This is a genomic window from Blautia hansenii DSM 20583 (assembly GCF_002222595.2).
GTDB lineage: Bacteria > Bacillota > Clostridia > Lachnospirales > Lachnospiraceae > Blautia > Blautia hansenii.
In genome coordinates, this window is sequence record NZ_CP022413.2 from 931,299 (window position 1) to 988,969 (window position 57,671).

Consider the following 57,671-nt stretch of genomic DNA (forward strand, 5'->3'; position numbering starts at 1 on the left):
ACCTTCTTAGGCTTCGGACTTTCTCCGGAGCAGCCGGCAATCGGAATTATTCTTTCTGAGTCCATGAAATATATTTCAGCCGGTATGTGGTGGCTGGCATTTTTCCCGGGACTGATGCTGGTAATTATTGTTTTATTATTTGACCGTCTGGGAGAAAATCTGAAGAAGATTATTGACCCTTACAGCGCTCATGAATAGGAGTAAGAGATGAAAAAAGAACCGATTTTATCAGTAAAGGATTTGTCCGTATCCTTTCAGATGTATGATAATGGACTTGAAAAATATGATTTAAAAGTAATTTCCAATCTGACCTTAGATGTACGACCGGGAGAAATTGTTGCCATTGCAGGCTCCAGCGGTTCCGGTAAGAGCTTGCTTGCCCATGCGGTTATGGGACTTTTGCCGGAAAATGCTTCCATAAGCGGAGAGATTTCTTATAAGGGGAAAGTGCTCAGCCAAAAAGAAAAAGAAGCTTTACGTGGAAAAGAAATGGCGCTGGTGCCTCAGTCTGTCTCTTATCTGGACCCGCTTATGAAGGTGGGAACACAGGTACGTGGAAGAAAGGCAGATAAGGAAATCATAAAAGCTCAAAGAGAGATTTTCCGGAGATTTCATTTAGATGAAAAAACAGAACAGCTCTATCCTTTTCAGCTTTCAGGAGGAATGGCAAGAAGAGTTTTAGTTTCTACGGCAGTATTAAGCGGGGCAGAGGTGATTATTGCAGATGAGCCTACGCCGGGACTGGATTTGGAGATGGCATTGGAGGCTCTGAAAATATTCAGGGAGCTTTCCGATGAAGGAAAAGCAGTTATTTTAATTACCCATGACATTGATTTGGCGTTTCATATTGCAGACAGAATTGCAGTATTTTATGCAGGAACTACGGTGGAGATAGCAGCTGCAAAGGACTTTCTTGAAGGAGTAGACGCCCTTCGTCATCCGTATTCTAAGGCACTGTGGAAAGCTCTTCCGCAAAATGGCTTTGAGCCAATTCCCGGTTTTCAGCCTTATGCAAAATATTTACCAAAAGGGTGTCTGTTTTCACCCAGATGTCCTCATAAGACAAAAGAGTGTGAAGAAAATATTCCCATGAGAGAGGTACGTGGGGGATATGTGAGGTGTATACATGCAGATTGAAGCAAAGAATATAAGCTTTCGGTATAGTGACAATCAGCCGTGGATTTTACAGGACGTAAGTCTGAAAATAGAAGAGGGGGAGCGGGTAGGCTTAATCGGACCAAGCGGATATGGAAAAAGCACACTGGTAAAAATTATGTCCGGATATTTAAGACCTACCAAGGGAGAAGTTTTGCTGGACGGAAAGCCTTTGCCGAAAAAAGGAGTATCTCCTGTTCAGTTGATTTACCAGCATCCGGAAAAAGCCATCAATCCCCGCTGGAAGATGAAAAAAGTGCTTCAGGAGTCGGGAATGTTCCGTGAAGAAGTGATGGAGGCGCTGGGAATTGAGAAGGACTGGCTGGAGCGTTATCCGAGAGAGCTTTCAGGCGGAGAGCTTCAGCGGTTTTGTGTTGCCCGTTCCTTATTTTCCGGTACACATTTTCTTTTTGCAGATGAAATGAGTACCATGTTGGATGTGATTACACAGGCACAGATTTGGAATTTAATGTTAAAAGAAGTAGAGGAGAGAAGGCTGGGACTTTTAATGGTTACCCATAATGCAGAGCTGGCAAAAAAAATCTGCACCAGAACAATCAATCTGGCGGAAATCAATAAAAGGGAGGATATCTGAAAATGTATGTAAATATTGTACTGTTTGATGATTTTGAAACCTTGGATGCCTTTGGACCGGCAGAAGTTTTCGGAAAGCTTCCGGAGGAATTTCATATCCGTTATCTTTCTGTCTCCGGAGATGTAATCAATAGTGTACATGGAGTAAAAGTGTGGACAGACTTTCTTGTACCGGAGGAAATTGACGGGATTTTAATTATTCCCGGAGGAAAAGGTGCAAGACGGCTTTTGTGGAAAGATGAAAGAGCATTAAATATCATAAAGAAAGCAGCAGAAAATTCAGATTATTGTCTGATGATAGGAAACGGCTCTGCAATTTTGGCGCAGACAGGACTTTTATATAGAAGGAGAATTGCCGATTTTCCTATGGACACCAACTGGAACAGAATGTTTACTGCCGGTATTGAGAGAATAGAAGGTGCAAAAGTGGCTATTGACGGCAAATTTTATTCCTGCGGAAATACGATACTGGGAATGGATACGGCTCTTTGGACCATCACAGATGTTCTGGATATTGCCGCAGCAGAGAAGGTGGCTAAGGAGCTGGGATATCCATGGAACGAAAATGCAGATGAGGATATTTACTGTTAGTATACTGCCCCGCTTATTAGGAGAAAAATATGGAAGATAGAAATCAGACCAAGTATGACAAAGCCATGGTGAACCGTTTGGCAAGGGCGACAGGGCATTTGAAAATGGTGAAACAGATGGTGGAAGACGGCAGGGATTGCAGTGAGGTGCTTATTCAGTTGGCAGCAGTGAAATCAGCGGTCAATGGAGCAGGCAAGGAAGTCTTAAAGCAGTATATGGAGGAATGTGTGGAGGAGGAGCTGGAGTTTCAGGATAAAGAGGGACTTGGAAAATTGAAGAAAGGGATTGACAGTTTTATCAAATAAAATTTTTGGAAAAAGGAACCCCCAGGGAGGCTTGTAAACCTTTAACAAGTAGTATATGATAAATATACAGTTACTGTTACAGGTTACTGAATTACTGCATGAATATGCAGATGCCGTATACATCCTCCGCATAAAAAATGTTATACGGCGAAAGCAATGTCGAATCCTCATAGACAAAGAAACAGAGACATATCGATGGCAGGATATGGACTCTGTTTTTTTGTTTAATGAAAAGATAGTTGATATAAGACATGTTATAATCTAAAATAAGATTTATCAGAAACGTATAGGAGGGTGAAGTATCATGAAAAAAGAACCGGAAAGACTGGAAATAGACCTTGCGAAGATTTTTTTAACACCGCCCAATACCATGAAAGAAAAAGTGACCTTAGTGGTTATGATGGTAGTTGTCTTTGCCATGTTTTTTGCTCCGGTAGTGTTTACGGAGGTATCTCCTGTGAAAGGAATTTTCCTATCTGCACTTCCGGCAGTTTCTATTTCATGGGGCTGGATGGTATTGCTTCGCAGCTTGTTCCGAAAAAGAGAATTTTCCAAGAAAACAGATAACAAGAAGTAGCAGAGGGATTTTAATGGAGTTAAAACAAGAATTAGAAATACAGGCAAGGGTATCGCAGGAGATGGTTCAGGCTGTTTCAATTCTGCAAATGACGGCATGGGATTTAAAAGAATATGTACAGGAGGCTATGCTGGAAAATCCTGTGATTGAGCTGGAAGAAACCACGAGAAAACAGGATAATGAGGAGATTGTGAGAAAGCTGGAGTGGATGGAAAACGGAGATTATCAAAATAAAGTATATTATCAGCAGGAGCTGGAAGAAAGCAATGAATTCTGGGAAGAAAACGAACCGGATTTAAGGGAATATCTGTTGGAACAGATGGCTTTTATGGATTTAGATAAGAAAGCTGCTTCTATTATCCGTTATATGATTCAAAGTCTTGATGAGAGAGGCTACTTGCTTGAGAATGAGGAGGAAATCGCAGATATTCTGGGGCGTTCATTGGAAGAAATACAAAGAGCCAGACAAATCTTGTGTACAATGGAGCCTTTGGGAGTAGGAGCGCTTAATTTACAGGAATGTCTGCTGATACAATTACGAAAAAAAGGCTGTACTTCTCTTGCCTGTGAAATTGTAGAAAACTACATAGAGGAATTTGGAAAAAATCAATTATCGAAAATTGTAAAGAAAACAGGCAGGGATTTAAAGGAGATTGCACAAGCCTGTGAGCAGATTAAAGAACAAAACCCCAAACCGGCAGGATATTTTCCTGCAAGGCCATATAAAAATTATATTATTCCTGATGTGATTGTTGTGAAGCTAAAGGATTACTTTGAAATTTTAGTCAACGATTATGACAGTCCGGAAATTTTCATCAGTCCGTTTTACAGACAGATGATGAGAGAGCAGGGAGAAGAAACGGGAAAATATATCAAAGAAAAAATTCGTCAGGCAGAGTGGCTGAAAAGCTGTATAGAACAGAGAAATCGTACTTTATTGCAGCTTACAGAGGAAATTTTGCGAAGTCAGACAGAATTTTTCCAAAGGGGAAAAAATTATTTGAAGCCTATGACGCAAAAGGAAGCGGCAGAAAAGTTACAGGTACATCCTTCTACAATCAGCCGTGCCGTACAGGGAAAATATTTGCAGTGTACATGGGGGATGTTTCCTCTTTCCTTTTTCTTTTCTTCGGGAACAGATAAGGGTGCCGAGTATATAAAGGAATGTTTGAAACGCATTATAGAGAATGAGGATAAGAAAAATCCATACAGTGACAGGGTTTTGGCGGAAAAACTGCAGGAAATGGACATTGACATTTCCCGCAGAACCATTGCAAAGTACAGAAATTCCATGCATATCAGCGAAGCATTGGGACGAAAAGAATATTAAATATGAATACCGTATTTATGGATACGATATTGCAGACTCTGCCGACGGATGCCAAGAGCATCGGCAGTTTTGGTGATGTTGTATCCAAAATGCTCCAAAGCAGAACACAGGATTTCATGTTCATATTCGTCCATCATGTTTTGCAGAGATGTGTTTTGAAATGAGCAGAAGGTATCGGGAACTTTTTTCAGAGTTTCCGATGCTTTTTTCGTTTTTAGAAGATAAGAAGGCAAATGCTCTAAAAGGATGGTATTTCCGTCAGAGATATTGCGGACATAGTCTAATACATGAAACAATTCTCTTACATTTCCCGGCCAGTCATAATGGTAGAAAAGCTCCATAACCTCTGGACTGATTTCTGTGGAGCTGTGTACATATTGAAAAACAGTAGAACGAAGATGATATTGAATAAGCTCTTCTAAGTCTTCTTTGTGGTTCCTAAGGGGCGGCAATTCAATCATGACAGTGGAAAGACGGTAAAAGAGGTCTTTTCGCAGTTCGTTTTCCTTGATACACAGGAAAGGGTCTTTATTGCAGGAGGAAATAATTCGGACATCCATGGAAATGTCTTTTTGGCCTCCTACTCGGCGGAAGGAATTTTCCTGAAGAGCCCGCAGAATTTTTGACTGCATGGCAAGGCTCATGGAATTCATCTCATCTAGGAATAAAGTTCCCCCTTCTGCTTCCTCAAAATATCCGACTTTATTTTCACTGCCTGTAAAGCTGCCTTTTTGTGTTCCGAACAAAAGACTTTCAATCAGAGTTTCCGGAATTGCGGCGCAGTTTAACGCTACAAATTTTTTGTCTTTTCTGGGGCTGCAGCGGTGAATACTCTGAGCGAAAATTTCTTTTCCGGTTCCTGTTTCTCCCACCAGAAGAACAGAATTATTCTGTGGAGCAATTTTTCTGGCGATACGAACAGCTTTTTGGAGATTTTCGCCATTCCCGATAATATGCTCGAAGGTATAACCAGAAAAACGGGTAGGCGGAGTATTGGGCTGAAAATCACGCAGCGCTTTTTCAGCCTGAGCCATTTTTTCCTTGCTGCAATCAATGATATTCTGTGTCTGTTCAAATACAATAGCTCCGATTAGTTCATTGTCTTTGGAAACAGGATAGGAGGTATTGACAGATGCGATAGAAACTCCTGCGGAAGTAGAAAAATTGTCTACTCGGTTAATCACAGGCGATTTAGTACGCAAAGCTGTCATGGTGGTGCTGATTTGTTCGTCGAGAGCAAATAAATCTAAAAGATGGCGTCCCCGAATATCCAGAGTAGGGGGGATTTGGGAAAGCTTGCGGCTTGCCTGATTAAAAAACAGAGCATATCCGTTTTCATCATAAATCTGAACGCCATCGGTAATTAAATTTAAGGTTTGAATTAACAAATCCTCTAAGTGATTTTGCTTTACTAAAAAATAATAAAAGCCTTGATTGGGCGCATCCATTCTTTCGTAGGAGAAAGAGTCTCCATCCCACACAAACTCACCGCTTGTATCTTCTTCTGCAATAGGGAAAACAGAGGTGATGTGTCTTTGATAAGAAATCCAATTTTTAAATAATGGTGCATAAGTATTTTCTATATAAATATCTCCGTATTGTACGTGGAGAAACTGATATTGTTCGTTTGTGGTAAAACAGATATCATAAAAAGCTTTCATAGGAAAACGCTCCTTTTTGTAGTTTATTTGTAAATTTCTTTTTGATTATTATATCAATAGAAAAGGTGAAAGACAAGAAAAGTGCCAAACAAATTTGCATAATGCCAAATAATTTTGCACTTTTAGGTTATATAGAAAAAAGAAAAGCACGAAATATCGCTGTTTTTTCGTTGGCACGGAAATTGCATATTAGTATGGTATAAAACAAAAGAAAGGAGCGAGCCGATTTTTAATCGGACAGAAAAAAGTATGGAAGGAAACAAAACAAACAAAAAGCCTATACGCTGGAATGTGTTCATTCCTTGCTTTCTGGTAGTAGGAGGGGCGGCGATTTTAGGTATCGTAAACAACGAATGGCTGACAAAGGTTACAAAGGGAATTTTTTCATGGTCATTAAACTCCTTTGGTTGGCTGTATCAGGTAGTTGCCATGGTAACCTTAGTGGTTGTGGCATTGCTGGCTTTTTCAAAGACAGGTAATATTCGTTTTGGAGGGAAAGATGCCAAGGCGAAATATTCTTTTGGCTCATGGTTTGCCATGACACTCACCGGAGGTATTGCAACGGGGTTGATTACGTATGGTGTGAATGAGGTTCTGATTTATTTTGGAAATATTTACGGAGAGCTGGATGGATATGGAGTAAAGGCGCTGTCTGATGAGGCGGCACAGTTTGCCATGGGACGCAGCTTTTACAACTGGACCTTTGTTCCTTATGCCATGTATGCACTTTCCGGCGTGGTAATTGCGTATATGTATTTTAACAGAAAGAAAGAGCTTTCTGTTTCCGCATCTTTAATTCCTCTTTTTGGAGAGGGTGTTACAAAAGGCTTTTGGAAAGCATTGATTGATGTATTATCTGTACTTGCCATTGCCCTTGGACTGGCATCATCTCTTGGTGCAGGACTTGCTCTTATCGGAACGGGACTTTCTTCTGCTTACGGCATAAAACAGGGCCCGATTGTGTGGTTTGTTTTAACGGCAATTATTACGGCAACCTTTACCGTTGCATCTGTAACAGGTATTGATAAAGGAATTAAGTGGCTGGCAGGGCTGACCTCTAAGATTTTCTATGTGCTGTTGATTGTATTGTTTTTAATTGGTCCTACACTCTATATTTTGAATATGGCAAATGTGGGCTTAGGATACTGGTTAGACCGTTTCTGGACATGGGGCTTTGACCCGGGAACAGTGGGCGGAGAAGCTCTGGTTACATGGTGGACGATGTATGACTGGGCTATCTGGATTGCTTATGCGCCGCTTATGGGTATCTTCTTTGCCATTATTGCTTACGGAAGAACGGTTCGTCAGTTCTTGGTAATTAACTGGATTTTACCTGCATCTTTTGGCTTTGTATGGTTCTCTGTATGGGGCGGAACTGCTTTGAAATGGCAGACAAGCGGAAAAGCAGATATCATTGCCACCATTCAGGAGGAAGGCGCAGTAGCCGGAATTTGGGAATTTTTAAAGCATGTGCCTTTAGGAGCAATTATTATTCCGGTCATTATTGTGGCTTTGATTGCTGCTTTCTCTACTACGGCTGACACCATGTCCACAACCATTGCCGCTTTATGTACCAAAGGGGCAAAACATGATGAAGAGCCGGCAATCTGGCAGAAAATCGTATGGGGTGTTTCTATTGGTTTAATTGCATGTATTATGGTTGCTTTCGGAGGCGGCGAGCAAGGTGTAGACGGTGTAAAATATCTGGCTGCCTGCGGTGGTTTTGTGGTTCTTACTATTTTTATTTTGCAGGTTGTTTCTGCAATAAAACTGTTTTTCTTAGATAAGGAAACAAAGAAGGATATAATGTAGCAGGAGGTTCCAAATGGAGAACAGCAAAAATATAAAAAAGGTGGAGCTGGGTAATCCCATTCATCTGGAGGAATTTGTAGCAGTTGCACGATATGGGGCAGAGGTTGTTTTTTCTGAAGAATATTGTCGGCGTGTAAAGAAAAGCCGTACCTTAGTGGAAAAATGGGTAGAAGAGGAAAGAGTCATGTATGGCGTTACCACAGGCTTTGGCGCTCTTTGCACAAAAGCAATCGGAAAAGAGGAAACAGCACAGTTACAGGAAAATATTATTTTGACACATGCCGTTTCCGTGGGCGAACCGTTGAGAGAAGAAGGAGTTCGCGGAATTATGCTTATGGTTTTGCAGAATTTGGGACGTGGAAACAGCGGTGTGCGTCTGGAAATTCTGGAAATGTACAGAGAGTTTCTGAACAAAGGAATTACTCCGAAGGTACCGGAAGCAGGAAGTGTCGGATATCTGGCGTTAGAGGCGCATACAGCTCTGGTATTATTGGGCAAAGGAGAGGCATGGTATCAGGGAGAATTGCTTTTGGGAGAAGAAGCTTTAAAAAGGGTAGGCATGAAGCCTATGGAATTAAGTTCAAAGGAAGGTCTGGCTCTTGTTTCCGGAACAACATCTCCCACAGCCCTTGGAGCGCTGGCTTTATATGATATGTTACAGGCAGCCAAAACAGCGGATGTTATCGGCGCTTTGACAGTGGAGACCTTAAAGGGTGTGATGAATGCTTTTGACGAAAGAGTGATGAAGGTACGTCCTCATGGGGAACAGGCGAAGGTGGCAGAGAATATCAGAAAAATCCTGAAAAATTCTAAAGTAATAAAGAAATATCAGGGAAGCCGTGTGCAGGATGCCTTATCTTTAAGATGTATGCCTCAGCTTCACGGCGCATCCAGAAAAACCTTAGAGGATGCAAGGAGAACACTGGAAATTGAAATGAATTCCTGCTGTGACAATCCGATTATCTGGAGCGAACCGGGAGAGGAGGATGTAATTTCAGCCTGTAATGCGGACTCCTCCTATGTAGGGCTGGAGATGGACAGCGCCAGTATTGCAGCCTGTACCTTGGGGAAAATGTCTGAACGGAGAAATAATCGAATTATTGATGAAAATCTCTCCGGATATCCGTGGTTCTGCATCAGCCAGCCGGGATTGAATTCAGGACTTATGATACCGCAGTATACACAGGCAGGACTACTCAATGAAATGAGAGTTTTATGTTCACCTGCAACCATTGATAACACGCCTACCTGCGGTAATCAGGAGGACTATGTTGCCATGGGATATTTTGCTTGCAGAAAAGCAGTAACAGTGGCAGAAAAGCTGGAATACATTCTTGCCATAGAGCTTTTATCCGACTATGAAGCGCAGCAGTTCCAGGATAAGGACGTAGAAGTAAGCTCTGTGTCAAAAGCCGTGTACAGCGAATTAAAAATGACAGTTCCTGTTATGGAAAAAGACATGATTTTGCATCCGCATATTGAGCATATCAGAAAGCTTATTCATTCCGGCAGGATTTTAGAAATTGCAGAAAGTACAGTGGGAAGTTTGAAGTAAAATAACATAGAAAGCATCATTGATATTTGGTATAATAGGAAATATCAGTGGTGCTTTTTGTTTCATGCTCTGCAAGGATAGCGCTGTGGCGAAGGAGGTAATTTTGTGGGATATAAGCAGGCTTTAAAAGGAAATCAAACGGAGACCTTCCATGCCGTGATTACAGATATAGGAGAAAATGGCAGTTCTATGCAGGTGGAAGGACTGGAAACCAATGATATCAACAGCCGAGGAGCATTTATTTTTTCAGTAGAAGACGATACAAAACTGGAATGGCATCATGCTCCTATAAAGCTTTCGGAATTTGACGTGGGAGATTGTGTTGCCGTAACCTACACAGGAAGTATTATGGAAAGTTATCCCGGACAAATTGAAAAGGTAACAAAGCTTCAGCTTTTAGATGATGAGAAATAAAGAAAGAGAGTGAGTATAAAATGGGAAAAATTAAAAAGGAAGAAATCTGGTCCATACCCAACTGTATGGGGTATTTTCGTATTCTGCTGATACCGTTTTTTTGCGTAATTTATTTGAATGCAGACAGTGTGAAGGATTATTATCTTGCAGCAGGGCTTGTATTGGTGTCTACAATTACCGATTTATTTGACGGAAAAGTAGCCCGAAAATTTAATATGGTAACAGAGCTTGGAAAATTCGTAGACCCCTTTGCTGATAAGCTTACGCATGGGGCAGTAGCATTATGCCTGTGTACCAGATATAAGCGTATGATTTGGCTGGTGGCGCTTATGGCAATTAAGGAAGGTTTTATGGCAGTTATGGGGCTGATAAATCTGCGCCACGGAAAGAAATTAGACGGAGCAAAATGGTATGGAAAAATATGTACGGCTACTTTGTTTGTAGTTTTAGGCGTGCTGGTTTTCATGCCAAAAATTTCAGGGAGAATTGCAGATGTGCTGATTTTAGGTGAAATGGTAATTATGGCGATTGTGCTGGTTTTATATGCCTTTGAATTTCGGAAAATGGCAAAATAATTTTAAAAGAATTCGTTCTTGCATCTTTGGCAAAAAAGAACTATAATTGTCTATTTATAAGCAATACTTTTAGGAAGGAATAGTGGAAATATGAGTGTCTATGCGATTTATTTTAGTCCAACAAGAAGTACAGAAAAAATTGTAAAATTATTAGCCAAGGAATTTGGTACATACGGGGAAATTGATTTAAGTAAACAGAATTCAGGGGAAAATGTAAGAGCCTTTAAAGAGGAGGACATCTGTATTTTCGGTGTGCCTTCCTACGGCGGACGAGTACCTGCGCCGGCGCTGGAACGTATGAAAAAAATGAAGGGGAATAAAGCAAAAGCTGTTTTAGTTGCCGTATACGGAAATCGTGCTTATGAAGATACATTGCTGGAATTAAAGGAACAGGTAGATTTATGCGGATTTCATGTGACAGCAGCCGTGTCAGCAGTAGCAGAACATTCGATTATGCACCAGTTTGCAAGAAAAAGACCGGATGCAAAGGATAAAAAAGAATTAAAAGCATTTGCTGAAAAAATTGCTCATAAGATAAAATCCGGTGATGAGAAAGAAATTTCCGTACCGGGAAACAAACCTTACCGTAAATATAATGGTGTTCCGTTAAAACCAAAAGCAGGGAAAGACTGTAAAGGCTGCGGCTTATGCGCACAGGTCTGTCCGGTGGGAGCAATACCGGCTGAGTCACCGAAAAAAACAGATAAAAGCAAATGTATTTCCTGTATGAGATGTATACAGGTTTGCCCGAAAAAAGCAAGAAAAGTGAATAAGCTGAAATTAAAAATTGCATCTATGAAGATGAAAAAAGCTTGTGAAGACAGAAAGAAAAACGAATTGTTTCTTTAAAGATTTGTAAAAATACAGCAGGATAAAGGAGAAGAGCCTTTTGTCCTGCTGTGTTTTTTTATTTCATAGGAGATTGCGCAACAGCGCAATCTTTTATAATATAGTTTCTAAAATGTGCAACAGTAAAGGAAGATTTGCTGAAAACAGACTTCCGCAAGTGGAAAACTTTGAAAAATGAATAGGAGTCTCTTTTTTATAGGCATAAAATGTACTTACATTGTTATCGATTTCAGGCGCTTCATCTGTGGGAGGATAAGACTCTATTGTAACGTTTATATTTGTAGGAGGTTCATCCTCAGAATGGTATTCAATATCTGGCTCTGTGGAATTATCAGACTCCTCCTCCATCAGTTCTTTTTCTAAATCTTCATAATAGGTAGACTCCGGTTTGTCGGCATTAAGTTCGTCAGGTGACATCAGAAAACCATTTTCATCGTATTCAGGACCAACGTAGTCTTCGGCTTGTACAATAAGACAGGAACTCATGCACAGAGATATTAACATCAGAAAACCTATCATTTTTCTTTTCTTCATAAAAACCTTCCCTCCGTTATTAAGACAGTAACATTCATGGTGACAAAAATTTTTTGTTTTATAAACTCATTATATCCTATATAGAGGGATATATCAAATTGTTTCGTCATTTCCAAATAGAAAAGTCAAAAAATAATCTTGCTAAAAGTAGTCTAATATGTTATTTTATTAAAGTATGTCAATAATTTAACGATAGAAATAATGGAGGAAGACAGAGTATGTGGAAAAAGAAGCAGAATAAATTCCCCGGCGGAATTCATCCCACAGATGGTTATGACAAGGCACTGACCATGGACCTGCCTGTCCATGAATATTGGCCTGAGACAGTTACGATTTTGTCAGAGCAATCCTTTGGCGGAAAATGTCAGCTGTTAGTCAAGCCAAAAGATAAAGTAGTAGCAGGACAGCAAATCGGAATTCCTGAGGCATTTATGGCAGCTCCTTTACATGCAAGTGTAAGCGGAGAGGTTCTCCGAGTAGAAGAAGTAAACAATCAGGGAAGAAATATTCTGGCGTGTATTATTAAAAGAGGGGATACCTCAAAACAGGATGCGCAGGAATATGAAAGCAAGCTGGTAGATATTGAGAATTTTACAAAAGAAGAAATTATTGCGGGAATTCGTGACGGCGGTCTTACAGGAATGGGCGGCGCAGGATTTCCAACACATAAGAAATACGAAACAGATAAAAAAATTGATGCGCTGCTGATTAATGCAGCAGAATGTGAGCCATTTTTAACATGTGATTATCGTTTGATGCTGGAATACAGCTATGCAGTAGCAAATGGTATTCGCCTTCTGTTAAAGGCTTCCGGCGCTCCAAAAGCGTATCTTTGCATGGAAGACAATAAACCGGAGGCGGCAAAAGTTCTTGGTAAAATTTTAGAAAATACAAAAGATATAGAAGTAAAGGTATTGCCGACACAGTATCCTCAAGGTGGAGAGCGTCAGCTCATTCAGGCTGTTCTGGGCAGAGAAGTGCCAATGGGAGGACTTCCGGCAGAGGCTGGCGCTATTGTTTCCAATGTAGGAACAGCCAAAGCGACAGCAGATATGCTCCTTGGAAAGACACCTCTTATCAGAAGGATTGTAACAGTAACAGGCTGTGTAAAAAATCCGGGGAACTATTTGGTTCCAATCGGAACTTCAGCAAAAGAACTGGTAGAGCTTTGCGGAGGAGTGACAGTAAAGAATAACAGAGTCATTGCAGGCGGACCGATGACAGGTCCTTGTGTAGCTTCTGATTGGAATGGAGAAAGTGAACTTTTCTATGTGACAAAGAACACTTCCGGAATTTTAGTTCTTCCGGACAGTCAGTATGAGGAACAGCCATGTATTCGCTGTGCAGGCTGTGAAAGTGTGTGTCCGGCGGGATTAGTTCCTTATCAGATTGAATTTGCATATTTAGAAGAAGATTATGATTTGTGTGAGAGCTTATACGCCAGTGAGTGTATTGCCTGTGGCTGCTGCTCTTATATCTGTCCTGCCAAGAGAGAACTGTCCGTAAGAACAAGAATGGCAAGAGATATGGTGAAACAGAGAATGAGAGAAAGGGCGGTGAAAAAATAATGAGTCAGACAAGAGTAATTAACGGACCGCATCTTCGTACTCCAAGAACAACCAGAAACGTTATGATGCACGTAACAATTTCCTTAATTCCGGCGCTTTTGGGAGCAATTTATTATTTCGGAATTCAGGCATTATATTTGTCAGGCCTTTCTGTTGCAGTATGTGTGCTGACAGAATATATATGGCAGAAAATTACAAAGAAACAGGTGACAGCAGGTGATTTCAGCGCCGTGGTTACAGGTCTTTTATTAGCCTTTAACATGCCGGTTACCGTTCCGGTGTGGGCACTTGTTGCAGCAGACGTATTCAGTATTTTAGTTGTAAAACAGATGTTTGGCGGAATTGGAAATAACTTTGTAAATCCTGCTCTTATGGGAAGACTTTTAGTTATGGTAGCATGGCCGGCAGCTGTTATGCAGTATGTAGTACCGAGAACTGTTTCCGTAGATGCTGTTTCAGCGGCAACCATTCTGGGAACAGCAAAAAGCGGTGCCGAAACAGGTTACAGCTATCTTCAGATGTTCTTGGGCGAGATGCCGGGAGCAATGGGAGAAACCAGCAAATTATTGCTTTTAATCGGTTTTGCTTATATGTGTTACAAAAAAATTGTAAATGCAGAAGCAGCAGTTACTTATATTGGAACAGTTACAATTTTAACTTTTATCTTCGGTCCGGATGGGCTGTTTACCGGTGATATTTTATTAAATCTTTTCGGAGGCGGTCTGATTATGGGCGGTTGTTATATGCTGACAGATTATGCCTTTGCATCCAGAAAAGGTAAGCTGATTTATGCGGCTGTGGCAGGTATTATTACTGCGGCAATTCGAATTTTCAGCGTTTATCCGGAAGGAATTTGTTTCGGTATTTTAACCGCAAACTGTATGGCAGGTATGTTGTCTGTACTTTACAAAAAGCATGTGTATGGAATGAAGAAAAAAGAAGCGTAGTGGAGGAAAAACATGAAGAATAAAAACGTAAGAGGGATTATTGCATTAGCAGTTGTTACAGCACTTTCTTTCGGAGTAATTATGGGCTCTAAGGCTCTTGCAAAAGATATGGGAACAGGTGCTTCTAATACAGCAGAAGAACAGGTAAAAGAAGAAATTGATACCAAAGGTGCAGAAGGTATTGAAAAAGCAGTTAAGACAGAGAATGGTTACATGGTAACTGCAAAGGTAAAAGGATATGGCGGAGATATTGTGATGAATGTATCCTTTGATGCAGAAAAGAAAAAAGTAACAAAAGTAGAAGTAACAGAACAAAAGGAAACAGAAGGTCTTGGAGCAAAAGTTGCAGACGCAGAATTCCTCAGTCAGTTTGAAGGTGTGGAAGCTCCTGTATTTTTACCGGGCATGAGCCTTGAAAAAGAAGAAAAAGTATCTGATGAAGAACTTTTAAAAGAATTAAAAGACGGAACTTATGAGGCAAAAGCAGATGCTCCGGACAATAACGGGTTTACAGATGTAGTAACAGTAACTGTAAAAGACGGAAAAATTGCAGAAGTAAACTGGGAAGCAGTAGGAGCAGATGGAAGTACAAAGAGTGTACTGTCTGAAAACGGAGAATATGTAATGACAGAAGACGGACTTACATGGAAGGAACAGGCAGAAGCTCTTGCAAAAGCAGTAGTAGAAAATCAGTCTTTAAGCTTTTTAAATTTAGATGAGCAGGGAAAAACAGATGCGGTTTCCGGTGTAAGTATTTCCATCGGTGGATTTACAGCTCTTGCAGAGAAATGTTTAAAAGAAGCAGCGGGAATTACTCAGACTTTAGAACTGAAAGACGGAACTTATGAAGCAAAAGCAGAAGCAGCAGATAATAACGGATTTATCGATCAGGTAACAATGACTGTTGCAGACGGAAAAATTACAGAAGTAAACTGGGAAGCGGTAGGAGAAGACGGAAACAAAAAGAGTGTACTGTCTGAAAACGGAGAATATGTAATGACAGAAGACGGACTTACATGGAAAGAACAGGCAGAGGCTCTGGCAAGCGCTCTTATTGAAAACCAGTCCTTAGACTTCCTTCAGGTAAACGAGCAGGGAAAAACAGATGCGGTTTCAGGCGTAAGTATTTCTGTGGGCGGATTTATCAGTCTTGCAGAAAAATGTATGAATGAAGCGGCAGGCGTTGAAGAAAAAGAAGAAGTACCTGCAAACGGAACACAGGTAGATGCTGTATCAGGAGCAACGATTTCTTCTACGGCAGTAGTAACAGGTATCAACACAGCATTTGAATTTTTACAGGCAGTAAAATAAGAAAACGGAGGATATAACATGAAATTAAGATATCCGGCAGAAGCCTTTGCTTTTGGGATTGTATTATTTTCAGCAGGAATGAAGGAAGCCTTTGCGGCAGGTATTCTTGTGATTTTGTCCGTAGTATTTGCTGAATTTCTGAAAAACCTTTTACAGGCTTTTGTACCTGACTGGAGTTTGAAACTCTGCGTATTTATTGGAACAGGGGCAGTAAGTGCATCTGCATTTTTGCTGGCATTTTCTTATCTGGGAACTTCAGTAAGCACAGGACTTTGGATTATGACTGTTCTTCTGGGACTTTTTGCAGCAAAGCATGTATTGGATGACAATGTAGAGGCAGAGTACGGAGAACTTTTCTGGGAATGTGCCATTGCATGGGGATTTTGGATACTTTTAAGCATTGCCAGAGAATTCTTTGGTTCAGGAATGATTTTCGGCAATATGATTTTAGAAACCGAAATGCAGTCTAAAGTATTTTTAGAAACAATTTTCGGATTTTTAACAGCCGGTATGGCGCTTGCCTTTACCAACGGAATTATCAAGAAAAAGATTACAAATACACACAGCTTGCTGTTAGTTATTCCATTGGCAATGTTTATCAGACCATTTGATATGGAAAGTTTTGGAGAAATCGTAGGTTTAGTATGGACCATTCTTGTTCCGATTATTTTATTCATCTCTGTAAAGAAAACATTGAAATTTGCAAGAACAGGAAAAGCATTTCGCGGATTACCGGTGGAAATGCTGGCAATGGGATTTATTTATATGATTTTAAGTATTTATTAAAGGAGGACTGTCGTCTTTGCAGTTGAAAAACTGCGGGACGGCAGTTTTCTATATTGATTGTCAAGCATGCAGATGTTAGAAATAAGTTAGAAAAAATACTGTATTATATAATTAGATTTTTAAGGAGGAAATTATGATGGTATCAAAATCTGAAAATATAGCAATGATGTCTGAAAGCGAGTATAAAAAAATGATACAGGACGAGAAAAATGTAGAGTATCTTGCAATGCTTGACACATCGATAGCAGAAGCTGAAAAGGGGGAAGTCGTGGTAAAGAGTATCGAAGAATTGGAAACATACGAATAAATGAATATTATGTCTACACCAGATACAAGAGACATTTGATTTAGAAATGAAATTATTCATCTTTGACACTGTAAAATCTGCATGTTATAATTTTTTTATAGAATTCCTCTGGGAAATGGAGGAAGAATATGCAGAAAAGATGTTTAAGTGATCTTACAATTAAGAATGATTTTATGTTTGGTGCAGTGATGATAAATCCTGAAAACTGTAAAGAGTTTTTGGAGAGAGCATTGGAAATAGAAATTGACCGTGTAGATGTTAGCAGGGAAAAAAGTATGGTCTATCATCCTGACTATAAAGGTATTCGTTTAGATGTCTATGCCAAAGATGAAAATAATACTTGTTATAATGTGGAGATGCAGATGACGAAAAAACCTGCACTCGGCAGACGCAGCAGATATTATCAAAGTCAAATGGATATGGATATTCTTTTATCAGGAAGAGAATATGCAGAATTACCCGATAGTTACGTGATTTTTATCTGTGATTTTGATCCTTTTGGTGAAAGAAAATATCGTTATACTTTTCAGATGCAGTGCAAAGAAAGCAATCAAACACCATTGGAAGATGGAAGAAGAATTGTATTTTTAAGTACTTGCGGAGAGAATGAGGATGAAATTTCCAAGGAACTGTTGGCTTTTTTGAAATTTGTAAAAGCAGATTTAAAAGAAAGTCGCGAGATGGAGGAACGCTTTATGACTTTAGAGGAAATGTTAAAAGATGAGCGAAAAGAAGGATTAAAAGAGGGAACAGTAAAAGCTCAGAAAAGAATTGTATCGAAAATGTTATCTAAGGGGCTAAGTGATGAGGAAATCATGGAGCTTTGCGATATTTCTTTGGAAGAATTAGAAAATCTCAAAAATCATAGATAAAAACAACAAATCAAAAATTCTAATATCAAATCTGTTTTGTATCTATTATTTATAAGTCATATCTATTAGTAACCTTTCAGACGAAGTTTAAAAAATCAGAGGAATTCTATGATTGAAAGAGAATTGGGAAATATTCTTTTTAGGAGGCGGAAGATGAAACTAAAAAATGTATTGATTGTTGTAAAGGACATAGAAAGATCAAAAAAGTTTTATAGAGATTTATTTGGACTTGAGGTTGTTCTGGACAGTGGGGAAAATGTAATCTTAACAGAAGGACTGGTTCTTCAAGAGGAAGGTCTTTGGAAAGAAACAATACACAGAGAGTTGTACTCGAAGCATAATAAAACAGAGCTTTATTTTACAGAAAGAGATATGGAATATTTTTTAGAAAAACTTCAATCTTATGAAGATGTTATAGAATATGTGACGCCTTTGACAAGAAATTCATGGGGAAGACAAGTTGTGCGATTTTATGATTTGGACGGTAATCTTATTGAGGTTGCCGGTGAAGGGTAAGGAGAAGTGATAGTGATGAAATTAGATACCATGCACCATATTGCAATTATCGGTAGTGACTATGAAAAGTCTAAAAAATTTTATGTGGATATTCTGGGGTTTGAAGTTATTCGGGAAAATTACAGGGAAGACCGGAAAGATTATAAAATTGACCTTCGTCAAGGAAATATAGAAATCGAGTTGTTTATTATTCCGGGATGTCCTAAGAGATTAAGTTATCCTGAGGCAAATGGTTTGCGCCATCTGGCATTTAAAGTAGAGTCGGTAGAAGAAATGGCAAAAGAGCTGGAAAAGTTGGGAGTAGAGGTAGAGCCAATTCGAATAGATGAATTTACAGGAGAGCAAATGACGTTCTTCTTTGATCCGGATGGATTGCCTTTAGAATTACATGGATAAAGGAGGAAGCAAAATGGATAAAAAGAAAAAATCAGGAAAAAGGACATTGATTTTGGTAGGAATATCAGTGATTTGTATTGTCGTGGGAGCATTAAGTTGGGGATATTATAAGAAAGTCACAGAGTTTAAAACTTCAAAATGTGATTTTGTACCACCATCTTCTTTTGACGCAGTAGTACAGAAGATTGATATAGAAAACAGCCAAATGGAGGTCATCATAGAAGAAGATACAGCAACACAGGAAGGGACAGAACCCCAAAGTGTAATGTTGGATTGTGAAAAGGTAGATTATAAATTGTATAATACAGAGCAGGGGGACAGGATTGAGTTTTCCTGTAAAGAAGAAAATCTGGATGATGATAGGGTGGAAATATCTAATTTCAGCAGAAAAGAGTGAAAATCCCGTGCTTGACATATTTCTTCTAATTATGTACTATAAGAGTATATAACTGCATAGTCTAAGTGGTCGTTGAGCCCTAGGTTCAAGGTTAAAAGGGAAACCGGTGAAATTCCGGTACAGTCACCTCTGCTGTGAAGCGGACGAGGAAATAGAAGCCATTGAATAGCAATTTGAGAAGGCATTTCCAAGGATGAAGCAAAGTCAGAACACCTGCCATGTATATAGAGTATTTCCGGGCTGAGGAGATTTTTTTGCGTACAGCAATATGCAGTGATAAAATTCATATTGAATGATTGATTGAGAAGGTTCTTTTGCCGATATGGGAAAAGAACCTTTTTTATTTCATAGGAAATTGCGTCCTATGAAATAAAACTGCTCCGCAAGGATGCGCACTGCGGCGGACAGGTATCATGTTGCTGAAGCAACCCGCCGCAGGCGGAGAATTCTGCAAAGCAGAATTCCTTTTCATAGGAAATTTCTGTATATGACACAGAATGAACAATTAAAGGAGATTGGAAATGAAAAGAAAGAATTTAAAAATAACAGTTTCTGCGATAGCGGTTATGTTAGCCATTCAGTCACCGATGTCGGTATTAGGAGCAGAAACGTACGAGTTTTTGCAGGAGGAAATGTTACCGGGAACAGCAGAGAGTGTTTTGGATGAAGAATTCCTTGCAGGCACAGCAGATGAGACAGAATGTGCAGAGAAAATGGTTGTCTCCGATGCGCAGAAACAGGATGGAATAACAATTTATCAGCCGGCATTTGAAGGTTTAAATAAAGCTGAAAATTATTTGCAGACAGCAGTTACCAATCCCATTGTGGACTCTATTGGAGGTGAATGGGCTGTAATTGCAATGGCGAGAAACGGAAATTTGAATAATTCGGCAAAGAATAATTATTTGCAGAATATTTATCAAAAGCTGAGAGAAACGGGCGGAGTCCTTCATACAACAAAATATACAGAATATTCCAGAGTAACCCTTGCGCTTACTTCTATGGGAATAAATCCCACATCCGTAGAGGGGTATAATCTGCTTCAGCCTTTAGCAAATATGAAAAAGGTAAACAGACAGGGAATTAACGGTACAATTTTTGCATTGATTGCTTTTGACTCTAATCAATATGAAATCCCAAAGCTGGAAGGTTTAGGTACACAGACAACCAGAGAAGATCTTATCCAGACAATTTTGTTATCAGAAATTTCAGGAGGAGGCTGGGCGCTAATGGGAAATCAGCCGGATCCGGATATAACAGCAATGGCATTGCAGGCATTAGCTCCTTATACACAGCAGCAGGAAGTCAAAGAGGCAGTGGACAGAGGAATTGAAATGCTGGCACAGCTTCAGGATGAAGAAGGCGGTTATATCAGCAATGCAGGATATGACAGTGCGAAAAATTTGGAAAGCACGGCACAGGTAGTCATTGCCCTTTCAGCTATTGATGTGTCCTTGCTAAATTCTGAAAAATTTATGAAAAACGGAAAGACATTATTAGATGAGATGCTGCGTTTTCAGGTTTCAGACGGTTCATTTTGTCATGTGATTGACGGTGGCTCTAATCAAATGGCAACAGAGCAGGGAGCTTTAGCTTTAGCAGCATGGTATCGAGCTGTTACGGGAAGAAATTCCTTGTATGATATGACCGATGTGGAGAATGGGCAGACAGGCGGAGAGGAAACACCGGAAAGAATTGAAGCGTTTCGAAAAAAACTGGAAGCATTTTCCGGCAATCTGACATTAGATAATGCCCATGAGTTATACGCATTGAAAGTGGAATTAAGTCTCATGGGAAATTTCTCCGAAAAAAAAGCTTTTGAAACAAAGCTGGAACAAATGTTAAAAGAAGTAGAAACACAGGCAGCAGAAATTGAGGCTTTAGATAAGGAAATATGGGAAGGCTTTGAGCCTTTAAACATTACACTGAAGGACAAAAAAGAAATAGAAAGACTTTTAACAGCTTACTATAAAATTCCGGAAGCAAACAGAAAACATTTACAGTATGAAGAAGAACTGTTAAGAGCAGACAGTATTATCAAAAAACTGGAGCAGGAAGTTATCGGAGCAGAAATTTTTGAAAATGTGAAAAATTCCAAGAAAGATTATACATATCAGGGGAATGGGTACACCATTTGCTTAAAAGGAAAAAATGTATATGAACCGGCAGATATGAAAGCAGGAATAGAGATAAGAGAACAGAAAAATTCTTTGGAATTTGAAACCAAGGAAACAGGAGCGTTTCCGGGAGAAGTTGAGATTGCTATTGATACAGCATTAAAAGAAAGCGTATACATGCTGTATTATGAAAAAGACGGAAAACAGCAGGAAAAACAGTGGGTATCGGTAAATAACGGACAGGTTGTCTGTGATATAGAAATTGGTGGAAAATATATATTGAAGAAACCGAAAACAGAAAGTGAAACAGCGCTGTCTCAGGCAGGAAGTAATTCAGAGAATAAAACAACTGCAAAAGGTAAAACTGCAAATACAGCAAAGCAGACCAATACATCTTCAGCTTCAAATACAATTCAGGCAACTGTGAAAGACGGTATGGTAGAGAAAAAAGCATTTGAAGAAATTAAGGGAAAAGATAAAAACCTGAAAATTGAGGGTGAAATGAAAAAGGACAGTCCTTACACCATAACAGTCAATGGAAAAGATATAAAAACTGTCAAGGATATGAAAGTGGGAATAAAGGAAGGCAGCCAATACGAAGAAGATATTAAACAGTTAGCAGAAAATCCGTTTATTTTCCACTTTGAGCAGGAAGGTGAATTTCCGGGAGAAATGCAGGTGGAAATCACAGTAGATAAAGAAGACGGGGAATATCTGTTTATGAAATATAATCAGCAGGAAAGAAAGGCAGATTATATTCAGAAGGTTACGGTAAAAGATAAAAAGACAAAATTTATTGTTTCAGAAGGCGGAGACTACTTTATTGACAAGCGTGTAAAAACAAAATCCTTAAATGAGAAAAAAGAGGAAATAAAAGAAAAATCTCTTTTCAAAACTCCTGAAAAAGAAGATGAAGTTATGGTTGCAGGAACAAAAAAAGAAACAAATCCTGTTGTAATTGCTGTTGCTTCTGTTATTATATTAGGGGCAGCAGCTGGCGGAGTATGGTACTACTATTTAAGAAAGAAAACAAGGTAAGAAGAATGAAAAGTAGAGAAAAAAAAATTCTGGTGCTGTTGTTTATTGCATTGCTTTTTATTATGCCTGTAACAGGCTGCGGGACAACAAAGCTGGATAACCCCAATCAGAAACAGGAAAAAAGCGATGATTGGATGGAAGAAGAAAAGAAAGAAGAAACAAAAGAGACAGAGGAAACAGAGAAGGAAACACCAGCTTCAGAAGAAGAGGAATATTTAGATGTGGAGTCTGCGGAGGATGAAACCGTTGATTATTCTAAATATGAGGAAAAAAAGGAAACACAGAAACAGCAAAACGGCGCAGTGGGCGGTGTGACTTACAGTGACGGAACAGATAAAGAGGAAGACCAATATCATACACAGCCTGTACCGGAAGGACAGCAAAAGCCGGTAGAGCCGGGAACAGTAGATATTGATAAAGATAAGGAATATACCTGTTATCTCAGTGTTTCATGCAGTACCATTTTAGACAATATGGAAAATCTCACAGAGGGAAAAGAGTCTTTAGTTCCAAAGGACGGTGTGATTTATAGTGAAAGAGAAGTAACCTTCTATGAAGGGGAGTCTGTTTTTGATGTACTGCAAAGAGAGATGAAGAATAATCGTATTCACATGGAGTCCAGCTTTACTCCAAAATATAACAGCGCTTATGTAGAGGGAATTAACAACCTTTATGAATTTGACTGCGGCCGTTGGTCTGGTTGGATGTATGAGGTAAATGGCTGGTACCCGAATTATGGTTGTAGTCGTTATATTGTGCAGCCGGGCGATGTGATAAAATGGAACTATACATGTGATTTAGGTCGTGATTTAGGACAGACCTGGCCGGAGTAATTATGAAACAAGACAATTTTTCAAGTTATCATCCGATTATTAATTTTGTTTATTTTGTACTGGTAATCGGATATTCAATGTTTATCATGCATCCTGTATTTTTAGGATTATCCTGTGTGGGAGGCATGGCATATTATATTTATTTAAAAAAATGGAAGGCGCTGAAAACAGCGCTTTGGATGATGCTGCCGGTGTTTCTTATATCAGCGGCAATTAATCCCTTATTTAATCATCAGGGTGTTACTTTAATTATGTATCTGAAAAATGGAAATCCTCTTACGTTGGAGTCAATCCTTTATGGTCTTGCAGCCGGTATCATGCTGGTGAGTGTATTGAACTGGTTTTCCTGTTATCAGGTGGTAATGACATCAGACAAGTTTATCTATTTATTCGGAAAAGCAATTCCGGCAATGTCGTTGATTTTTTCTATGGTGCTTCGATTTGTTCCTAAATTTAAAAATCAGATAAAAAAAGTATCCGATGCACAGAAATGTATTGGACGTGATGTTACCAATGGAAATGTATTGATAAGGGCAAAGCATGGTATGAAAATCTTATCTGTGATGACAACATGGGCATTGGAAAATTCTGTGGAAACAGCAGATTCTATGCGTTCCCGTGGATATGGATTAAGAGGAAGAAATAATTTTTCTATTTATCGTTTTGATACAAGAGACAGAATATTCTTTTCTGTCTTACTTGTGTTTGGCAGTGTGATTTTGGGAGGAATTGTAACGAAACAAGTTTACTTTTTGTATTATCCTACTTTAGTGATGAATGAGAACACTTTGTGGGCGATAATGATTTATATTTTTTATGGAATTTTATGTTTCCTTCCAATTATTATAAATTTAGCAGAGGATGTAAAATGGCACTATTTGAAATCAAAAATTTAACATTTACTTACCCGGACGCAGAAAAGCCGGCAATTGAGAATATCCATTTATCCATTGAACCGGGAGAGTTCGTGGTAATATGCGGAAAGTCAGGTTGTGGAAAAACAACTCTGATGCGTCATTTTAAAACAGTTTTAAGCCCTTACGGAAAAAGAGAAGGGGAAATTTTATTTTGTGGAGAGAGGTTAGAAGGAGTTTCCATGCGTACACAGTCAGCTGAAATTGGCTATGTACTGCAAAGTCCTGATAATCAGATTGTAACAGATAAAGTATGGCATGAGCTGGCTTTTGGAGTGGAAAATCTAGGATATGACCAGCAGACTATTCGTTTAAGAGTAGCAGAAATGGCAAGCTTTTTCGGTATTCAGAATTGGTTTTCTAAAAATGTGGAAGAGCTTTCCGGAGGGCAGAAGCAGCTTTTAAATCTGGCTTCCGTGATGGCAATGCAGCCCAAAGTATTGGTTCTTGATGAACCTACTTCTCAGCTGGACCCTATTGCGGCAGGTGATTTTTTGTCTACCATTCGAAAAATTAATCTGGATTTGGGAATTACTGTGATTATGATTGAGCACAGGCTGGAAGAGGTATTCCCAATGGCGGACAAGGTGCTGGTATTGGAAGGCGGAAAGCAGACCTTTTTTGACAATCCCCGTATGGTAGGAAAAGCGCTGGCAGACAATGATTTATTTCTTGCAATGCCAAGTCCTGTGCAGATTTACAACGGAACAGGTCAGGAAGGCGAGTGTCCCCTTACTGTATGCGAGGGACGAAATTGGTTGTCAGAGCATTATAAAGCAGAGCCTGAAAGGGAAAAAACAAAGGATAATGCAGAAAAATCTGCAAATAGGAAAGAAAAGCAGGAGTATGTGATACAGGCAAAGGAACTTTGGTTTCGTTATGAAAGAGACGGACAGGATATTGTAAAGGATTTATCTTTGAAAGTGAAAAAAGGGGAGCTTTTCTGTATTTTGGGTGGAAACGGAACAGGAAAGAGTACAACCTTATCTTTACTTTCCGGTATTCACAGACCTTATAGAGGAAAAATATTGTTAGATGGCAGAGATATTCGTAAAATCAGCGACAAGGAGCTGTTTCATCATTTTTTAGGAGTGTTACCACAAAATCCTCAGAGCCTTTTTGTTGGAAATTCAGTAGAAGAAGATTTATGGGAAATGATAGGAGGATTTTCCCCTATTCGTCATAAAGAGGATGAAAAACGAGTGGAAAGAGTAGTAGAAGATACAGAAATTGGACATCTTCTTCATGCACATCCTTATGATTTAAGTGGAGGGGAACAACAAAGGGCGGCACTGGCAAAGGTATTGCTTTTAGAACCACAGATTTTGCTTTTGGATGAACCTACTAAGGGGTTGGATGGTTTTTATAAAAGTAAGCTGGCTGGGATTTTCCGAAAGTTACAGGAAAAGGGAATTACTATTTTAATGGTTTCTCATGATATTGAGTTTTGTGCTTCTTATGGAGATACCTGTGCTATGTTTTTTGACGGGAGTATTGTAACTTCATGTAAAGCAAGGGAATTTTTTACAGGAAACAGCTTTTATACCACAGCGGCAAATCGTATGGCAAGGCAGATTTTTCCTGATGCAATAACAGTAAAGGATGTGATTAAAGCATGCAGAAGAAGCAGGCAACAGGAGTAGATACATGGGCAATGCTTCCCATATACGGAAGTATTTTTGTAATCATCTGTACGATTTTTTTGCCCTGGATTTCCATACCGGTATTGAAGTATTCGAAATTACCTACAACCTATACCTTTTGGAATTTTGATGAATGTATACAGAATGTACAGAGAAGCATTCAAGAAGGTGGAAAGCTAAAAATGGATGCTTTTACGATACAGGAGTTGGAGATACTTCAAAATATTGGGCAGATTTTAAAGGTAACAGCAGTTTTTTTGATTGTTGCTATGCTTGTTTGTGGTATTGTTTCTTATAAAATGAAAAAGAAAGGTGTAGTATGGGTGAAAATTTTGTTTTTCATGTCTGCACTTCATCCTGTATTTATTTTTCTATTAATTGGAGCAGGAAATGTTTTTGTTAATGAAAGAATGGGACGCACCATTGATTTTATCAATCTTACTATACATAGTTATATTCAGATGACTTCATGGCAGTATGGACAGATGATTATTTCTGTACTTTTGTTTTTATTTTCAGGTAGATTTTTGGATACACAGGCAGAAAAAAAGCAGCAGATGTATATAGAAAGAAGTATGAAAAAAGATAAAAGAATAGGAAAAAGAACATTGTTATCCTTGCTTTTGATTTTAGCGGCAATTCCTTTTGTTATCTTTTTTGGTATTTTCTTTTTAAATGACAGAAGTGATATTTTTATTTCTATGTGTATTATCGGTTTATCTATGATACCTTTTTGTATGGTATTTGAGGGGAGAAATCCTCAAGCAAGAGAAATCCTTTTAATTGCGGTTATGGCTGCTATTGCAGTGGTAGGAAGGATGGCATTTTTTATGGTACCCCAGTTTAAACCGGTGACAGCTATTGTGATTATTGCCGGTGTGGGATTGGGAGCAGAAGCCGGATTTTTAACAGGGGCTATGGCAGGCTTTGTTTCGAATTTCTTTTTCGGGCAGGGACCATGGACCCCATGGCAGATGTTTTCCTTTGGAATTATCGGTTTTCTGGCAGGCGTGATTTTCAGCAAGAGTAAAAAAAGAAAAGGAAGTCGAGAAGCAGAGTGGTTTCATGTTTTAACATTGTGTATTTTCGGTGGATTGGCAACACTTATTATTTATGGATTTTTAATGGATACTTCAACGGTATTCATGGCGTCACAGGAGCTGACGTGGCAATCCTTTTTGGCGGTTTATATCAGCGGATTTCCGTTTAATGTTATTCATGCAGTTTCAACGGTGATTTTTTTGTTTTTCCTGGCTCTTCCTATGGAGAGAAAATTAGACCGAATTAAAAAGAAATATGGAATTTTAGAAGTATAAAACAGGGGTGAAAGTATGGGACAGGTACGTACATGGCATGCAGAAGCAAAAGATATTTTTAATTGCGAACAGGGAAAAAAATTCAAAGGAAGATTATTAGCGTTGGAGGATGTGTATCATAGTATAGACAATCAGGCTTTGAAAAATAATGTAAAGATTAAAAGTGTGAAGTTGGCAGACTCGGTAAAAGAAATCGGAAACCAGAGCTTTTATAATTGTACGGCTTTACGTGATATCAATTTGGAAAATGTCAGTCAAATTCGCTGGGAGTCTTTTTTAGGATGTGTACATTTAAAAGAAATAACCTTGTCTTCCGGTATCCGATATTTGGGAAGACGCTCTTTTTCAGGATGTAAAAGGTTAAACTGTGTAAAATTTGAAAAGAGTACCATGCTAAAGGGAATTGAAGCCGGAGTTTTTCAAAATTGTGAAAGCATTGAAAAAATCAGTCTTCCAAAGGGACTTACAGAAATTGGAAACAAAGCATTTTACAAATGCACTTCTCTGAAAGATATAGAGCTTCCGGAAGGAATTCAGGTTATCGGAAACGAAGCTTTTTACCAGACGGCAATTCAGGGAATAAAACTGCCGTCAACACTTGTAGAAATCGGAAACAGTGCGTTTCTCAAATGCAGGTCATTAGAATTTGTTCAGATACCGGCATCTGTGAAAAAAATCGGAAGGTGGTCTTTTCACGGGTGCGGGCAGTTGAAAAAAGTGGAATTTTTGGGAGAGCCGGAGGAGATCGGCGAATGGATCATTAATAAAAGCACTGTAATCCGCTGTAAGAAGGGAAGCGGGATAGATGCGTACTGTAAGGAAAAAGAATTTCAAATAGAATATATAGATGAGGAATATACTTGAGTGGGAGGTAAATAGGATGAATGATAGTAAAATTTCAAAAAAATATGTAATATTCATTATATTTTCGATTATTTTTCTGGTAACTCCCTATCCGCTTCTTTCTATTGCTATTCTTTTGAGTGGAATATTATATTATTTGGATAAAATATGTGATTACTTGAAAAAAGATGGAAAAAATAAGTGGGAAAAGGAATAAAGTCTTGACATATGTAGATAGAATGTGTAGTATAAAGGGGAAAGAAAAAGCATAACTGCATAGCTCTAATGGTCACTGACAAAATTATTTGATCAGTGTTAAAAAGGAAATCAGTGAAAATCTGATACAGTCACCTCTGCCGTGAAAGTAATTTGAAGTCGGAATACTTGCCATTACACACTTAAAGTTTTTCTAGGCTGAGGATAGTTATGTGGTTTCTGTATAGAATAATTTAATATGGTAAAATTACAAAACACCTTTTGTCTGGAAAGATAAAAGGTGTTTTTTGATATGCATACTATGCACATGAAAGGGGAAAAGAAGATATGAAGCAAAAGAGATATTCTTTTGGAAAGCAGTTGCTCAGCATGCTTTTGGTAATGGTTTTACTTTTGTCAGGGATTACCGTGCCGGTAAAAGCAGATAATAGTCAGAAAGAGCAGGTAAACGCAAAGGAACAGCCATACGTGTATTTTCAATATGATGATGGCAGAATTCAGGAAATGGGTGAGGATAATACTTTTACCCTAAATTTGTTGGATACAGGTAACTTTGTTCTTGCAGGAACAGATAAACGTCCGGATTGGAATTTTTCTGCTCGTGTACAGGTATCAGACACAGAGTATCAGAAGCATTATTGGGTGAATTCAAAAGGACGATATGTTCCGTTTGATGTAAGAAAAGTAGAAGGTTATGTTTGTAATGCAGATAATCCTGGGGAAGTTTTTCAGACCTTTTCTATTGATAATGTATCCAGTGAAATTGAAGAAGTAAAAGCTTTTATAGGTAATCAAGAAGTTTCTCTGGACAAACCATATCAGGTAGAAGGAACTGCCAGTGGAAATGTATCAATAAAAGGCAGGGTAAAAGGGGAAGAAGAGTTTAAAACAATTCCTGTGGAAGCTTTGCATTTTGAAACAGTAAGTGGACCGGGACTGTTTTATGGAACAGGAACCTTTGCAATGCAGGAAGCCGGAGAAGCTATATTTAAAGCTTCTTTATACGAAAACAGAAATCTTGCGGCGGAATTTAAAGTAATATCAGGAGCAGTAAAATTACAGGATTTTACAGTAACAGTACCAAAGGTTTGGGAGATTGATAGCTGGAATGGTTTGGGCGGATATTATGTAGGAATAACAAAAGGACAGAATACAGAGAAAAATTTCAATCTTAGTTTTGTACCATATAACGCAACAAATCAGAAACTTGTATGGGAAGCTTTGACACCTGATATTGCGGAGTATATGGAAGCTTTCGGAAATGGAATTGTTCCGAAAAAAGCAGGGGTGGCGAAATTTAAAATCTCAAGTGAAGAAAATCCAGAAATTTCTAAAGAAGTCAGTGTAGAATTTCGTTACAAAGATACACTAAAAGATGCGAAAGCGGACAAAGAGGTTTATGAGCTACTTGATGGAGATTATGTAACATTTCAGATTAATACAACACCTTCAAACGCCACAGAGCAGAGATTTCAATGGTCTTACAGTCAAGATGGAATTGTAAAAGTAACAGACAGTGTTGAAGCAGATGTATGGGATGTAAATGCACCGAAAAAAACACTTCATTACATGGAGGCTTTGAATGAGGGAGAAGTTACAGTAATTGGTGTTCCATATGATACAACCGGTGATTGTAAAAATGTAGAATTTACTGTACGTGTTGCAAAAGAAGAAGTTGCTCCGGAGGAAGTAGATTATCTGAAGGTAGCAAAAGAAGATATTGAGCACGGAACAGCTTATCTGTCAAAACAAAGTCTGGAAAAATACGGAAATGAATGGAATCTCTTTACGCTTTTACGTTCAGGAAAAGAAGTAAGTCAAGAAACACTGGATAAATATTATGCGAGTGTGGAAAAACAAGTAAAAGAAAAAGTAGATAAAATGCGTGCTACAGATTTAGCCAGAGTGATTATTACATTAGAAGCTATGGGTAAAAATCCGCAGAACGTAAGTGATGTGAATTTATTTGAAAAACTATACAATAGTAAATCTATGGCATCAGATACATCTAATTGTCCAATTTGGGCGTTGATTGCTTTAGATGGATGGAAATCAGAAATTCCTTCAGATGCACTGTGGACAAGAGAAAAATTAATTGAACAAATCTTAAGCTTCCAGACAGAACAAGGTGGATTTGGACTTTTTGATAATAAGAGCTCAAGCATTGATATGACAGGTATGGCATTACAGGCATTGGCACCTTACTATCAAGATGATAAATACCCTAAAGTAAAAAAAGCAGTAGATAAAACTTTAGATTATTTAAAAAAACAGAAAACAGAAAATGCAGGATATTTAGATGGTGGCAAAGAAAATAGTTGTACAACTGCACAGGTACTTACTGCTCTTGCAGCATTGAAGATTGATCCAATGAATGCTGATGAGGGATTTACATCTAATGAAAATAATATAGTGAAAAATCTTCACAGCTATAAAACAGAAGATGGATTTGGCTGGCAGGATGGAAAACAGACAAATGGTATGGCAGTACAGCAAGTAACTTACGCATTAGAAGCATACAGACGTCTTGTAGAAAATAAAAACAGTTTATATGATATTACAGATACAAAACCTCAAACTCCCGATAATGAAAGTGGTCATGTAGTTATTTCTGTAGAGCGTTTTACAATCGGTCAGGGTTATATTTATGAACCAGTTTTTGTTCCGTTTGAAAAGGGAGATAATGCAGCCACTTTATTGAAAAAAGTGATTGGAAAAGAAAATTTTGTAGGAGAAGATACATATTTAGAAGCTATTGTAGGTGGTGATTTAGGAACAGATAAGGTAGTAGTACCGGAATATATTGAAAAACTCAGTAATGGAAGTGTGACAACAGAGACTGCCAGAGAATGGGGAAATGAAGATAACGGAGATGGTGGAGATGCACTGGGAGAATTCGATTACAGCAACTACTCCGGATGGATGTACCATGTAAATGGAGAAGAAGTAGGATATGGAATTGCATCTTATAAACCAAAAGATGGAGATGTATTGAGATTTCAGTTTACCATGTATGGATATGGAACAGATTTAACAGGACGTCAATGGGGAAATCCAAATCCTATTATTGATATCTGCAATAAAGACGAAATTACAAAATTAATGGCAGAAGTAAATGCAGATAGAGAAAAAATGATGGCAGTGCCGGAAGTAAAAGCAGCGTACGATGAAGCTGTAAAATTAGTATCAGCGGTAATCACTCCAAAAGAAGAAATTGATGCGGCAGCAGCAAAATTAAGAGAAGCAGTAGAAAATGCTCAAAAAGTACCGAATGGTTGGCTGGAAACAAGCGAAGGTTGGCAGTACTATGAGAATGGACAAAAAGTAATTGGATGGTTGGATACAGGAAATCACTGGTATTATATGGATCATAATGGTATCATGAAAACCGGTTGGGTGTCAGTAAATGGCCACTGGTATTATATGGATCAGTGGGGAGCAATGGTAACTGGTTGGGTGTCAGTAAATGGCCACTGGTATTATATGGATCAGTGGGGAGCAATGGTAACTGGTTGGGTGTCAGTAAATGGCCACTGGTATTATATGGATCAGTGGGGAGCAATGGTAACTGGTTGGGTGTCAGTAAATGGCCACTGGTATTATATGGATCAGTGGGGAGCAATGGTAACTGGTTGGGTGTCAGTAAATGGCCGCTGGTACTATATGGATCAGTGGGGAGCAATGATGACAGGCTGGGTGTCAGTAAATGGCCATTGGTATTACTTGAGTACAGATGGAAGCATGGCAGCTTCTCAATGGATTGGAGATTATTATGTGCAGGCAGATGGAGCAATGGCAACTAGCCAGTGGATTGGTGGATACTATGTAGACACATTTGGAAAATGGGTTAGAAATGCATAAATAGAAATTAAGAGGTTTATCCGAGCATTGTTATGGCAGGATAAACCTCTTTTCTTTATTCCATATAAGTAACTTTTAAATCTTCCTGAAAATGATCACTGTAATGTAACTGATAATCATCTGTAATAAAAACTGCATGGACATCGGGAAGGCTGTTAATTAGTTCCATTCCTTTTTCCAATCCTAAGGCAAAGCAGGAGGTACTAAGTCCGTCACCATCCATGGATTGGTCGGAAATAATGGTTACAGATACCAGATGATTGTCATAAGGATAGCCGGTATCAGGATTTAAAATGTGGTGGTAGAAAGTCCCGTCTTTTTCAAAGTAACGTTCATAAATGCCGGAGGAAACCACGGATTTGTCTTCAATATCCAGAATTGCAATGGTCTCGCTTCTGTCTGCAAAGGGTTTTTGAATACCAATGCGAAAAGGTGTGTTGTCCGTTTTTTTACCGATGCAAAGTACATTTCCGCCCAGATTGATGGTAGCGCTTTTCACGCCCTTTGACACCAGAAATTCTTTCATTTTATCTGCAATATATCCCTTTGCAATAGCCCCTAAATCAAGTCCCATACCTTCTTTTGCAAAAGTCAGTTTATTTCCCTCTATTGTTGCATCCTCATAGTTCACCAAGGGAAGAGCCGCCTGAATTGCTTCCTCAGCAGGTACTTTTTTTTCTTCAGAGGTAAAATCCCAGAGAGAGGATACCGGTGCAATGGCAATATCAAAAGCGCCGTTGGAAAGTTCTCCGTAGTAAAGACCTTTTGAAACCAGCTCGGCGGTTTCGGGGGAGAGAACAAAAGCTCCGTTTTCCTGTTTTAAGGTTTGTCCGTTTAGTCGGGAAATCTCGCTGGAGCTTAAGGTTCTGCTGAAAAGCTTTTCATAATGGTCGCACAGCTCCATAGTCTCGTCTAACAGTTTTTTATCCTTTGAGTCATAAATATTTACGGTGACAACTGTATTTAATTTAAAAGCGGTAGCGGAAAGAGGTTCTTTTGGCTGTTGTTTTTTTTCGTAAACGGCAGCAAAGCCCAAAAGAGTTACAAGCAATAATCCAATGGTAAATAGAAATAATGATTTTTTGTTTTTCATAATCGCTCCTTACTTGTTGAAATCAAAAATATTGTAAGGTTAAGGTGCTGTTTCTGTCAAGAAAGAATATAATAGAGTGATGATAATTGGAGTAAAATTATGAAAAAAATAGGATTGCTTTTGGCTTTTTTAGCAGTATTTCTGATAGGAAAACAGGGAATGGAACAGGCGGTAGAGACAGTAAACGAGCTTTCTGACGAGGAACATCCTGAAATTGCCCTGACCTTTGATGACGGACCTCACGAGGTTTATACAGGGCAGCTTTTAGACGGGTTAAAAGAGAGGGGAGTGCAGGTGACTTTTTTCCTTATCGGGCAGAATATAGAGGGGAAAGAAGATGTGGTAAAGCGAATGAAAGCAGAGGGACATCTCATTGGAAATCATACCTATCATCATGTGAATTTAAAGGAAATTTCCGAGAAAAAAGCAGAGGAAGAAGTACAAATGACTTGCAATAAAATCTATGATACAGCAGGGATTTGCACATCTTTTGTCCGTCCGCCTTTTGGGGAATGGAAGAAAAATTTAGATTTTGATATTACCATGATACCTGTGTCATGGAATGTGGACTCTTTGGACTGGACAACAGAAAATGTAGACAAAACTGTAAAAAGGGTAGTGAAAGATGTGGAAGAAGGTGATATTATTTTAATGCACGATATTTATGCGTCTTCCGTAGAGGCTGCGCTTCGTATTGTGGATATTTTACAGGAAAAAGGATATGAATTTGTTACTGTAGATGAATTACTTTTAGAATAGAGGAGAAGATATCGAAATGGATTTATTTGATTATATGAAAGAACAGACGCTGGAAAATGAGTCCCCTCTGGCATCCAGAATGAGACCTGTTACTTTAGAGGAGGTAGCGGGGCAGGAGCATATTATAGGGAAGGATAAGCTGCTGTACCGAGCCATTAAGGCGGATAAGCTGGGAAGCGTTATTTTTTACGGACCTCCGGGAACAGGGAAAACTACCTTGGCAAAGGTTATTGCAAATACCACCAGCGCCAGATTTAAGCAGATTAATGCCACGGTTGCCGGAAAAAAAGATATGGAAGAGGTGGTAAAAGAAGCCCAGCAGCATTTGGGAATGTACGGAAAGAAAACCATTCTTTTCGTAGATGAAATTCATCGTTTTAACAAAGGGCAGCAGGATTATTTATTGCCCTTTGTAGAGGACGGTACATTGATTTTAATCGGAGCTACAACAGAAAATCCCTATTTTGAGGTAAACAGTGCGCTCCTTTCCCGTTCCATTGTTTTTGAATTGAAGCCATTGGAAAAAGAGGATATTTGTAAGATTTTAGAGCGGGCGGTTTCTGACTGCGAAAGAGGAATGGGAAGCTATCATGCAGTGCTTCACGAGGATGCGAAAAGCTTTCTGGCTGATATTGCGGGAGGCGATGCAAGGGCAGCCTTAAACGCTCTTGAGCTTGGGATACTTACCACACAAAAAAGTGAAGACGGAAAGATACATATTGATTTGGAAACAGCTTCTCAATGTATTCAAAAGCGAGTTGTCCGTTACGATAAAACAGGGGACAATCATTACGATACCACTTCTGCTTTTATTAAAAGTATGAGAGGCTCAGATCCGGATGCTGCCGTATTTTATCTGGCAAAAATGCTGTATGCAGGAGAAGATATTAAGTTTATTGCCCGTCGAATTATGATTTGCGCCGCAGAAGATGTGGGAAATGCAGACCCGCAGGCGTTACAGGTTGCCGTGGCAGCAGCGCAGGCGGTAGAGCGTCTTGGTATGCCGGAGGCACAAATTCCACTGGCACAGGCAGTCACTTATGTGGCTTCTGCGCCTAAGAGCAATGCTGCATACATGGCAATCGCAGAGGCAATGGAGGCAGTGAAAAACACAAAAACCACAGTTCCGGTGCATTTGCAGGACTCTCATTATAAGGGCGCTGCCAAAATGGGGCATGGAGCAGGATACAAGTATGCTCATGATTATCCCAACCATTATGTGGAACAGCAATACATGCCTTCTGAATTGAAAGGCAGAGTATTCTATAATCCCACAGAGAATGGATACGAGCAGAATATCAGGGATTATTTCAAAAAAATAAAAGAAAACAGTTGAGTTTCTTAAAGTAAAGTGATAAAATCAACCCAATAAAAAGCAAAGTGAGGCAGAATTATGAGAACATTTCAGAAATCATCAAAACTTGAAAACGTATGTTATGATGTAAGGGGACCGGTTTTAGATGAAGCAAACCGTATGCAGGAAAGCGGTATTGACGTTTTAAAGCTGAACATCGGAAACCCTGCACCATTCGGGTTCTCAGCCCCGGAAGAAGTGATTTTAGATATGATTTATACACTTCGGGACTCACAAGGTTATTCAGACTCCAAGGGCATTTTTTCTGCGAGAAAAGCGATTATGCAGTATTGCCAGATAAAGAAAATTCCAAATGTGACCATCAATGACATTTACACAGGCAATGGCGTCAGCGAGCTGATTAACATGGTAACACAGGGACTTTTGGACAATGGCGATGAAATCTTAGTGCCTTCACCGGATTATCCCCTTTGGACAGGCTGTGTTTCTTTAGCAGGAGGAACACCGGTACATTATATCTGCGATGAGCAGTCCGAGTGGTATCCCGACATTGAGGATATTAAGAGTAAAATAACCGATAAAACAAAGGCGATTGTGCTGATAAATCCAAATAATCCTACGGGAGCAGTGTATCCAAAAGAGCTTTTGCTGGAGATTGTAGAGATTGCGAGAGAGCATGAGCTGATGATTTTCTCTGATGAAATTTATGACAGATTGGTATTTGACGGAATTGAACACACCTCCATAGCTTCTTTGGCGCCGGATGTATTTTGTATTACTTTAAACGGACTTTCAAAATCTCACATGATAGCAGGCTTTCGCTGCGGCTGGATGGTGTTAAGCGGTGCAAAGGAAAAGGCAAAGGGCTACATTGAAGGCTTAAACATGCTTTCCAATATGCGTCTGTGTTCCAATGTTCCGGGACAGGCGATTATTCAGACGGCATTAGGGGGCTATCAGAGTGTGAATGAATATTTAATGCCGGGAGGCAGAATTTATGAGCAGAGAGAGTATATCTACAATGCGATTAATGACATTCCGGGATTATCTGCGGTAAAACCGAAAGCGGCATTTTATATTTTCCCGAAAATGGACACAAAGAAATTTAATATTTTAGATGACGAAAAATTTGCCTTAGACCTTTTAAAAGAAAAGAAGGTACTGATTACACACGGAAAAGGCTTTAACTGGGGAGGACCCGACCATTTCAGGATTGTGTATCTGCCAAGTGTGGAGGAATTGAGAAAGGCAACGGGAAAATTAAGAGACTTTTTTGCAGGATATCATCAGAAATTATAAAGAAAAACGAACGTTATAAACAGAACTGTCACATGAAGAAATAATCGAGTGGCAGTTCTTTTTTCGTTATATAAGAAATTAAATTAGCTGACTAATAAATATCATGTGACTTATTTCTAAAAAAAGTGTAAAATATCAAAAATCTGCTTGATATTTCATAACTTCTGCCATAATATAAGTTAGTCAACTAAATAATATAGCGGGGACTTTGTATTCGCTGTATGAAGGAAAGGAGCATAAGAATTAAAATGGAGAAGGATGACAGTTTGCATGGAAAATTTGTGCAGCTTACCCATCTGTATTACAGAAATACATTTAAGATTTTAAGTGAAACAGGCATCCATCCCAAGCAAATTCCACTGCTGATTTTATTGGATAAGCGGGATGGTATGAGCCAGAAGGAAATCTCAGAAGAACTGCATATCAGCGCCCCTACTGTGGCAGTTTCCATGAAACGTATGGAAAAAGCAGGGATTATTGAGAGAAGAAATGATGAGCATGACCAGAGAATGGTGCGTATTTATCTTACGGCACAGGGAAAGGAAATGATTGAAAAATCCAGAAAATGTGTGGAAGAAAATGAAAAGATGGTTTTTTCCGGTTTTTCAGAGAGTGAAATGTGTCTCATGAAACGCTTTTTTGACCAGATGATTAAAAACTTAGGCGGAGATGATAAGCATCATTGTTGTATGTAGGCAGTAAAGGAGGACACTATGTTAAAAATGTTTCATTATATGAAAGAACGATGGCATTACATTGTAATGATTATCCTTCTTTTATTTGTTCAGGCATTTTGCGATTTGTCTTTGCCGGATTATACATCTAAGATTGTAAATGTAGGAATTCAGCAAAAAGGCGTGGAAGACGGAGTGCCGGAAACCATTGAACAGAAAAATTTGGAAACACTGCTGTTGTTTATGGAGCAGGAGGAACAGGATACGGTATTAAACGCTTATGAAATAGAGGATGAGCAGTACCGGCTAAAGAAAATCACAAAAGAGGAAAGAGAAGAGCTGAATAGTATTCTAGGGATTCCTGAGCTGATTGCAGGAAGCATGAAAGCAGAGGAGCTTCAGGCAGCAGCGCAGATGCCCAAGGAGCAGCGAGAAGCTTTTTTAGGAGATGCCAGAGCAAAGCTTGAAGAAATTCCGGACTCTATTATTACACAAAAAGCCGTAAGCTTTGTGCAGGAAGAATATAAGCAGCAGGGGCAGGATATGGATAAGCTCCAGACGAATTATATTTTATTCAGTGGCTTAAAGATGCTGGGACTGGCATTTCTTGCCATGGCAGCAGCCGTTATGGTTACCTTCTTGTCTTCACAGGTTGCGGCAACATTGGGAAGAAATTTAAGAAACAGTGTTTATCGCAAGGTGATTTCTTTTTCAGGAGAGGAATTAAACCATTTTTCCATTGCTTCTTTAATTACCAGAAGCACCAATGATGTGCAGCAGGTACAGATGCTATTTACCATGCTGTTTCGTATTGTTCTGTATGCGCCGATTTTAGGAATTGGCGGTGTATATAAGGTGTTTCAGACAGACGCATCTATGACATGGATTTTAGCGTTGGCAGTGGTTGTGATTACACTGTTTGTTTTCCTTGTTTTCAAGCTGGTTATGCCGAAATTTACAAAGCTTCAGTATTTAATTGACGAGTTGAACTTGGTAGCAAGAGAAATCCTTACCGGTGTGCCGGTTATTCGAGCTTTCAGTCGAGAAAAGCATGAGGAAGAACGTTTTGAGGATGCCAATGCAAAGCTGACAAAAACCAATCTTTTTGTAAACCGATGTATGACATTTATGATGCCGTTTATGATGCTTTTGATGAATGCCATTACCGTTTTAATTGTGTGGAACGGTTCTCATGCCGTAGACGCAGGCAATATGCAGGTAGGTAATATGATGGCGTTTATGCAGTATGCAATGCAGATTATTATGGCATTTCTGATGATTACCATGATGTCTATTATGATACCGAGAGCCAATGTAGCGGCAAAACGTATCAACGAAATTATGGAAACAGAAGTCAGCATTAAAGATGAAGAAAATCCAGTGCAGCCGAAAGAAGAACAAAAAGGGGAAGTGGTCTTTGAACATGTGGGATTTGCTTATCCCGGTGCAGATGGAAATTCTCTTACGGATATTAGTTTTTCTGCAAAAAAAGGAGAAACGGTTGCGTTTATCGGAAGTACAGGAAGCGGCAAGAGCACGCTGGTAAATCTTATTCCGAGATTTTTCGATGTGACAGAAGGAAGAATTTTGGTAGACGGTGTGGATATCCGACAGATGCCTTTGCATGAATTAAGAGAACGAATTGGCTATGTGCCGCAAAAAGGTGTGCTGTTTTCCGGTACCATTGACTCCAATATCCGTTACGGAAAAGAAGCTGCCACAGAAGCAGAAGTACAAAGAGCAGCTGAAATTGCGCAGGCATGGGATTTCATAGAAGAAAAAGAAGACGGTGTGCAGTCAGCCATTGCACAGGGCGGAACCAATGTTTCCGGTGGACAGAAGCAGAGATTGTCCATTGCAAGAGCCATTGCAAAAAATCCGGAGATTTATATTTTTGATGATAGCTTTTCCGCATTGGATTATAAGACGGATGTGGTGCTGCGAAGAGCATTGAAAAAAGAAACAAAGGATGCCACTACACTGATTGTGGCACAGAGAATTAGTACCATTCTTCATGCAGATAAGATTTTAGTTCTGGATGAAGGCCATGTGGTAGGACAGGGAACTCATAAGGAGCTTTTGAAATCCTGTGATGTATATCGCCAGATTGCCATGTCACAGTTATCAGAGGAGGAATTAGCCGATGAGTAGTGGAAGACCAAGAGGACATGGAGGACACATGTCCGCAGAAAAAGCCAAAGATTTTAAAACAGCAATGAAAAGGCTGTTAAACTATATGAAGCGTTACAGACTTCAGCTTGTCGTGATGATGGTATTTGCAGTGGGAAGTACGATTTTCAACATTGTAGGTCCTAAGGTTTTGGGAAAGGCAACCACCGAGCTGTATGAAGGGCTGGTTTCCAAGATAAGCGGAGGGGCAGGCATTGATTTTGGAAAAATCGGTGAAATTCTTCTGTTTGCATTGGGCTTGTATTTAATCAGCTCTGCCTTCTCTTTTATTCAGGGCTTTATTATGACGGGAATTTCCAATCAGGTTACTTATAATCTGAGAAAAGACATTTCCGTAAAAATCAATAAAATACCTTTGAAATACTTTGAGAGCAGAACACACGGAGAAATTTTATCACGTATTACCAATGATATTGATACCTTGCAGACCAGTATTAACCAGAGCTTTACCCAGTTGATTACCTCTGTTACCATGCTGATTGGTGTTCTGATTATGATGCTGTCCATTAACGTATATATGACTGTGGCGGCAATTCTGATTTTGCCGATTTCCATGATGATTATCGGAAAAGTCATGAAACATTCGCAGAAATATTTCCAGCAGCAGCAGAAATATCTGGGAGAAGTCAATGGGCAGGTGGAAGAAATTTACAGCGGTCACAACGTAGTCAAAGCATTTAACAAAGAAGAAGATGTTATCCGTGAATTTGAGAAAACCAATGAAAAGCTGTATACCACAGGATGGCGTTCTCAGTTTTTCTCAGGAATGATGATGCCGATTATGCAGTTTGTGGGAAATCTGGGATATGTTATGGTAGCTCTTTTAGGCGGATTTTTAGTAATTAAAGAAAAGGTTATGGTAGGTGATATTCAGGCATTTTTCCAGTATATCCGAAATTTTACCCAGCCAATCCAGCAGATTGCGCAGGTTACTAATATGCTTCAGTCATCCGCAGCGGCGGCAGAGCGTGTCTTTGAATTTTTAGATGAGGAAGAAGAAGACCAGACAGTGGAAAATCCTGTGGATATCACAACCATAGAGGGAAACGTAGAAGCCCGTCACGTTGCGTTTGGCTATCAGCCGGAGCATTTGATTATTCACGACTTCAGCGGTGATGTGAAGGCAGGACAGAAGGTTGCCATTGTAGGACCGACCGGAGCAGGAAAAACTACCATGATTAAACTTTTAATGCGCTTCTATGATGTAAATTCCGGTGAAATTCTCATTGACGGTCATAACATTAAAGATTTTAACCGCATTCAGTTAAGAGAATTATTCGGAATGGTATTACAGGAAACATGGCTGTTCCACGGAACAATTATGGAAAATATCCGCTATGGACGCTTGGATGCCACGGATGAAGAGGTTATTGCAGCGGCAAAGGCAGCGCATGCCCATCACTTTATTATGTCCCAGCCGGGAGGCTATCAGATGGTTTTAAATGAAGAAACCAGCAATATTTCACAGGGACAGAAGCAGCTTCTTACCATTGCAAGAGCGATTTTGGCTGACAATAAAATCTTGATTTTAGATGAGGCAACTTCCTCCGTAGATACCAGAACAGAGGAGCGTATTCAGGCAGCTATGGATAACCTGATGAAAGGCAGAACCAGCTTTGTCATCGCACACAGATTATCAACCATTCGTGATGCAGACTTAATTCTGGTTATGAAAGACGGAGATATTATTGAACAGGGAACACATCAGTCCCTTTTGGCAGCGAACGGATTTTATGCAAATCTGTATAACAGTCAGTTTGAAAAAGCGGAAAGCATATAAAGAAAATATAGTAAAAAATGGAGAAAAGATAGTTTTTTTATCTTTTCTCTATTTTTTTGCAAAAAAGGGTCCGAAATGAAAAAAGCCCTCTGTATTATATAGTAAAAGACGAGAGGAGGTTTTTCTATGAGTCAGGAAAAGCAGACAAAACTTTCTGTATCCAGAAAAGAAGTAAAATATTTGCTGTCATTGCAGGACCGTTTATTTTTATTAGATGCCCTTGACCATATCTTAACACCGGATGCTTACGGAGGATATGACGGCTATACCGTACGCAGCGTATATTTTGACAGTATCACAAATGAGGATTATATAGATAAGAAAAGAGGGGCAGATGAAAAAAAGAGAATTCGTGTGAGGATTTACCATACGGAGGATGCCACAGCGAAATTTGAACTGAAAAGGAAGAGCTTTGGGAGAGAATTAAAGGAAAGCTTAGTAATATCCAGAGAAGATGCGCAGCGGCTTTTAAAGAGAGATTTTACAGCGCTTTTAAATTATGACAGTGATGTGGCAGAATACGCCTATGATTTAATGACAAGCAGGCTGTACCGCCCTGTTTCCCTTATTGAGTATGACAGACGGGCATACACCCACGAGAATTTTAATACCAGAATTACATTGGATAATCATTTAAGGTATTGTGATTTTTGCTATGATTTATACAGTGATAAATTAAATTTCAAATCAGCCATGCCAAAAGACCAGACTATTTTAGAAATTAAATATGACCGATTTTTATTTAAACAGATACAGGATGTGTTGGCACAATGCGACTTGAGCAAAAAGCCTCCCAGCAAATTCGGAACGTCAAGGCAGCTTTTAAAAGAATATTATTATTAGCAGAAAGGGTGAAAAATATGAATGGAAATATAGAATTGGCAATCAGTATTGTATTTACACTTTTTACAGGAGGTTTGATGATGCTTGTCTATCGTTTTTGCCACGATGCACTGACCTATAACAGACGGTTTAATATTGCACTTTTGATGCTGGCGTTTGTTTCTACAATTTTACTGACTTTAATTCAGGACAATCCTATGCTGTCCTTAGGCGTGTTGGGTTCTTTATCTATTTGCAGAATTCGAACCAATACAAAAGACCCCAGAGATTTGGGATTTGTCTTCTGGGCATTGTCCATTGGAATTTCTTCGGCAGTAGGCGCATTTGCAGTTTCCTTTGTCAGCTCCTTGCTGCTGGGGACGGTATTGCTGATTTTTAATCACAGCTTTGAGCGGAAAAAATCCAGAATGGTGATTGTACGTGGGGAAAAGCAGACCTTAGAGCCTGTACAGGAAATGCTAGGACAGGCGCAGGGCAGCTCTGTGCAGAGTAAAAATGTATTTGCAGATACCTTTGAGCTGGTATATAAGGTGCGGGTAGAAGAAAAGGAGGAAGAAAACCTGCTGTGTAAAATCAGCAAAATGGAAGGTATTCACGGCGTAAATATTTTATCGCCGAAAACAAAGGTTGCATAAGAGCAGGAGGACATTATGAAATATAGATTAGGATTGTGTGCGGGAATATTATTTTTCAGCTGTCTGTTGTTTGGATGTAGAGAAAAAGAAGAAAAATTTGAAGGAACCTTGACGATTTCTTTTATTACAATAGGAAAAGGAGACGCTTTTTTAATCGAAACACCGGATAAAAATTTTTATATATGGGATACAGGAAAAAAAGAAGACAGAGAGCAAATTTTGGCAGTGCTTCAGAAAAAGGGAGTAAAAGAGCTGGAAGGAATTTTTCTCTCCCACGGACACAAGGACCATGCAGGAAATTTGGAGATGCTGTTACAGGAATATTCGGTAAAAAAGCTTTATCTGTCAGGGAAAGATGATGCTTCGTATAAAAAAACAGATGCAAAAGCTCTGGCAAAAGAATATGACGTATCGGTTACAGAGCTGGCAGGCGGAGAAAACCTTGACTTGGGAGGAGCAATCGGAGAAATCTGGCTTCCCGATAAAACAAATTATGAAAATGAAAACAATAATTCCGTTGTGATGCGTTTAGCTTATGGGAAAACAGCTTGGTATCGATTTTATTTTAGATGGAAAAGAAGTAAATGTTTGTTTGATTGAGAAAGAATGAGGTGGCGATATGAAAGAAATTTTTAATATGATTAACCGGAAACCCGAACCTATGACAATTTTAATCAGTCTTGTGGCAGCGCTGCTCCTTTCAATGATTTTGTATGGCGCATATCGATTGGCAAATACCAAGGAAAGCTATCAGCCCCAATTTGCCGTTACCTTAGTGACAATGGCGCTGATTTCTACGGTGCTGATGGATTTGATACAATCCAATCTGGCATTATCTCTGGGAATGTTGGGCTCACTTTCCATTGTACGTTTTCGTACCAATATTAAAGACACCAGAGATATCGGATTTATTTTTTGGTCTATGGCAATCGGTTTGGCAGCGGCTACTCAAAGCTATTTTATCGGTGCAGCCGGTTCTCTGATGCTGGCGTGTGTGATGATTGGAACAAAGAAAAGAGTGGCAAAGCAGGCAGCTATGCTTATGGTAATTCGAGGCAGTCATACGGATTTGGACAAAATGCAGGAGTTGGTAAAAGAACAGACAGAAAGTGTAAAGATAAGAGCAAAAAATATTCTGGCAGAGTCTTTTGAGATTGTTTATGAGGTACAGCTTCATGAAGAAAGAGGCAATCAAATCATAGAGGCAATTTTTGGCATGGGAGGTATTGACAGCGTTAATCTTCTGGCTCAAAATAGTTAAGAAAATATACGGCAGGAAAACGGAAAAGGAGTTATCATGGGGCAGGAAGAGAAAATCAGTATAGAAAATATAGAATACCTGATTGAAAAGTATATGGCTTTTTTGATAAAAACAGTCAGCAGCTTTACAGGACGTTATATTTCTATTGAAAATGATGAAGAATTTGAAATTGCACTTTTGGCATTTACAGAAGCCATAGAAAAATATCAGCCGGAAAAAGGTGTATTTTTAGCTTTTGCAAAGCTGGTAATTGTCAGCAGATTAAAGAATTATGTGGAAAAAGAAAAGAAGCACGAAAAGGTGGTGTCTCTGGATGAGCTTTATGAGACAGGGCAGGATTTTCAGGCAGAAGAGGCAGAGGAGCAGGATAATCATCTGAAACAGGAAATTTTAAAATATCAAAAGGAGCTTCTTTTCTTTGGGCTGACCTTTGAAAAATTGGCAGATGAAGCGCCTCGCCATAAGGATACAAGAGAAACTGCTTTAGATGCAGCCGAAAAAGCAGGAAAGGATGAAGAAATCGTAGAAGAAACGTACAGAAAACGAAAACTTCCCATACGAAGGGTAGCTGTTCTGGCAGAGCTTACAGAGAAGGTAATCAAACGAAGCAAAAGCTTTATTCTTGGCGCAATGATTATTTTTGCAAAGGAATTTCCAAGTCTTTTGTATTGGATAAGGGGAACGAGGTGTAAAAATGTATCATAAAGTGATTATTTTAGAAATAAAAGGCGGATACGCATTGGCAATGACAGAAGATGGGGAGATTATTCGCATAAAAAAGAAAGCGGGAATGAAGGTAGGGGCTGCTGTTTATGTGTTGGAAGAAGATAGGTACAAAAAAGTGTGGACATTGCAGTGGCAAAAAGCAGCAGTCATTGCGGCGGCTGTCCTTCTTTGTATTACTTCTTTATTGCTGCCGCAATTCAGTCAACAGGTATATGCTATGGTGGAATTAGAAGGTGCAAAATCAGTCAGCGTGAAAATTGATAAAAATTATAAAATTCAAGACGCTTATTCTTACGATGATACCATGTCTTTAAAAGCATTAAAGGATTTAGAAGGTCAAAAACTTCAGGATTTAAAAGAAATCGTAGAAGAGCTCCGTGATGCGGATGGCAGATTGACAGTTGTTTATGCAATGTATAAAGAAGACGAAAAGGTTTCAAAAGAACTTGAAGAAGCTTTACAGAAAATTTTCGGAAACGAGAATGTAACTTATATGAAAGGAAAAATAGAAGAAATTCAAGAACCTGATAAAAAACAAAAAACAGATATTATCACGGGAAAGGAAATTATAGCAGAACCAAAACCGGCAGAGGAAGATACAGAAACGGATATAGAAGATGCAGAGGAGCCGGAAAATGAAGAAGACGAAAGCTTTTCGGAGGAAGACGAACCGGACAGTGAGGAGACGGATATAGAACCGGAAACAGATGAACCGGACGAGCCGGAGATAACGGAACAGGAAAATCAGAAACCGGAGGACACACAAGAAGAACCGGAGGAAGAGGAAATAGAAGACGAGGAAGATTAAGAAATAAAGCTGATACATTAGGTACAACTTAAAAAAGATTGCGCTGTTGCGCAATCTCCTGCGAAACAAAAAATATTGATACATTTTTAGCGAATTTGTCGAGCACACTTTGAGATTACAAGCTCAAAGCGAGCGAAGACTGAGCATAAAATGTATCAATATTTATTTCATGAAGTTATGAAAAATCATTTTGTAATCATGTCTGCGATTTCTTCACAAATCTGAGAAAGAGATTTTCCGTCTGTGGAAATAAGAATATCGGCAGTCATGTGGTAGCGTTCTTCTCTTTCTTTCATCAATTTTGTGATATCGTCGATATTCTTCTTTCCGTTTAAAACAGGGCGGGATTGGTTATGCTGCACTCTTTTTAAAATGGTTTCCGGTTTTGCCGTGAGAAGAATAACAGTGCCGTGCTTTTTCATTGCCTGAATATTTTCGTCACGCAGTATAATTCCGCCGCCGCAGGAAAGAATTCCTTTTTCTTCTTGGAGAAGCTTTTTTAAAAGTGCTGTTTCTAAATCACGAAAGTAAGCTTCTCCTTTTTCCTGAAAAATATTGGAAATTTCCATTCCCTGTTCTTGAACAATCATTTCATCCATTTCAAAAAACGGAAGTTCTAATTGTCTGCTTAACTGGCGGGCAACGGTACTTTTTCCGGTTCCCATAAAACCAATTAAGATTAAATGTTGCTTTTGCAAAGAGTTCATATAAAATCCAGCCTTTCTGTGATGTTGTTTTTATTTGTTGTTTCTTCTGCGTTTCTTTCCGAGAGATAAGGACAAGACACCCGCAGAACCGGCAAACATGGAGCCAAGCAGACCTACATTTGCCATATCAGCTGTTTTGGGAGCTGTTTTTTTCTCGGTTTTCTTTTCCTTTACGGTCACTTTAATGGTCTTTTCCACAGAAGCGCCGTCTTTATCTGTAACCTTATAGGTAAGAGAATAAGTTCCTGCTTTGGATGTGTCCACATTATTTTTTATTACATTATCCTTGGTAAGCTTCAGCTTTCCGTCTTCTTTATCGGTTGCGGTTACTTTGTCTAAAGGATTGAACTTATCGCCGACCGTCAATGTGATATCTTTTGCATCGATAACAGGCGGTGTATTGATTTTTGCAGGTTTTGGATTGACGGTTATGGTGATTGTTTTTTCTGTTGAAGCGCCGTTTTTGTCCGTAACCTTATAAGTGACATGGTAAGTACCTGCTTTTGCAGTGTTTACGTCATTTTTTATTACATTGTCATTGGTAAGTTTGATTTCGCCGTCTTCTTTGTCGGAAGCAGTTGCGTAGTCCAAAGGATTAAAGCTATCGCCAACTGTTAATGTTATGTCTTTTGCTGTAATTGTCGGCGGGGTATTTGCAGCAGCTTCTTTTTCCCAGAGGGCATATAATGTAACATCCTCTGTCACAGGTGCGGCAAAATCATAAAGTTTTGTAAATTCCTTATCCAGATACCAGCCTTTGAAAATATAGCCTTCTTTTGTAGGAGAAGCCGGTTCTGTGGCTGTTTTACCATTAGCAATAATTTGATCCTCTACAATACTTCCACCCATAGTGTCAAATTTTACAGTACAGTCATTTACAGCAGTAATTTCAGTATAGAAGGTCCAATGGGTTGGTTTATTGCTATAATCTTTTCCTGCCTGTAAAATTGTTTGTTTATCACCGGCAGGTATGGTAAGGATATTTGTGTCTTTATTAAAGGTGTCGTGATTTTCGTTTGCTAAAACTTTGATGAGAGCAGGAGAAATCACGTTACTTAAATCTACGGATTTACTACCATCCGGATTTACTGTGTAAAATCCATCCAAGTCAATAACCATATTGCCGGTATGATAGGATACAAGGTTACAGCCGACATATTTTGTCATACCGGCTGAGATATAAACTGTTTCCTGGCTGACAGAGTGGTAACCGACTTCTAAGCTATTGCAGCCTCTAAAATCAAGAGTAGTGAGTTCGAGATTGCCATGATAGTCTATTTCACGAAGCTTTTTGAAATTGGAAACATCAATGGAAGACAGATGATTACTGTAACAATCCAAAATTTCCAAATTCGGTAAATCAGAAAGGTTTAGAGTAGTCAGTTTTTTATTAGACGTTATCGAGAGCTTTGTTAATTTTTTTAATCCTTTTAAGGAAAAAGAGGACAAATTAGAATTATAGATGCTGAGAGTCTGCAATTCTGTAAAGTATTCAATTCCCTTTGTATCTGAGATGTCTAAACTGGAAAGCATCATAGAGGTCATGCTATTGATTTCAGCCTGTGTTAAAATACCTTTTGAATTGTTTTCCTTGTCAATTTTATTTTCTACATATTTGCGGAAAGCAGCATCAGGAAAATTTTTTTCATCAATAGAAATACCTGTTGGTTTTTCCTGAGTTTCGGGAGTTGTTGCGGGTTTTTGAGCTTGCGGTTTTTCCTGAGCTTCAGGAGTAGTAGTCGGCTCTTGAGTTTGCGGCTTTTCTTGAGCTTCAGGAGTGGTAGTCGGCTCTTGAGTTTGTGGTTTCTCCTGAACTTCGGCTTTTTCATCTGTTGTTGCAGTTGTTTCTTCTGTTACAGTTTGCTCTTGTGCTAATGTGGTGGTAGGCATTCCTGCAAGTGCAGTTGACGTACCAAAGATAATTGCAGAGCTGATTGCTGCTATTTTTTTCGCTTTCATAAAAACAACTCCTTTCATCTTATATTTGTATATAAATTATACCATAAATGGGAGGAAAGGAAACTAAAATTTGCAGAAAATAACAGGTTTTTATAAAAGTTTTCTTGTTATATAAGGTGTAATGCGGTAAAATATTGTAAAAAGCAGAGATTGATAGGAAAGAAGGGGATTTGTTTATGGATTTATTAGAGACAATGCAAAACAGAAGAAGCGTAAGAAGTTATACAGGAGAGAAAATCGCAAAAGAAAAGCTGGATAAAATTTTACAGGCAGGACTTTTATCGGCATCAGGCAGAAGCAGAAAGCCATGGGAATTTGTGGTAGTACAAGAGAAAGAAACGCTTGAAAAATTATCTCATTGCAGAGTCGGAGCAGCAAAAATGCTTGAAAATGCAGGCTGTGCAATTTTGATATTTGCAAATCCGGAAAAAACAGATGTGTGGGTGGAGGACTGCTCCATTGTTATGAGCAATATGCACTTAATGGCAGACAGCCTCGGTCTTGGAAGCTGCTGGATACAGGGAAGACTGCGAGAAGCCGAAAACGGAGAAAGTACAGAGGTATATTGCCGTAAGTTATTAAATGTACCTGAGAAATATGTTCTGGAAGCTATTCTCTCCGTAGGAATTTTGAAAGAACATCCCAAGGCACATACTTTGGAGGAGCTGGAAAAGGAGAAGGTGCATTATGAAACTTATTAAGCCGGATAAAAAATATGCAGACAGCTATTACAGAGAAGTAGAAGGATATAAAGAAAATAATATCAGGTTATATGAATTTTTTGATATGCCCTTTGAAAAGATTGTAAAATACACAGACGATATGGAAAAAGGAGAAAATCTTCCAAAAGGCTGGGTTCCTGCTACCTGTCTTTGGTTTGTAGACGAACAGGAATTTTTGGGAGAAATCAGTATACGCCATGAGCTTACAGAAAATTTAGAAAAACTGGGCGGACATGTGGGGTATGGTGTGCGGTATGATAAATGGGGGCAGGGGATTGGAACGGAAATGCTTCGGCAGGCAATTTTTTATATTCGGGAGAATTTGCCCTTGAAAAAAATCCTGCTTACCTGTAAAGACGACAATTATGGTTCTATTGCTGTGATTGAGAAAAATGGCGGGGTGTTGCAGGACAAAATAGAAAATGTGGTAGATGGAAAAAAGAGACTGACAAGAAGATATTGGATAGAAATATAAAAATTATTAAAGAGAGGTTGCTATGAAAGAAGCAGAAGTGAAAGTAAAAAGCTTACAAAAGGCTTTAGAAGTATTGGATTGTTTTCGAGAAAAACAGCCTTTAGGAGTAACGGAAATCAGTGAAAAAGATGCTGCACAAGCTTTATGATTTTTGGCGGTTATTCTCTGTATCTTCAGAAAATGGGGATTTTAGATGTGGCAGGAATTTTGGAAAGTCAAGGGCAAAGTGCAGCGGTAGCAGCAATTTTACAGACACTTCCTTTGCCAAAACTCATTATGATAGCAGTCTGTGTGCTATGTTTTATTTATCTTGCGACGACAATCGACTCCTGTGCCTATGTTTTAGCGGAAACCACTACAAAGTCTATTGGGAGAAAAGAAGAACCGGCAAGATGGAACCGTATCTGCTGGGCGTTGATTTTTTGTGCGCTTTCGGCTGGATTAATGATTATCGGAGGGCTTCAGGCTATTCAGTCGGTTTCGATAATTGCTGCACTGCCGTTAATAGGCGTAATGTTTTTATTGATATTGTCAGTTATAAAAATGTTAAATGAAAGAGAAGAATAGAAAATATATAGAAAAATATCCTTTATTTCTTCTTAAAAAGCTGATAAAATATAATTATCAGAAAACTTCGATAAGGAGGGAACGTTTATGGAAAAAAGGATGTTTAAGGTGTACGCAAAGAACGATGAAAAAATTCAGCTTAAAGTCATTCCCGGACATTTTGTGACTTCTCAGTCTCATATTACACATTATATGGATATGACGACCATGAAGACAAGATGTGCGGAAGCCGGCAGAATTGCAGCGGTGCTGGCACAGAGATATGAAGCTACAACACCGGTAGACTCTATTATCTGTTTGGACGGGCTTGAAGTTGTAGGGGCATTTTTGGCAGAGGAGCTGGCACAGGCAGGGGTGCTTTCTATGAATGCACATAAAACTATTTATATTGTAACGCCTGAGTTTCACCAGAACGGACAAATCCTGTTTCGAGACAATATTCAGCACATGATAAGAAATAGAAATGTAGTTATTTTGATGGGCTCAATTACCACAGGAGTAACCCTCCATCAGTGCATGGAAAGCGTGTTGTATTACGGCGGAAAAATTCAAGGAGTATCGGCTATTTTCAGTGCAGTGAATAAAGTGGCAGGCATTGAGATTAACGCAGTTTTCCACAAACAGGATATTCCCAATTACGAGTCCTATCATGCACAGAATTGTCCGATGTGCAAAAAACAGGAAAAAATTGACGCCATTGTAAACGGATATGGGTATTCTAAATTGTAAACAAAAAGAGCTGTCGCATTAGAAACAAATTCAGAATATTTCTGAAAGATATTTCATGTGACAGCTCTTTTTTGTGACTTTTATGTTTTACAAATCCCAGTCAATGTCATTATGGGAAATTGTTCCATTCTCTTTAAGGTATCCAAACACCGGAGGAATTTACATAGTAACCATCAATGGTTTCATTGGAAGCCATGTGCCCGTCGCTGTATAAATAATAGCAAGAGCCGTTTACCCAAGTCCAACCAGTTTTCATATAACCGCTGGCATCAAAGAAATACCAGTAACCGTCAATGTATTCCCATCCATTTGTGGTATAAGAACCGTCGCCGTGCTTGTACCACCATTTACCGCTTGTGTAAACCCATTCGTTTGGTATCCAAACGCCGGAGGAATTTACATAGTAGCCGTCAATGGTTTCATTGGAAGCCATGTGTCCGTCGCTGTATAAATAATAGCAAGAACCATTCACCCAAGTCCAACCAGTTTTCATATAACCGTAGTCATCAAAGAAATACCAGTACCCGTCAATGTATTCCCAACCGTTTGTAGTGTAAGAGCCGTCACCGTGCTTGTACCACCATTTACCGCTTGTGTAAACCCATTCGTTTGGTATCCAAACGCCGGAGGAATTTACATAGTAGCCGTCAATGGTTTCATTGGAAGCCATGTGTCCGTCGCTGTATAAATAATAGCAAGAACCATTCACCCAAGTCCAACCTGTTTTCATATAACCGTAGTCATCAAAGAAATACCAGTACCCGTCAATGTATTCCCAACCGTTTGTAGTGTAAGAGCCGTCACCATGCTTGTACCACCATTTACCGTTTGTGTAAACCCATTCACCTTTTTCTAATTGGGATAAATCACCGATACATATTTTGGCATTGACGGTGGTCTCTAATCCTAAGTATTCAATATAGTAAGGAGCAGTATATTCATGAAATCCTGCTGTTGATACATCAAGATTTGGGAAAAACTCTAAAAGTGAAACCAGTCCGGCGCCCAGTCCGAATATTATCTCAGATGGATTATCTGCATTTACTAATAATTCTTTTAACGGCCAAGCTGTGTGTCCGTTTACAGGTATAACAAATACGTCTTCCGGAGCGCCCTGCGCAGGGAAGGTTGGAAGTATAACTACTTTAGAAGGTAGGAGATTTACTGTAAATTCTGTTGTAAGTCCACAGCTTGATACAGTTACCTTTTGTTCTCCTTTTTTGCTGGTATCAAATGGAGAGATTTCATATTGTACTTCTCCCATGTCCAGAGAATTTCCTTTTTCATCATAAAATTTAATACTTAACAGGTTTTTTAATTTGTCCTGAGAAATTCCCACAGGTAATCTGTTGTTTAAGGTAGTAAATTTTGCCTCAATTCTGGATGGTGTGGAGACCTCTCTTTCCTCCTGTGCAGTATCCACAGTTGCAGCATAAACATTGGGAGTCATGGAAAAACCTAATGTGAACACTGACAATAGACATAAAAATTTCTTTTTCATTGGCTGTTTCTCCTTTCTTTTTTCTGTTGCTAAACGGTACTGTTTATTGCCAATACGTTGACTATATCATACCTCCCCCCCCCGAAAAATCAACATGAAATACATATTTTTTTGGAAAATATTTCTAGCTATATCCTTCATTTTCCTGTATACTGAAACCTATAAAAATACAGTAAATTTATGTAAAATGAGAGGGGGAATAAGATGGAAGAAGCGTTGAAATTCAGAAAAGGCGACCGTATTAAAATCGAAGGAGAGCTTTATCAGGTTTTAGGTGGCATTGAACTGGTAAACCGCAGTGACGGAGCTCGTTGGACAGAATATTATGTGCAAAATCTTCAAAACGGAAAAGAACGCTGGTTAAGCGTAGATGAAATCTATGATGAATATGCAATTTATACCTCATGCGACAGTAAGGGATTTTCAGAGGAAGAGCTAGATGCAAAGGGTTGGAAAAATGCAGACTCCGGTGTAGAAGAAGTGCTGGACTGGTTCGGCAATGTGGATGCAGAACAGGGTGAGAAAGCTTCTTATACAGAATATGAAGATAATACAGGGGAATACCTGATGTCTGTGGAACACTGGGACGGTGAAACGGAGTACGCAAAGGGTTATTATCTGGATAAAGATGAGATTGAAGTTTTCGGTGATTTGCAGCAGATAGAAAATCCTCAGTTTCGTGTGGATTATAATAACTGTCAGCCAAGACAGCCGCAAACCATGCAAAAGAGAAAAGGAAGGAATAAGAAAATCATTGCAGTAGTTGTAATAGCAGTGCTGGCGTGGGGAATATGGGCAATAACGAAAAGCGCATCGAAAAAGGAAATCCGAAATTATTTGGAAGACTCCCCGTTTTATTCTTATGAAACCTCCATTACATCAGATTTAAACGAGGAGGAGAAAGCAGATGTGTACAGCACAGATTATTCCATAGAAACGGCTGCAAAGGAGATTATTACGGCGATTGATGGGAAAACGGAGGATGTGCAGGAAAATACCGAAGACGAAAGCGTGGCGATTTTGACAGAGCATGAGTATTGTCTGGTGTATGAGAGTGAAGAAGGGAAGACTATGGTGCAGGCAAGCAGCAGAGCTTATGTATATCAAAGCACCAATGATCCTTATCATGCCAGAACCACAACATCAAGGCATTATCATAGTTTCTACTATTTCAGAGGATATTCAAGAGACGCTTCCAGATATAATAATCGAGCAAGCGGCTATCAGAATTATGACGGAACAGCGCCGGAATATAATTATTCCGATACCTATCGGAGTTATTCCAACACAGTGCGTCAGGGAAGCACAGGTACACGAACTTCTTCCGGAGGCGGAATTGGTTTTGGAAAATAAAGAGAAAAGACGGAGGGCTAGAATATGATGGAAGAATTATTATTGATTGTTATTTATTGCGTACTGGGAACAGGCTTAATGCTTTTGGGAAATATGGTGGTGGATTGGGTAATTCCCTGTCATTTTCCAACAGAAATTAAAAAAGGAAATGTGGCAGTGGGCTGTGTCACAGCAGGAATTTCTGTTGCTATTGGAATTATTATTAAAGCAGCTATTATGTCACCACAGGCAGCAGCCGTAGAGGAAAGTATTTTAGAAGGTGTGGCATCTACGGTGTATTATTATGCAATCGGGTTGATTTTCTGTATTATCGGATATTTCATTACCCTGCTTTTAAATCGAAAATACGATTTGAATAAAGAAATCGGTGATGGAAATCCGGCGGCAGGCATTATGACAGCAGGTATCTTTGTAGGATTGGCAATCGTAATCAGTGGAGTAATTATGTAATGCAGGAAAAGAAATTTTCATACAGACGTTTAATGTTTACAACTTTTGTGATTTCCGGCTGTTCCATGGTATATGAGCTTTTAATCAGTTCTGTAAGCTCGTATCTTTTGGGAGACAGTATTTTGCAGTTTTCCATTACCATAGGGCTTTATATGTGCGCCATGGGACTGGGCTCTTATTTATCAAAATTTATAAAGACACAGTTATTTGACTGGTTTATTTTCGTGGAAATCAGCGTGGGAATACTGGGAGGAACCAGCTCTATTTTGCTGTTTCTTGCCAATGTTTATTTAGAAAGCTATTCCCTTGTTATGTACAGTGAAATTGTTTTGATCGGCACTTTGGTAGGGCTTGAAATCCCTCTCTTAACCAGAATTATTGAGGAAAATGCAGGAAATCTGCGTATTACTCTGTCCAGTATTTTCAGCTTTGACTATATCGGTGGATTGGCTGGCTCTATTGCATTTCCCCTGCTTTTGCTTCCTCAGCTGGGATATTTTTCTACGGCATTTTTAGTAGGAGCAATGAATTTGGGGATTTCTCTGTTTATTTTGTATTCTTACCGAAGATACATAGGGAGAACAGCTCTGTGGAAGATCATCATTTATATTTCCGGTGCAGGAATGATACTGGGAATGTTATTTTCGGAAAATCTGGCATCCGGTATTGAACAGGGGTTATATCGTGATAAGGTTATTTATTCGGAGCAGACACCTTATCAGAAGTTGGTACTTACCAAACATAAAGATGATGTACGCCTTTATATTAATGGAAATATTCAGTTTTCTTCTATGGATGAGTATCGTTATCATGAAGTTTTGGTTCATGTGCCTATGTCGGCGGCAAAGAAACGGGAAAAGGTGCTGATTTTAGGAGGTGGAGACGGACTTGCCGTGCGGGAAGTGTTGAAATACAAAGAAGTACAGCAAATTGATTTAGTGGATTTAGATGCCGGAGTAACGGAGCTTTGCAGAAGCCATAAAGATATTAAAAAGTTAAATGAGGGCTCTTTGGACAGAGCAAAATTAAAGATTTATAACGAAGATGCTTATGAGTTTTTGGAAAACAATGCAGGAAAAGCTCTCTATGATGTGATTTTGGTGGATATGCCGGATCCCAACAGTGAAACAGTAAACAAATTATATACGGATTTATTTTATCGCCTGTGCAGCCGTAATCTTTCTGATGAGGGAGTTATGGCTGTTCAGTCTACCAGCCCTTATTATGCCGGTGATGCCTTTTGGTGTATTCATGAAACAGTGAAGCAGGAAATGCCCTTTGTATATCCCTACCATGTGCAGGTTCCGTCTTTTGGAGACTGGGGATTTCAGTTGGCATCTAAGACAGAAATTCAGATTGAGAACTTGACCTTGCAACAGGAAGGAAAATTTCTGACACAGGATAATTTGCAGGGGATTTTTCTTTTTGGAGAAGATGAACGTTCGAAAAAGGAGCTGGAGGTAAATTCTTTATCAAGTCCGAAGCTTTTACAGTATTATCTGGAAGCGGAGAAAAACTGGGAATAAGAAAGTTTGAAATAAAAGCAATCCCCCTATTTTCCTAGGGGGATTTGTGCTATACTGTTATTTTAGAAAAAAGTAGTTTGGAGGAAATGCCATGAATATGGATAGAATACCGGCTTATGAACTGATTTTAAAAGAAGAAATTTCGGATATTCATTCTGAAGGTTATTTGTTAAAGCATAAAAAAAGCGGTGCAAGAGTAATGGTGCTGAAAAACGAGGACGAAAATAAGGTATTTAATATTGCCTTTCGTACTCCTCCCGCAGACAGCACAGGAGTGGCGCATATTTTAGAGCACAGTGTATTGTGCGGTTCGAAGAACTTTCCGCTGAAAGATCCTTTTGTGGAGCTGGTGAAAGGTTCTTTAAATACCTTTTTAAATGCCATGACTTATCCGGACAAGACCATGTATCCGGTGGCGAGCTGCAATGAGCAGGATTTTAAAAACCTGATGCACGTTTATCTGGATGCTGTATTTTTTCCGAATATTTACGAAAAGGAAGAAATTTTCCGTCAGGAGGGTTGGCATTATGAGTTGGAAAATGCAGATGCGCCTCTTACTTTAAATGGTGTAGTTTACAACGAGATGAAGGGGGCGTTTTCTTCACCGGAGGATGTATTGGAGAGAGAAATTTTTAATTCTCTGTTTCCTGATACGCCTTACGGTGTGGAGTCAGGAGGAGATCCTCAGTGTATTCCTGATTTAAAATATTCTGAGTTTTTATCCTTCCACAGCCGCTATTATCATCCGGCAAACAGTTATATTTATCTGTATGGAAATATGGATATGGAAGAACGCTTGAACTGGATGGATGAGGAATATTTGAGTAAATATGATGAAATTCCCGTTGCTTCTCAAATAGGGTATCAGGAAGCCTTTTCAGAAATCAGAAATGTAGAGATGGAGTATTCTGTAACAGAAAGCGAACCGGAAGAAAATAATTCCTACTTATCTTACAACATTGTTGTTGGCGACAGCCTTGATGTGGAAAGAAGCGTTGCTTTTGAAGTTTTGGATTATACTCTTTTAAGCGCTCCGGGAGCACCTTTAAAGAAAATCCTTTTGGAAGAGGGAATTGGTAAGGACATTATGGGCTCTTATGAGGACGGAATTTATCAGCCGTTTTTCTCGGTCATTGCGAAAAATGCAAATCCGGCAGATAAGGACAGATTTCTTTCTCTTATCCGCAGCACATTAGAAGACATTGTGAAAAACGGAGTAGATAAAAAAGCCATTGAAGCGGGAATTAACTATATTGAATTCCGTTTCCGTGAGGCAGATTATTCTTCTTTCCCGAAAGGCTTGATGTACAGCATTGATGTATTTGATACATGGCTGTATGATGATGCAAAACCATTTGAGCGTTTAAAATGTCTGGATATTTTTGAAGCCTTGAAGAAAAAAGCAGATACAGGATATTTTGAAGAACTTATTGAAAAATATCTACTTTCCAATACCCATGCGTCTGTTGTGGTAGTAAATCCAAAGAGAGGGCTGGCAGCGGAAAAGGAAAAAGCTTTGGCAGATAAGCTGGCAGAGTATAAAGCATCCTTAAGTCAGGAGAAGCTGGAAAAACTGGTGGCTGATACAAAACACTTAAAAGAGTATCAGGATGCAGAAGAAACAGAGGAAGCCTTGAAAACCATTCCTCTTTTAAAAAGAGAGGATATCAGCAGAGAAAGCGCCAAAATCTACAATACAGAAAAACATGTGGATGATACCTTGGTGCTTCACCACGAAATTGACACCAATGGAATTGGATATTTGGAACTGCTTTTTGATATGAAATATGTTCCGGAAGAATTAGTTCCTTATATGGGAATTTTAAAATCTGTTTTGGGATATGTAGATACAGAGCATTACGATTACGGAACTTTGTTCAATGAAATCAATGCAAGAAGCGGTGGTATTCTGTTTGGAATTAGTGTGTTTACAGACTCCAAAGACAATCAGAAATTCACACCAATGGCGGGAATAAAGGCAAAAGCACTTTACAAGGATATTCCTTTTGTTTTTGAAATGATAAAAGAAATTTTAAAAACATCAAAATTAGAGGATGAAAAACGCCTATATGAAATTATTGCGAAAATGAAGTCAAGATTACAGATGAGTCTGGTCTCCTCCGGACATACCACAGCGGCTATGCGTGCGCTGTCTTACTTCTCAGCAGGCTCTTGTTTTCAGGAGAAAATCAGTGGTGTTGATTTCTATCAGCTGATAAATGATATTGAAGAAAATTTTGAACAGAGAAAAGCAGATGTTATTGCAAAATTAAAAGAGCTGATGGGCTGTGTTTTCCGTGCGGAAAACCTTATGGTAAGCTATACTTCTGAAGAAAAAGGCTATGAAGGTCTGGAAAAGGAAATCAAAGAATTTAAAGAAATTCTTTATACAGGTGAAAAGAAAGAGACAGCTTCCTATTCTTCCTGTGTTGTGAAAAATGAAGGCTTTAAGACAGCGGGACAGGT

General features: G+C 39.0%; 56 protein-coding genes and 2 riboswitches (2 of these 58 cut by a window edge). Of the genes, 50 read left to right on the top strand and 6 right to left on the bottom strand.

The genetic code is table 11. From position 1 onward, the window contains the following. The 7 genes from CGC63_RS04690 to rpoN form a co-directional block, all read left to right on the top strand. On the top strand, positions 1-198 hold the 3' portion of the coding sequence (locus CGC63_RS04690) for an ABC transporter permease (RefSeq protein WP_004223283.1). 633 nt of this gene lie to the left of the window's left edge; the window shows 198 of its 831 coding nt (coding positions 634-831); its start codon lies off the left edge, out of view; the stop codon is at positions 196-198. 9 nt (positions 199-207) lie between these two features. After that, positions 208-1,137 carry an ABC transporter ATP-binding protein gene (locus CGC63_RS04695; protein WP_004223281.1) on the top strand — a complete coding sequence of 310 codons (930 nt, stop codon included), beginning with the start codon at positions 208-210 and terminating at the stop codon, positions 1,135-1,137. Beyond that, on the top strand, positions 1,127-1,750 hold the full coding sequence (locus CGC63_RS04700) for an ABC transporter ATP-binding protein (RefSeq protein WP_004223279.1): 624 nt from the start codon (positions 1,127-1,129) through the stop codon (positions 1,748-1,750). The genes CGC63_RS04695 and CGC63_RS04700 overlap by 11 nt, the downstream gene beginning before the upstream one ends. A gap of 2 nt (positions 1,751-1,752) precedes the next feature. Then, entirely contained in the window at positions 1,753-2,340 is a 588-nt protein-coding gene (locus tag CGC63_RS04705; RefSeq protein ID WP_004223278.1) for a DJ-1/PfpI family protein, read from the top strand. A gap of 29 nt (positions 2,341-2,369) precedes the next feature. Further along, on the top strand, positions 2,370-2,645 hold the full coding sequence (locus CGC63_RS04710) for a metal-sensing transcriptional repressor (RefSeq protein ID WP_004223276.1): 276 nt from the start codon (positions 2,370-2,372) through the stop codon (positions 2,643-2,645). 304 nt (positions 2,646-2,949) lie between these two features. Beyond that, entirely contained in the window at positions 2,950-3,222 is a 273-nt protein-coding gene (locus tag CGC63_RS04720; protein WP_004223272.1) for a hypothetical protein, read from the top strand. 13 nt (positions 3,223-3,235) lie between these two features. Then, complete coding sequence (gene rpoN / locus CGC63_RS04725; RefSeq protein ID WP_004223269.1) at positions 3,236-4,552, top strand: RNA polymerase factor sigma-54; 1,317 nt, start codon at positions 3,236-3,238, stop codon at positions 4,550-4,552. Here rpoN and CGC63_RS04730 read toward each other — a convergent pair. Beyond that, entirely contained in the window at positions 4,549-6,213 is a 1,665-nt protein-coding gene (locus tag CGC63_RS04730; protein WP_004223265.1) for a sigma-54 interaction domain-containing protein, read from the bottom strand. The two genes, rpoN and CGC63_RS04730, sit on opposite strands and share 4 nt — an antisense overlap. A gap of 249 nt (positions 6,214-6,462) precedes the next feature. On the opposite strand from CGC63_RS04730, the gene CGC63_RS04735 reads away from it, so the two are divergent. The 5 genes from CGC63_RS04735 to CGC63_RS04755 all read left to right on the top strand — a co-directional run bounded on the left by CGC63_RS04735 (position 6,463) and on the right by CGC63_RS04755 (position 11,418). Further along, a complete protein-coding gene (locus CGC63_RS04735) occupies positions 6,463-8,025 on the top strand; it encodes a BCCT family transporter (protein WP_004223262.1) in 1,563 nt (520 codons plus the stop codon). A gap of 13 nt (positions 8,026-8,038) precedes the next feature. Beyond that, on the top strand, positions 8,039-9,580 hold the full coding sequence (locus CGC63_RS04740) for an HAL/PAL/TAL family ammonia-lyase (protein ID WP_004223260.1): 1,542 nt from the start codon (positions 8,039-8,041) through the stop codon (positions 9,578-9,580). A gap of 105 nt (positions 9,581-9,685) precedes the next feature. Next, positions 9,686-9,994, top strand: a complete 309-nt coding sequence (locus CGC63_RS04745) for a hypothetical protein (protein WP_004223257.1) — start codon at positions 9,686-9,688, stop codon at positions 9,992-9,994. 20 nt (positions 9,995-10,014) lie between these two features. Further along, entirely contained in the window at positions 10,015-10,569 is a 555-nt protein-coding gene (locus tag CGC63_RS04750; RefSeq protein WP_004223254.1) for a CDP-alcohol phosphatidyltransferase family protein, read from the top strand. A 90-nt stretch (positions 10,570-10,659) separates the two neighbouring features. Beyond that, positions 10,660-11,418, top strand: a complete 759-nt coding sequence (locus CGC63_RS04755) for an EFR1 family ferrodoxin (RefSeq protein ID WP_004223252.1) — start codon at positions 10,660-10,662, stop codon at positions 11,416-11,418. 93 nt (positions 11,419-11,511) lie between these two features. Here the strand turns inward: CGC63_RS04755 and CGC63_RS04760 are convergent, their stop codons facing one another. After that, a complete protein-coding gene (locus CGC63_RS04760) occupies positions 11,512-11,952 on the bottom strand; it encodes a hypothetical protein (RefSeq protein ID WP_004223250.1) in 441 nt (146 codons plus the stop codon). Positions 11,953-12,170: 218 nt separating this feature from the next. On the opposite strand from CGC63_RS04760, the gene rsxC reads away from it, so the two are divergent. The 17 genes from rsxC (at position 12,171) to CGC63_RS15635 (ending at position 31,833) form a co-directional block, all read left to right on the top strand. Next, positions 12,171-13,520: an electron transport complex subunit RsxC gene (gene rsxC, locus CGC63_RS04765; RefSeq protein WP_004223249.1), complete on the top strand. Its 1,350-nt coding sequence runs from the start codon at positions 12,171-12,173 to the stop codon at positions 13,518-13,520. Beyond that, complete coding sequence (locus CGC63_RS04770) at positions 13,520-14,467, top strand: RnfABCDGE type electron transport complex subunit D (RefSeq protein ID WP_004223248.1); 948 nt, start codon at positions 13,520-13,522, stop codon at positions 14,465-14,467. Before rsxC ends, CGC63_RS04770 begins: the two co-directional genes overlap by 1 nt. Positions 14,468-14,479: 12 nt before the next feature. Then, positions 14,480-15,778 carry an FMN-binding protein gene (locus tag CGC63_RS04775; RefSeq protein ID WP_004223247.1) on the top strand — a complete coding sequence of 433 codons (1,299 nt, stop codon included), beginning with the start codon at positions 14,480-14,482 and terminating at the stop codon, positions 15,776-15,778. Between the two features lie 18 nt (positions 15,779-15,796). Next, a complete protein-coding gene (locus tag CGC63_RS04780; RefSeq protein WP_004223245.1) occupies positions 15,797-16,564 on the top strand; it encodes a hypothetical protein in 768 nt (255 codons plus the stop codon). A 133-nt stretch (positions 16,565-16,697) separates the two neighbouring features. Then, positions 16,698-16,871: a hypothetical protein gene (locus tag CGC63_RS04785; RefSeq protein WP_004223242.1), complete on the top strand. Its 174-nt coding sequence runs from the start codon at positions 16,698-16,700 to the stop codon at positions 16,869-16,871. A gap of 128 nt (positions 16,872-16,999) precedes the next feature. Continuing rightward, positions 17,000-17,743 carry an Rpn family recombination-promoting nuclease/putative transposase gene (locus CGC63_RS04790; RefSeq protein WP_004223239.1) on the top strand — a complete coding sequence of 248 codons (744 nt, stop codon included), beginning with the start codon at positions 17,000-17,002 and terminating at the stop codon, positions 17,741-17,743. 153 nt (positions 17,744-17,896) lie between these two features. After that, positions 17,897-18,259, top strand: a complete 363-nt coding sequence (locus tag CGC63_RS04795) for a VOC family protein (RefSeq protein WP_009246813.1) — start codon at positions 17,897-17,899, stop codon at positions 18,257-18,259. A gap of 15 nt (positions 18,260-18,274) precedes the next feature. Continuing rightward, the gene (gene gloA2, locus CGC63_RS04800; RefSeq protein WP_004223225.1) at positions 18,275-18,655 is read left to right on the top strand and encodes an SMU1112c/YaeR family gloxylase I-like metalloprotein; all 381 of its coding nucleotides are present in this window, start codon (positions 18,275-18,277) and stop codon (positions 18,653-18,655) included. A gap of 13 nt (positions 18,656-18,668) precedes the next feature. Continuing rightward, positions 18,669-19,052: a hypothetical protein gene (locus CGC63_RS04805; protein WP_022239090.1), complete on the top strand. Its 384-nt coding sequence runs from the start codon at positions 18,669-18,671 to the stop codon at positions 19,050-19,052. Between the two features lie 49 nt (positions 19,053-19,101). After that, positions 19,102-19,287: riboswitch (cobalamin riboswitch) on the top strand. Between the two features lie 286 nt (positions 19,288-19,573). Continuing rightward, the gene (locus tag CGC63_RS04810; protein WP_004223215.1) at positions 19,574-22,207 is read left to right on the top strand and encodes a prenyltransferase/squalene oxidase repeat-containing protein; all 2,634 of its coding nucleotides are present in this window, start codon (positions 19,574-19,576) and stop codon (positions 22,205-22,207) included. Positions 22,208-22,212: 5 nt separating this feature from the next. After that, the gene (locus CGC63_RS04815) at positions 22,213-23,040 is read left to right on the top strand and encodes a DUF4430 domain-containing protein (RefSeq protein ID WP_022239092.1); all 828 of its coding nucleotides are present in this window, start codon (positions 22,213-22,215) and stop codon (positions 23,038-23,040) included. A gap of 2 nt (positions 23,041-23,042) precedes the next feature. Next, positions 23,043-23,936 (top strand): energy-coupling factor transporter transmembrane component T, encoded by an 894-nt coding sequence (locus CGC63_RS04820; RefSeq protein WP_004223204.1) that lies wholly within the window; start codon positions 23,043-23,045, stop codon positions 23,934-23,936. Next, positions 23,909-25,597, top strand: a complete 1,689-nt coding sequence (locus tag CGC63_RS04825; RefSeq protein ID WP_004223199.1) for an ABC transporter ATP-binding protein — start codon at positions 23,909-23,911, stop codon at positions 25,595-25,597. Before CGC63_RS04820 ends, CGC63_RS04825 begins: the two co-directional genes overlap by 28 nt. Then, complete coding sequence (locus CGC63_RS04830; RefSeq protein WP_004223197.1) at positions 25,570-26,913, top strand: ECF transporter S component; 1,344 nt, start codon at positions 25,570-25,572, stop codon at positions 26,911-26,913. The genes CGC63_RS04825 and CGC63_RS04830 overlap by 28 nt, the downstream gene beginning before the upstream one ends. A 15-nt stretch (positions 26,914-26,928) precedes the next feature. Further along, a complete protein-coding gene (locus CGC63_RS04835) occupies positions 26,929-27,777 on the top strand; it encodes a leucine-rich repeat domain-containing protein (RefSeq protein WP_004223187.1) in 849 nt (282 codons plus the stop codon). Positions 27,778-27,793: 16 nt separating this feature from the next. Further along, the gene (locus tag CGC63_RS04840; RefSeq protein ID WP_009246806.1) at positions 27,794-27,973 is read left to right on the top strand and encodes a hypothetical protein; all 180 of its coding nucleotides are present in this window, start codon (positions 27,794-27,796) and stop codon (positions 27,971-27,973) included. A 52-nt stretch (positions 27,974-28,025) separates the two neighbouring features. Beyond that, positions 28,026-28,162, top strand: a riboswitch (cobalamin riboswitch). 137 nt (positions 28,163-28,299) lie between these two features. Next, a complete protein-coding gene (locus CGC63_RS15635; protein WP_089438668.1) occupies positions 28,300-31,833 on the top strand; it encodes a DUF4430 domain-containing protein in 3,534 nt (1,177 codons plus the stop codon). A gap of 55 nt (positions 31,834-31,888) precedes the next feature. Here CGC63_RS15635 and CGC63_RS04850 read toward each other — a convergent pair whose 3' ends face one another. Further along, positions 31,889-32,926 (bottom strand): FAD:protein FMN transferase, encoded by a 1,038-nt coding sequence (locus CGC63_RS04850; protein ID WP_004223179.1) that lies wholly within the window; start codon positions 32,924-32,926, stop codon positions 31,889-31,891. A 99-nt stretch (positions 32,927-33,025) separates the two neighbouring features. Here CGC63_RS04850 and CGC63_RS04855 point away from each other — a divergent pair, with 99 nt between their 5' ends. The 12 genes from CGC63_RS04855 (at position 33,026) to CGC63_RS04910 (ending at position 45,216) form a co-directional block, all read left to right on the top strand. Next, a complete protein-coding gene (locus CGC63_RS04855) occupies positions 33,026-33,685 on the top strand; it encodes a polysaccharide deacetylase family protein (RefSeq protein ID WP_004223176.1) in 660 nt (219 codons plus the stop codon). A 16-nt stretch (positions 33,686-33,701) separates the two neighbouring features. Continuing rightward, positions 33,702-35,021, top strand: a complete 1,320-nt coding sequence (locus tag CGC63_RS04860) for a replication-associated recombination protein A (protein ID WP_004223173.1) — start codon at positions 33,702-33,704, stop codon at positions 35,019-35,021. A 57-nt stretch (positions 35,022-35,078) separates the two neighbouring features. Next, positions 35,079-36,299, top strand: a complete 1,221-nt coding sequence (locus CGC63_RS04865; protein ID WP_004223170.1) for an aminotransferase class I/II-fold pyridoxal phosphate-dependent enzyme — start codon at positions 35,079-35,081, stop codon at positions 36,297-36,299. A gap of 248 nt (positions 36,300-36,547) precedes the next feature. Further along, entirely contained in the window at positions 36,548-36,994 is a 447-nt protein-coding gene (locus tag CGC63_RS04870) for a MarR family winged helix-turn-helix transcriptional regulator (RefSeq protein WP_009246802.1), read from the top strand. 18 nt (positions 36,995-37,012) lie between these two features. Beyond that, on the top strand, positions 37,013-39,124 hold the full coding sequence (locus tag CGC63_RS04875; protein ID WP_004223164.1) for an ABC transporter ATP-binding protein: 2,112 nt from the start codon (positions 37,013-37,015) through the stop codon (positions 39,122-39,124). Then, the gene (locus CGC63_RS04880; RefSeq protein ID WP_004223160.1) at positions 39,117-40,943 is read left to right on the top strand and encodes an ABC transporter ATP-binding protein; all 1,827 of its coding nucleotides are present in this window, start codon (positions 39,117-39,119) and stop codon (positions 40,941-40,943) included. Before CGC63_RS04875 ends, CGC63_RS04880 begins: the two co-directional genes overlap by 8 nt. A 126-nt stretch (positions 40,944-41,069) precedes the next feature. After that, entirely contained in the window at positions 41,070-41,786 is a 717-nt protein-coding gene (locus CGC63_RS04885) for a polyphosphate polymerase domain-containing protein (protein WP_004223157.1), read from the top strand. 17 nt (positions 41,787-41,803) lie between these two features. Then, on the top strand, positions 41,804-42,421 hold the full coding sequence (locus tag CGC63_RS04890; protein ID WP_004223154.1) for a DUF4956 domain-containing protein: 618 nt from the start codon (positions 41,804-41,806) through the stop codon (positions 42,419-42,421). 15 nt (positions 42,422-42,436) lie between these two features. Beyond that, positions 42,437-43,021 carry an MBL fold metallo-hydrolase gene (locus CGC63_RS04895; RefSeq protein WP_009246800.1) on the top strand — a complete coding sequence of 195 codons (585 nt, stop codon included), beginning with the start codon at positions 42,437-42,439 and terminating at the stop codon, positions 43,019-43,021. 19 nt (positions 43,022-43,040) lie between these two features. After that, entirely contained in the window at positions 43,041-43,682 is a 642-nt protein-coding gene (locus CGC63_RS04900; protein WP_004223145.1) for a DUF4956 domain-containing protein, read from the top strand. A 36-nt stretch (positions 43,683-43,718) separates the two neighbouring features. Then, positions 43,719-44,387, top strand: coding sequence for a sigma factor (locus CGC63_RS04905; RefSeq protein WP_004223142.1), 669 nt, complete (start codon positions 43,719-43,721; stop codon positions 44,385-44,387). After that, complete coding sequence (locus CGC63_RS04910; protein WP_004223141.1) at positions 44,377-45,216, top strand: anti-sigma factor domain-containing protein; 840 nt, start codon at positions 44,377-44,379, stop codon at positions 45,214-45,216. The genes CGC63_RS04905 and CGC63_RS04910 overlap by 11 nt, the downstream gene beginning before the upstream one ends. A 185-nt stretch (positions 45,217-45,401) precedes the next feature. On the opposite strand, the gene CGC63_RS04915 is transcribed toward CGC63_RS04910, so the two are convergent. Both CGC63_RS04915 and CGC63_RS04920 read right to left on the bottom strand, forming a co-directional pair. Then, complete coding sequence (locus CGC63_RS04915) at positions 45,402-45,923, bottom strand: shikimate kinase (RefSeq protein ID WP_004223139.1); 522 nt, start codon at positions 45,921-45,923, stop codon at positions 45,402-45,404. Positions 45,924-45,953: 30 nt separating this feature from the next. Beyond that, positions 45,954-47,882 carry an immunoglobulin-like domain-containing protein gene (locus tag CGC63_RS04920; RefSeq protein ID WP_154965448.1) on the bottom strand — a complete coding sequence of 643 codons (1,929 nt, stop codon included), beginning with the start codon at positions 47,880-47,882 and terminating at the stop codon, positions 45,954-45,956. Positions 47,883-48,058: 176 nt separating this feature from the next. Between CGC63_RS04920 and CGC63_RS04925 the strand changes: the two genes are divergently transcribed. From CGC63_RS04925 to CGC63_RS04945, 5 genes are all read left to right on the top strand, one after another. After that, a complete protein-coding gene (locus tag CGC63_RS04925; protein WP_004223132.1) occupies positions 48,059-48,583 on the top strand; it encodes a nitroreductase family protein in 525 nt (174 codons plus the stop codon). Next, positions 48,570-49,079: a GNAT family N-acetyltransferase gene (locus CGC63_RS04930; RefSeq protein WP_004223129.1), complete on the top strand. Its 510-nt coding sequence runs from the start codon at positions 48,570-48,572 to the stop codon at positions 49,077-49,079. The genes CGC63_RS04925 and CGC63_RS04930 overlap by 14 nt, the downstream gene beginning before the upstream one ends. Before the next feature lie 22 nt (positions 49,080-49,101). After that, the gene (locus CGC63_RS04935) at positions 49,102-49,227 is read left to right on the top strand and encodes a helix-turn-helix domain-containing protein (protein WP_004223127.1); all 126 of its coding nucleotides are present in this window, start codon (positions 49,102-49,104) and stop codon (positions 49,225-49,227) included. After that, positions 49,224-49,646, top strand: coding sequence for a BCCT family transporter (locus tag CGC63_RS04940; RefSeq protein ID WP_004223125.1), 423 nt, complete (start codon positions 49,224-49,226; stop codon positions 49,644-49,646). The genes CGC63_RS04935 and CGC63_RS04940 overlap by 4 nt, the downstream gene beginning before the upstream one ends. An 87-nt stretch (positions 49,647-49,733) precedes the next feature. Next, a complete protein-coding gene (locus CGC63_RS04945; protein ID WP_004223123.1) occupies positions 49,734-50,375 on the top strand; it encodes a phosphoribosyltransferase in 642 nt (213 codons plus the stop codon). 133 nt (positions 50,376-50,508) lie between these two features. On the opposite strand, the gene CGC63_RS15255 is transcribed toward CGC63_RS04945, so the two are convergent. Then, positions 50,509-51,876: a PspC-like choline-binding domain-containing protein gene (locus CGC63_RS15255; RefSeq protein ID WP_052530468.1), complete on the bottom strand. Its 1,368-nt coding sequence runs from the start codon at positions 51,874-51,876 to the stop codon at positions 50,509-50,511. A 204-nt stretch (positions 51,877-52,080) separates the two neighbouring features. Between CGC63_RS15255 and CGC63_RS04955 the strand changes: the two genes are divergently transcribed. The 4 genes from CGC63_RS04955 to CGC63_RS04970 form a co-directional block, all read left to right on the top strand. Then, a complete protein-coding gene (locus tag CGC63_RS04955) occupies positions 52,081-53,229 on the top strand; it encodes a DUF4178 domain-containing protein (protein WP_004223120.1) in 1,149 nt (382 codons plus the stop codon). A gap of 24 nt (positions 53,230-53,253) precedes the next feature. Further along, a complete protein-coding gene (locus tag CGC63_RS04960) occupies positions 53,254-53,679 on the top strand; it encodes a DUF350 domain-containing protein (RefSeq protein WP_004223117.1) in 426 nt (141 codons plus the stop codon). After that, complete coding sequence (locus tag CGC63_RS04965; protein WP_004223114.1) at positions 53,679-55,205, top strand: polyamine aminopropyltransferase; 1,527 nt, start codon at positions 53,679-53,681, stop codon at positions 55,203-55,205. Before CGC63_RS04960 ends, CGC63_RS04965 begins: the two co-directional genes overlap by 1 nt. A gap of 91 nt (positions 55,206-55,296) precedes the next feature. Continuing rightward, on the top strand, positions 55,297-57,671 hold the 5' portion of the coding sequence (locus CGC63_RS04970; protein WP_004223111.1) for an insulinase family protein. Its footprint extends 544 nt past the window's final position; the window shows 2,375 of its 2,919 coding nt (coding positions 1-2,375); it begins with the start codon at positions 55,297-55,299; the stop codon falls past the right edge of the window.

What these genes read in the sequence shown, in the direction of transcription:
- CGC63_RS04695 (WP_004223281.1), top strand. Translation starts at nt 208, where the DNA reads ATGAAAAAAGAACCGATTTTATCAGTAAAGGATTTGTCCGTATCCTTT.
- CGC63_RS04700 (WP_004223279.1), top strand. Translation starts at nt 1,127, where the DNA reads ATGCAGATTGAAGCAAAGAATATAAGCTTTCGGTATAGTGACAATCAG.
- CGC63_RS04705 (WP_004223278.1), top strand. Translation starts at nt 1,753, where the DNA reads ATGTATGTAAATATTGTACTGTTTGATGATTTTGAAACCTTGGATGCC.
- CGC63_RS04710 (WP_004223276.1), top strand. Translation starts at nt 2,370, where the DNA reads ATGGAAGATAGAAATCAGACCAAGTATGACAAAGCCATGGTGAACCGT.
- CGC63_RS04720 (WP_004223272.1), top strand. Translation starts at nt 2,950, where the DNA reads ATGAAAAAAGAACCGGAAAGACTGGAAATAGACCTTGCGAAGATTTTT.
- rpoN (WP_004223269.1), top strand. Translation starts at nt 3,236, where the DNA reads ATGGAGTTAAAACAAGAATTAGAAATACAGGCAAGGGTATCGCAGGAG.
- CGC63_RS04730 (WP_004223265.1), bottom strand. Translation starts at nt 6,213, where the DNA reads ATGAAAGCTTTTTATGATATCTGTTTTACCACAAACGAACAATATCAG.
- CGC63_RS04735 (WP_004223262.1), top strand. Translation starts at nt 6,463, where the DNA reads ATGGAAGGAAACAAAACAAACAAAAAGCCTATACGCTGGAATGTGTTC.
- CGC63_RS04740 (WP_004223260.1), top strand. Translation starts at nt 8,039, where the DNA reads ATGGAGAACAGCAAAAATATAAAAAAGGTGGAGCTGGGTAATCCCATT.
- CGC63_RS04750 (WP_004223254.1), top strand. Translation starts at nt 10,015, where the DNA reads ATGGGAAAAATTAAAAAGGAAGAAATCTGGTCCATACCCAACTGTATG.
- CGC63_RS04755 (WP_004223252.1), top strand. Translation starts at nt 10,660, where the DNA reads ATGAGTGTCTATGCGATTTATTTTAGTCCAACAAGAAGTACAGAAAAA.
- CGC63_RS04760 (WP_004223250.1), bottom strand. Translation starts at nt 11,952, where the DNA reads ATGAAGAAAAGAAAAATGATAGGTTTTCTGATGTTAATATCTCTGTGC.
- rsxC (WP_004223249.1), top strand. Translation starts at nt 12,171, where the DNA reads ATGTGGAAAAAGAAGCAGAATAAATTCCCCGGCGGAATTCATCCCACA.
- CGC63_RS04770 (WP_004223248.1), top strand. Translation starts at nt 13,520, where the DNA reads ATGAGTCAGACAAGAGTAATTAACGGACCGCATCTTCGTACTCCAAGA.
- CGC63_RS04775 (WP_004223247.1), top strand. Translation starts at nt 14,480, where the DNA reads ATGAAGAATAAAAACGTAAGAGGGATTATTGCATTAGCAGTTGTTACA.
- CGC63_RS04780 (WP_004223245.1), top strand. Translation starts at nt 15,797, where the DNA reads ATGAAATTAAGATATCCGGCAGAAGCCTTTGCTTTTGGGATTGTATTA.
- CGC63_RS04785 (WP_004223242.1), top strand. Translation starts at nt 16,698, where the DNA reads ATGATGGTATCAAAATCTGAAAATATAGCAATGATGTCTGAAAGCGAG.
- CGC63_RS04790 (WP_004223239.1), top strand. Translation starts at nt 17,000, where the DNA reads ATGCAGAAAAGATGTTTAAGTGATCTTACAATTAAGAATGATTTTATG.
- CGC63_RS04795 (WP_009246813.1), top strand. Translation starts at nt 17,897, where the DNA reads ATGAAACTAAAAAATGTATTGATTGTTGTAAAGGACATAGAAAGATCA.
- gloA2 (WP_004223225.1), top strand. Translation starts at nt 18,275, where the DNA reads ATGAAATTAGATACCATGCACCATATTGCAATTATCGGTAGTGACTAT.
- CGC63_RS04805 (WP_022239090.1), top strand. Translation starts at nt 18,669, where the DNA reads ATGGATAAAAAGAAAAAATCAGGAAAAAGGACATTGATTTTGGTAGGA.
- CGC63_RS04810 (WP_004223215.1), top strand. Translation starts at nt 19,574, where the DNA reads ATGAAAAGAAAGAATTTAAAAATAACAGTTTCTGCGATAGCGGTTATG.
- CGC63_RS04815 (WP_022239092.1), top strand. Translation starts at nt 22,213, where the DNA reads ATGAAAAGTAGAGAAAAAAAAATTCTGGTGCTGTTGTTTATTGCATTG.
- CGC63_RS04820 (WP_004223204.1), top strand. Translation starts at nt 23,043, where the DNA reads ATGAAACAAGACAATTTTTCAAGTTATCATCCGATTATTAATTTTGTT.
- CGC63_RS04825 (WP_004223199.1), top strand. Translation starts at nt 23,909, where the DNA reads ATGGCACTATTTGAAATCAAAAATTTAACATTTACTTACCCGGACGCA.
- CGC63_RS04830 (WP_004223197.1), top strand. Translation starts at nt 25,570, where the DNA reads ATGCAGAAGAAGCAGGCAACAGGAGTAGATACATGGGCAATGCTTCCC.
- CGC63_RS04835 (WP_004223187.1), top strand. Translation starts at nt 26,929, where the DNA reads ATGGGACAGGTACGTACATGGCATGCAGAAGCAAAAGATATTTTTAAT.
- CGC63_RS04840 (WP_009246806.1), top strand. Translation starts at nt 27,794, where the DNA reads ATGAATGATAGTAAAATTTCAAAAAAATATGTAATATTCATTATATTT.
- CGC63_RS15635 (WP_089438668.1), top strand. Translation starts at nt 28,300, where the DNA reads ATGAAGCAAAAGAGATATTCTTTTGGAAAGCAGTTGCTCAGCATGCTT.
- CGC63_RS04850 (WP_004223179.1), bottom strand. Translation starts at nt 32,926, where the DNA reads ATGAAAAACAAAAAATCATTATTTCTATTTACCATTGGATTATTGCTT.
- CGC63_RS04855 (WP_004223176.1), top strand. Translation starts at nt 33,026, where the DNA reads ATGAAAAAAATAGGATTGCTTTTGGCTTTTTTAGCAGTATTTCTGATA.
- CGC63_RS04860 (WP_004223173.1), top strand. Translation starts at nt 33,702, where the DNA reads ATGGATTTATTTGATTATATGAAAGAACAGACGCTGGAAAATGAGTCC.
- CGC63_RS04865 (WP_004223170.1), top strand. Translation starts at nt 35,079, where the DNA reads ATGAGAACATTTCAGAAATCATCAAAACTTGAAAACGTATGTTATGAT.
- CGC63_RS04870 (WP_009246802.1), top strand. Translation starts at nt 36,548, where the DNA reads ATGGAGAAGGATGACAGTTTGCATGGAAAATTTGTGCAGCTTACCCAT.
- CGC63_RS04875 (WP_004223164.1), top strand. Translation starts at nt 37,013, where the DNA reads ATGTTAAAAATGTTTCATTATATGAAAGAACGATGGCATTACATTGTA.
- CGC63_RS04880 (WP_004223160.1), top strand. Translation starts at nt 39,117, where the DNA reads ATGAGTAGTGGAAGACCAAGAGGACATGGAGGACACATGTCCGCAGAA.
- CGC63_RS04885 (WP_004223157.1), top strand. Translation starts at nt 41,070, where the DNA reads ATGAGTCAGGAAAAGCAGACAAAACTTTCTGTATCCAGAAAAGAAGTA.
- CGC63_RS04890 (WP_004223154.1), top strand. Translation starts at nt 41,804, where the DNA reads ATGAATGGAAATATAGAATTGGCAATCAGTATTGTATTTACACTTTTT.
- CGC63_RS04895 (WP_009246800.1), top strand. Translation starts at nt 42,437, where the DNA reads ATGAAATATAGATTAGGATTGTGTGCGGGAATATTATTTTTCAGCTGT.
- CGC63_RS04900 (WP_004223145.1), top strand. Translation starts at nt 43,041, where the DNA reads ATGAAAGAAATTTTTAATATGATTAACCGGAAACCCGAACCTATGACA.
- CGC63_RS04905 (WP_004223142.1), top strand. Translation starts at nt 43,719, where the DNA reads ATGGGGCAGGAAGAGAAAATCAGTATAGAAAATATAGAATACCTGATT.
- CGC63_RS04910 (WP_004223141.1), top strand. Translation starts at nt 44,377, where the DNA reads ATGTATCATAAAGTGATTATTTTAGAAATAAAAGGCGGATACGCATTG.
- CGC63_RS04915 (WP_004223139.1), bottom strand. Translation starts at nt 45,923, where the DNA reads ATGAACTCTTTGCAAAAGCAACATTTAATCTTAATTGGTTTTATGGGA.
- CGC63_RS04920 (WP_154965448.1), bottom strand. Translation starts at nt 47,882, where the DNA reads ATGAAAGCGAAAAAAATAGCAGCAATCAGCTCTGCAATTATCTTTGGT.
- CGC63_RS04925 (WP_004223132.1), top strand. Translation starts at nt 48,059, where the DNA reads ATGGATTTATTAGAGACAATGCAAAACAGAAGAAGCGTAAGAAGTTAT.
- CGC63_RS04930 (WP_004223129.1), top strand. Translation starts at nt 48,570, where the DNA reads ATGAAACTTATTAAGCCGGATAAAAAATATGCAGACAGCTATTACAGA.
- CGC63_RS04935 (WP_004223127.1), top strand. Translation starts at nt 49,102, where the DNA reads ATGAAAGAAGCAGAAGTGAAAGTAAAAAGCTTACAAAAGGCTTTAGAA.
- CGC63_RS04940 (WP_004223125.1), top strand. Translation starts at nt 49,224, where the DNA reads ATGATTTTTGGCGGTTATTCTCTGTATCTTCAGAAAATGGGGATTTTA.
- CGC63_RS04945 (WP_004223123.1), top strand. Translation starts at nt 49,734, where the DNA reads ATGGAAAAAAGGATGTTTAAGGTGTACGCAAAGAACGATGAAAAAATT.
- CGC63_RS15255 (WP_052530468.1), bottom strand. Translation starts at nt 51,876, where the DNA reads ATGAAAAAGAAATTTTTATGTCTATTGTCAGTGTTCACATTAGGTTTT.
- CGC63_RS04955 (WP_004223120.1), top strand. Translation starts at nt 52,081, where the DNA reads ATGGAAGAAGCGTTGAAATTCAGAAAAGGCGACCGTATTAAAATCGAA.
- CGC63_RS04960 (WP_004223117.1), top strand. Translation starts at nt 53,254, where the DNA reads ATGATGGAAGAATTATTATTGATTGTTATTTATTGCGTACTGGGAACA.
- CGC63_RS04965 (WP_004223114.1), top strand. Translation starts at nt 53,679, where the DNA reads ATGCAGGAAAAGAAATTTTCATACAGACGTTTAATGTTTACAACTTTT.